The 52,763-nt window shown below is 70.7% G+C and carries 69 protein-coding genes and 1 pseudogene (1 of these 70 running past the window's edge); 12 read left to right on the plus strand and 58 right to left on the minus strand.

What is annotated here, in order from left to right:
• The 5 genes and pseudogenes from K7G60_RS20820 to tsaB form a co-directional block, all read right to left on the minus strand.
• Window positions 1-216: pseudogene (locus tag K7G60_RS20820) on the minus strand (polysaccharide deacetylase family protein); the annotation flags it as partial.
• 57 nt (window positions 217-273) lie between these two features.
• On the minus strand, window positions 274-513 hold the full coding sequence (locus K7G60_RS20825) for a hypothetical protein (RefSeq protein WP_225802517.1): 240 nt from the start codon (window positions 511-513) through the stop codon (window positions 274-276).
• Window positions 514-524: 11 nt separating this feature from the next.
• On the minus strand, window positions 525-1,631 hold the full coding sequence (gene tsaD, locus K7G60_RS20830) for a tRNA (adenosine(37)-N6)-threonylcarbamoyltransferase complex transferase subunit TsaD (protein ID WP_225802465.1): 1,107 nt from the start codon (window positions 1,629-1,631) through the stop codon (window positions 525-527).
• Complete coding sequence (gene rimI, locus K7G60_RS20835; protein WP_225802518.1) at window positions 1,631-2,095, minus strand: ribosomal protein S18-alanine N-acetyltransferase; 465 nt, start codon at window positions 2,093-2,095, stop codon at window positions 1,631-1,633. The genes tsaD and rimI overlap by 1 nt, the downstream gene beginning before the upstream one ends.
• A gap of 32 nt (window positions 2,096-2,127) precedes the next feature.
• On the minus strand, window positions 2,128-2,784 hold the full coding sequence (gene tsaB, locus K7G60_RS20840; RefSeq protein ID WP_225802466.1) for a tRNA (adenosine(37)-N6)-threonylcarbamoyltransferase complex dimerization subunit type 1 TsaB: 657 nt from the start codon (window positions 2,782-2,784) through the stop codon (window positions 2,128-2,130).
• 120 nt (window positions 2,785-2,904) lie between these two features.
• Between tsaB and K7G60_RS20845 the strand changes: the two genes are divergently transcribed.
• On the plus strand, window positions 2,905-3,447 hold the full coding sequence (locus K7G60_RS20845; protein WP_225802519.1) for a hypothetical protein: 543 nt from the start codon (window positions 2,905-2,907) through the stop codon (window positions 3,445-3,447).
• Window positions 3,448-3,522: 75 nt separating this feature from the next.
• Here K7G60_RS20845 and K7G60_RS20850 read toward each other — a convergent pair whose 3' ends face one another.
• The 9 genes from K7G60_RS20850 to K7G60_RS20890 all read right to left on the minus strand — a co-directional run bounded on the left by K7G60_RS20850 (window position 3,523) and on the right by K7G60_RS20890 (window position 12,725).
• Window positions 3,523-3,678, minus strand: coding sequence for a hypothetical protein (locus tag K7G60_RS20850; protein WP_225802467.1), 156 nt, complete (start codon window positions 3,676-3,678; stop codon window positions 3,523-3,525).
• Window positions 3,679-3,787: 109 nt separating this feature from the next.
• A complete protein-coding gene (gene tsaE / locus K7G60_RS20855) occupies window positions 3,788-4,330 on the minus strand; it encodes a tRNA (adenosine(37)-N6)-threonylcarbamoyltransferase complex ATPase subunit type 1 TsaE (RefSeq protein ID WP_225802468.1) in 543 nt (180 codons plus the stop codon).
• A 10-nt stretch (window positions 4,331-4,340) separates the two neighbouring features.
• Window positions 4,341-5,507 carry an alpha/beta fold hydrolase gene (locus K7G60_RS20860; RefSeq protein WP_225802469.1) on the minus strand — a complete coding sequence of 389 codons (1,167 nt, stop codon included), beginning with the start codon at window positions 5,505-5,507 and terminating at the stop codon, window positions 4,341-4,343.
• 6 nt (window positions 5,508-5,513) lie between these two features.
• The gene (alr, locus tag K7G60_RS20865) at window positions 5,514-6,662 is read right to left on the minus strand and encodes an alanine racemase (protein ID WP_225802470.1); all 1,149 of its coding nucleotides are present in this window, start codon (window positions 6,660-6,662) and stop codon (window positions 5,514-5,516) included.
• 20 nt (window positions 6,663-6,682) lie between these two features.
• Window positions 6,683-7,546 carry a L,D-transpeptidase gene (locus K7G60_RS20870; RefSeq protein ID WP_225802471.1) on the minus strand — a complete coding sequence of 288 codons (864 nt, stop codon included), beginning with the start codon at window positions 7,544-7,546 and terminating at the stop codon, window positions 6,683-6,685.
• A 95-nt stretch (window positions 7,547-7,641) separates the two neighbouring features.
• Entirely contained in the window at window positions 7,642-9,093 is a 1,452-nt protein-coding gene (locus K7G60_RS20875; protein ID WP_225802472.1) for an NAD(P)H-hydrate dehydratase, read from the minus strand.
• A gap of 537 nt (window positions 9,094-9,630) precedes the next feature.
• A complete protein-coding gene (locus K7G60_RS20880) occupies window positions 9,631-9,999 on the minus strand; it encodes a holo-ACP synthase (protein ID WP_190157440.1) in 369 nt (122 codons plus the stop codon).
• Window positions 10,000-10,006: 7 nt separating this feature from the next.
• Window positions 10,007-11,854 carry a glutamine--fructose-6-phosphate transaminase (isomerizing) gene (glmS, locus tag K7G60_RS20885; protein WP_225802473.1) on the minus strand — a complete coding sequence of 616 codons (1,848 nt, stop codon included), beginning with the start codon at window positions 11,852-11,854 and terminating at the stop codon, window positions 10,007-10,009.
• Window positions 11,855-11,960: 106 nt separating this feature from the next.
• Window positions 11,961-12,725, minus strand: coding sequence for a hypothetical protein (locus K7G60_RS20890; protein ID WP_225802474.1), 765 nt, complete (start codon window positions 12,723-12,725; stop codon window positions 11,961-11,963).
• A 173-nt stretch (window positions 12,726-12,898) separates the two neighbouring features.
• Here K7G60_RS20890 and coaA point away from each other — a divergent pair, with 173 nt between their 5' ends.
• Together coaA and K7G60_RS20900 are read left to right on the plus strand one after the other, a co-directional pair.
• Window positions 12,899-13,966 (plus strand): type I pantothenate kinase, encoded by a 1,068-nt coding sequence (gene coaA / locus K7G60_RS20895; RefSeq protein WP_225802475.1) that lies wholly within the window; start codon window positions 12,899-12,901, stop codon window positions 13,964-13,966.
• A gap of 18 nt (window positions 13,967-13,984) precedes the next feature.
• Window positions 13,985-14,932, plus strand: a complete 948-nt coding sequence (locus tag K7G60_RS20900; RefSeq protein ID WP_225802476.1) for a DUF389 domain-containing protein — start codon at window positions 13,985-13,987, stop codon at window positions 14,930-14,932.
• A 75-nt stretch (window positions 14,933-15,007) separates the two neighbouring features.
• Here K7G60_RS20900 and glmM read toward each other — a convergent pair whose 3' ends face one another.
• The 4 genes from glmM to K7G60_RS20920 all read right to left on the minus strand — a co-directional run bounded on the left by glmM (window position 15,008) and on the right by K7G60_RS20920 (window position 19,380).
• Complete coding sequence (gene glmM, locus K7G60_RS20905; RefSeq protein ID WP_225802477.1) at window positions 15,008-16,366, minus strand: phosphoglucosamine mutase; 1,359 nt, start codon at window positions 16,364-16,366, stop codon at window positions 15,008-15,010.
• 132 nt (window positions 16,367-16,498) lie between these two features.
• Window positions 16,499-17,011: a 30S ribosomal protein S9 gene (rpsI, locus tag K7G60_RS20910; RefSeq protein ID WP_015035601.1), complete on the minus strand. Its 513-nt coding sequence runs from the start codon at window positions 17,009-17,011 to the stop codon at window positions 16,499-16,501.
• 41 nt (window positions 17,012-17,052) lie between these two features.
• Window positions 17,053-17,496, minus strand: coding sequence for a 50S ribosomal protein L13 (gene rplM / locus K7G60_RS20915; protein WP_225802478.1), 444 nt, complete (start codon window positions 17,494-17,496; stop codon window positions 17,053-17,055).
• Between the two features lie 261 nt (window positions 17,497-17,757).
• On the minus strand, window positions 17,758-19,380 hold the full coding sequence (locus tag K7G60_RS20920) for an ABC-F family ATP-binding cassette domain-containing protein (protein WP_225802479.1): 1,623 nt from the start codon (window positions 19,378-19,380) through the stop codon (window positions 17,758-17,760).
• Between the two features lie 56 nt (window positions 19,381-19,436).
• On the opposite strand from K7G60_RS20920, the gene K7G60_RS20925 reads away from it, so the two are divergent.
• On the plus strand, window positions 19,437-20,405 hold the full coding sequence (locus K7G60_RS20925; protein ID WP_225802480.1) for a hypothetical protein: 969 nt from the start codon (window positions 19,437-19,439) through the stop codon (window positions 20,403-20,405).
• On the opposite strand, the gene truA is transcribed toward K7G60_RS20925, so the two are convergent.
• The 33 genes from truA to K7G60_RS21090 form a co-directional block, all read right to left on the minus strand.
• Entirely contained in the window at window positions 20,376-21,233 is an 858-nt protein-coding gene (gene truA / locus K7G60_RS20930; protein ID WP_225802481.1) for a tRNA pseudouridine(38-40) synthase TruA, read from the minus strand. The genes K7G60_RS20925 and truA overlap by 30 nt on opposite strands.
• Before the next feature lie 82 nt (window positions 21,234-21,315).
• On the minus strand, window positions 21,316-21,786 hold the full coding sequence (gene rplQ, locus K7G60_RS20935; protein ID WP_225802482.1) for a 50S ribosomal protein L17: 471 nt from the start codon (window positions 21,784-21,786) through the stop codon (window positions 21,316-21,318).
• A 146-nt stretch (window positions 21,787-21,932) separates the two neighbouring features.
• Window positions 21,933-22,955, minus strand: coding sequence for a DNA-directed RNA polymerase subunit alpha (locus K7G60_RS20940; RefSeq protein ID WP_004946635.1), 1,023 nt, complete (start codon window positions 22,953-22,955; stop codon window positions 21,933-21,935).
• Between the two features lie 158 nt (window positions 22,956-23,113).
• On the minus strand, window positions 23,114-23,518 hold the full coding sequence (rpsK, locus tag K7G60_RS20945; protein ID WP_017949643.1) for a 30S ribosomal protein S11: 405 nt from the start codon (window positions 23,516-23,518) through the stop codon (window positions 23,114-23,116).
• Window positions 23,519-23,583: 65 nt separating this feature from the next.
• Entirely contained in the window at window positions 23,584-23,964 is a 381-nt protein-coding gene (rpsM, locus tag K7G60_RS20950; RefSeq protein WP_030209021.1) for a 30S ribosomal protein S13, read from the minus strand.
• A 190-nt stretch (window positions 23,965-24,154) separates the two neighbouring features.
• A complete protein-coding gene (gene rpmJ / locus K7G60_RS20955; RefSeq protein WP_003956441.1) occupies window positions 24,155-24,268 on the minus strand; it encodes a 50S ribosomal protein L36 in 114 nt (37 codons plus the stop codon).
• A gap of 61 nt (window positions 24,269-24,329) precedes the next feature.
• Entirely contained in the window at window positions 24,330-24,551 is a 222-nt protein-coding gene (gene infA, locus K7G60_RS20960; protein ID WP_003956442.1) for a translation initiation factor IF-1, read from the minus strand.
• A gap of 264 nt (window positions 24,552-24,815) precedes the next feature.
• Window positions 24,816-25,667, minus strand: a complete 852-nt coding sequence (gene map, locus K7G60_RS20965; RefSeq protein WP_225802483.1) for a type I methionyl aminopeptidase — start codon at window positions 25,665-25,667, stop codon at window positions 24,816-24,818.
• A 96-nt stretch (window positions 25,668-25,763) separates the two neighbouring features.
• On the minus strand, window positions 25,764-26,411 hold the full coding sequence (locus K7G60_RS20970; protein ID WP_225802484.1) for an adenylate kinase: 648 nt from the start codon (window positions 26,409-26,411) through the stop codon (window positions 25,764-25,766).
• Window positions 26,411-27,730 (minus strand): preprotein translocase subunit SecY, encoded by a 1,320-nt coding sequence (gene secY, locus K7G60_RS20975; protein WP_225802485.1) that lies wholly within the window; start codon window positions 27,728-27,730, stop codon window positions 26,411-26,413. The genes K7G60_RS20970 and secY overlap by 1 nt, the downstream gene beginning before the upstream one ends.
• Window positions 27,731-28,301: 571 nt before the next feature.
• A complete protein-coding gene (rplO, locus tag K7G60_RS20980) occupies window positions 28,302-28,757 on the minus strand; it encodes a 50S ribosomal protein L15 (RefSeq protein WP_030209011.1) in 456 nt (151 codons plus the stop codon).
• Between the two features lies 1 nt (window position 28,758).
• Window positions 28,759-28,941 carry a 50S ribosomal protein L30 gene (gene rpmD, locus K7G60_RS20985; protein ID WP_041130781.1) on the minus strand — a complete coding sequence of 61 codons (183 nt, stop codon included), beginning with the start codon at window positions 28,939-28,941 and terminating at the stop codon, window positions 28,759-28,761.
• Window positions 28,941-29,543: a 30S ribosomal protein S5 gene (gene rpsE, locus K7G60_RS20990; RefSeq protein WP_007265914.1), complete on the minus strand. Its 603-nt coding sequence runs from the start codon at window positions 29,541-29,543 to the stop codon at window positions 28,941-28,943. The genes rpmD and rpsE overlap by 1 nt, the downstream gene beginning before the upstream one ends.
• 45 nt (window positions 29,544-29,588) lie before the next feature.
• Window positions 29,589-29,972 carry a 50S ribosomal protein L18 gene (rplR, locus tag K7G60_RS20995; RefSeq protein ID WP_030687809.1) on the minus strand — a complete coding sequence of 128 codons (384 nt, stop codon included), beginning with the start codon at window positions 29,970-29,972 and terminating at the stop codon, window positions 29,589-29,591.
• A 3-nt stretch (window positions 29,973-29,975) separates the two neighbouring features.
• Entirely contained in the window at window positions 29,976-30,515 is a 540-nt protein-coding gene (rplF, locus tag K7G60_RS21000) for a 50S ribosomal protein L6 (RefSeq protein WP_225802486.1), read from the minus strand.
• Window positions 30,516-30,536: 21 nt separating this feature from the next.
• Complete coding sequence (gene rpsH / locus K7G60_RS21005; RefSeq protein WP_041130779.1) at window positions 30,537-30,935, minus strand: 30S ribosomal protein S8; 399 nt, start codon at window positions 30,933-30,935, stop codon at window positions 30,537-30,539.
• A 206-nt stretch (window positions 30,936-31,141) separates the two neighbouring features.
• On the minus strand, window positions 31,142-31,327 hold the full coding sequence (locus tag K7G60_RS21010; RefSeq protein ID WP_003948630.1) for a type Z 30S ribosomal protein S14: 186 nt from the start codon (window positions 31,325-31,327) through the stop codon (window positions 31,142-31,144).
• Window positions 31,328-31,332: 5 nt separating this feature from the next.
• On the minus strand, window positions 31,333-31,890 hold the full coding sequence (gene rplE, locus K7G60_RS21015; protein WP_123454681.1) for a 50S ribosomal protein L5: 558 nt from the start codon (window positions 31,888-31,890) through the stop codon (window positions 31,333-31,335).
• Window positions 31,887-32,198 (minus strand): 50S ribosomal protein L24, encoded by a 312-nt coding sequence (rplX, locus tag K7G60_RS21020; protein WP_015035583.1) that lies wholly within the window; start codon window positions 32,196-32,198, stop codon window positions 31,887-31,889. The genes rplE and rplX overlap by 4 nt, the downstream gene beginning before the upstream one ends.
• Before the next feature lie 2 nt (window positions 32,199-32,200).
• The gene (gene rplN, locus K7G60_RS21025; protein WP_003956455.1) at window positions 32,201-32,569 is read right to left on the minus strand and encodes a 50S ribosomal protein L14; all 369 of its coding nucleotides are present in this window, start codon (window positions 32,567-32,569) and stop codon (window positions 32,201-32,203) included.
• A gap of 126 nt (window positions 32,570-32,695) precedes the next feature.
• Window positions 32,696-32,977, minus strand: coding sequence for a 30S ribosomal protein S17 (gene rpsQ, locus K7G60_RS21030; RefSeq protein ID WP_030208995.1), 282 nt, complete (start codon window positions 32,975-32,977; stop codon window positions 32,696-32,698).
• Window positions 32,977-33,201: a 50S ribosomal protein L29 gene (gene rpmC, locus K7G60_RS21035; RefSeq protein WP_017239580.1), complete on the minus strand. Its 225-nt coding sequence runs from the start codon at window positions 33,199-33,201 to the stop codon at window positions 32,977-32,979. The genes rpsQ and rpmC overlap by 1 nt, the downstream gene beginning before the upstream one ends.
• On the minus strand, window positions 33,201-33,620 hold the full coding sequence (gene rplP / locus K7G60_RS21040; RefSeq protein ID WP_017239579.1) for a 50S ribosomal protein L16: 420 nt from the start codon (window positions 33,618-33,620) through the stop codon (window positions 33,201-33,203). Before rplP ends, rpmC begins: the two co-directional genes overlap by 1 nt.
• 5 nt (window positions 33,621-33,625) lie before the next feature.
• Window positions 33,626-34,462, minus strand: coding sequence for a 30S ribosomal protein S3 (gene rpsC / locus K7G60_RS21045; protein ID WP_123454677.1), 837 nt, complete (start codon window positions 34,460-34,462; stop codon window positions 33,626-33,628).
• The gene (gene rplV / locus K7G60_RS21050; protein WP_030208989.1) at window positions 34,462-34,809 is read right to left on the minus strand and encodes a 50S ribosomal protein L22; all 348 of its coding nucleotides are present in this window, start codon (window positions 34,807-34,809) and stop codon (window positions 34,462-34,464) included. Before rplV ends, rpsC begins: the two co-directional genes overlap by 1 nt.
• A 42-nt stretch (window positions 34,810-34,851) precedes the next feature.
• Entirely contained in the window at window positions 34,852-35,133 is a 282-nt protein-coding gene (gene rpsS / locus K7G60_RS21055; protein WP_015035577.1) for a 30S ribosomal protein S19, read from the minus strand.
• 12 nt (window positions 35,134-35,145) lie between these two features.
• Window positions 35,146-35,982, minus strand: coding sequence for a 50S ribosomal protein L2 (gene rplB, locus K7G60_RS21060; protein ID WP_030208986.1), 837 nt, complete (start codon window positions 35,980-35,982; stop codon window positions 35,146-35,148).
• A gap of 40 nt (window positions 35,983-36,022) precedes the next feature.
• Complete coding sequence (gene rplW / locus K7G60_RS21065; RefSeq protein ID WP_041130775.1) at window positions 36,023-36,346, minus strand: 50S ribosomal protein L23; 324 nt, start codon at window positions 36,344-36,346, stop codon at window positions 36,023-36,025.
• Entirely contained in the window at window positions 36,346-36,996 is a 651-nt protein-coding gene (rplD, locus tag K7G60_RS21070; protein ID WP_225802487.1) for a 50S ribosomal protein L4, read from the minus strand. Before rplD ends, rplW begins: the two co-directional genes overlap by 1 nt.
• Window positions 36,997-37,003: 7 nt before the next feature.
• Window positions 37,004-37,648 (minus strand): 50S ribosomal protein L3, encoded by a 645-nt coding sequence (gene rplC / locus K7G60_RS21075; protein WP_030687820.1) that lies wholly within the window; start codon window positions 37,646-37,648, stop codon window positions 37,004-37,006.
• Between the two features lie 13 nt (window positions 37,649-37,661).
• Window positions 37,662-37,970 carry a 30S ribosomal protein S10 gene (rpsJ, locus tag K7G60_RS21080; protein WP_003948644.1) on the minus strand — a complete coding sequence of 103 codons (309 nt, stop codon included), beginning with the start codon at window positions 37,968-37,970 and terminating at the stop codon, window positions 37,662-37,664.
• A 434-nt stretch (window positions 37,971-38,404) separates the two neighbouring features.
• On the minus strand, window positions 38,405-39,646 hold the full coding sequence (locus K7G60_RS21085; protein WP_225802488.1) for an RNA polymerase sigma factor: 1,242 nt from the start codon (window positions 39,644-39,646) through the stop codon (window positions 38,405-38,407).
• 61 nt (window positions 39,647-39,707) lie between these two features.
• The gene (locus K7G60_RS21090; RefSeq protein WP_030687822.1) at window positions 39,708-40,070 is read right to left on the minus strand and encodes a YciI family protein; all 363 of its coding nucleotides are present in this window, start codon (window positions 40,068-40,070) and stop codon (window positions 39,708-39,710) included.
• Between the two features lie 196 nt (window positions 40,071-40,266).
• Between K7G60_RS21090 and K7G60_RS21095 the strand changes: the two genes are divergently transcribed.
• A complete protein-coding gene (locus K7G60_RS21095) occupies window positions 40,267-42,237 on the plus strand; it encodes a PIG-L family deacetylase (protein ID WP_225802489.1) in 1,971 nt (656 codons plus the stop codon).
• Between the two features lie 147 nt (window positions 42,238-42,384).
• Here K7G60_RS21095 and tuf read toward each other — a convergent pair whose 3' ends face one another.
• From tuf to K7G60_RS21120, 5 genes are all read right to left on the minus strand, one after another.
• Window positions 42,385-43,578 (minus strand): elongation factor Tu, encoded by a 1,194-nt coding sequence (gene tuf / locus K7G60_RS21100; protein WP_225802490.1) that lies wholly within the window; start codon window positions 43,576-43,578, stop codon window positions 42,385-42,387.
• 150 nt (window positions 43,579-43,728) lie between these two features.
• On the minus strand, window positions 43,729-45,855 hold the full coding sequence (gene fusA, locus K7G60_RS21105; RefSeq protein WP_225802491.1) for an elongation factor G: 2,127 nt from the start codon (window positions 45,853-45,855) through the stop codon (window positions 43,729-43,731).
• A 39-nt stretch (window positions 45,856-45,894) separates the two neighbouring features.
• Window positions 45,895-46,365: a 30S ribosomal protein S7 gene (gene rpsG / locus K7G60_RS21110; RefSeq protein ID WP_015035567.1), complete on the minus strand. Its 471-nt coding sequence runs from the start codon at window positions 46,363-46,365 to the stop codon at window positions 45,895-45,897.
• A 2-nt stretch (window positions 46,366-46,367) separates the two neighbouring features.
• Window positions 46,368-46,739 carry a 30S ribosomal protein S12 gene (gene rpsL, locus K7G60_RS21115; RefSeq protein WP_003948652.1) on the minus strand — a complete coding sequence of 124 codons (372 nt, stop codon included), beginning with the start codon at window positions 46,737-46,739 and terminating at the stop codon, window positions 46,368-46,370.
• Between the two features lie 469 nt (window positions 46,740-47,208).
• Complete coding sequence (locus tag K7G60_RS21120) at window positions 47,209-47,658, minus strand: helix-turn-helix transcriptional regulator (protein ID WP_225802492.1); 450 nt, start codon at window positions 47,656-47,658, stop codon at window positions 47,209-47,211.
• 252 nt (window positions 47,659-47,910) lie between these two features.
• On the opposite strand from K7G60_RS21120, the gene K7G60_RS21125 reads away from it, so the two are divergent.
• Genes K7G60_RS21125 through K7G60_RS21135 form a run of 3 tightly spaced genes read left to right on the plus strand, consistent with a single transcriptional unit; the run spans window position 47,911 to window position 49,113 of the window.
• Window positions 47,911-48,186, plus strand: coding sequence for a WhiB family transcriptional regulator (locus K7G60_RS21125; RefSeq protein WP_225802493.1), 276 nt, complete (start codon window positions 47,911-47,913; stop codon window positions 48,184-48,186).
• The gene (locus tag K7G60_RS21130; RefSeq protein WP_225802494.1) at window positions 48,179-48,916 is read left to right on the plus strand and encodes a hypothetical protein; all 738 of its coding nucleotides are present in this window, start codon (window positions 48,179-48,181) and stop codon (window positions 48,914-48,916) included. Before K7G60_RS21125 ends, K7G60_RS21130 begins: the two co-directional genes overlap by 8 nt.
• Window positions 48,910-49,113: a hypothetical protein gene (locus K7G60_RS21135; RefSeq protein ID WP_030687838.1), complete on the plus strand. Its 204-nt coding sequence runs from the start codon at window positions 48,910-48,912 to the stop codon at window positions 49,111-49,113. Before K7G60_RS21130 ends, K7G60_RS21135 begins: the two co-directional genes overlap by 7 nt.
• Before the next feature lie 85 nt (window positions 49,114-49,198).
• Here the strand turns inward: K7G60_RS21135 and K7G60_RS21140 are convergent, their stop codons facing one another.
• Window positions 49,199-50,023 (minus strand): hypothetical protein, encoded by an 825-nt coding sequence (locus K7G60_RS21140; RefSeq protein WP_225802495.1) that lies wholly within the window; start codon window positions 50,021-50,023, stop codon window positions 49,199-49,201.
• A gap of 437 nt (window positions 50,024-50,460) precedes the next feature.
• On the opposite strand from K7G60_RS21140, the gene K7G60_RS21150 reads away from it, so the two are divergent.
• From K7G60_RS21150 to K7G60_RS21165, 4 genes are all read left to right on the plus strand, one after another.
• Window positions 50,461-50,868: a hypothetical protein gene (locus K7G60_RS21150; RefSeq protein ID WP_225802496.1), complete on the plus strand. Its 408-nt coding sequence runs from the start codon at window positions 50,461-50,463 to the stop codon at window positions 50,866-50,868.
• A 131-nt stretch (window positions 50,869-50,999) separates the two neighbouring features.
• Window positions 51,000-51,611 carry a phage tail protein gene (locus K7G60_RS21155; protein ID WP_225802497.1) on the plus strand — a complete coding sequence of 204 codons (612 nt, stop codon included), beginning with the start codon at window positions 51,000-51,002 and terminating at the stop codon, window positions 51,609-51,611.
• 88 nt (window positions 51,612-51,699) lie between these two features.
• Window positions 51,700-51,990, plus strand: a complete 291-nt coding sequence (locus K7G60_RS21160; RefSeq protein ID WP_030687847.1) for a hypothetical protein — start codon at window positions 51,700-51,702, stop codon at window positions 51,988-51,990.
• A gap of 113 nt (window positions 51,991-52,103) precedes the next feature.
• Window positions 52,104-52,403, plus strand: coding sequence for a DUF5361 domain-containing protein (locus tag K7G60_RS21165; protein WP_225802498.1), 300 nt, complete (start codon window positions 52,104-52,106; stop codon window positions 52,401-52,403).
• 29 nt (window positions 52,404-52,432) lie between these two features.
• Here the strand turns inward: K7G60_RS21165 and K7G60_RS21170 are convergent, their stop codons facing one another.
• Window positions 52,433-52,763: the end of a hypothetical protein gene (locus K7G60_RS21170; RefSeq protein ID WP_225802499.1), read on the minus strand. Its footprint extends 473 nt past the window's final position; 331 of the gene's 804 nt are visible here — the last part of the coding sequence; the start codon falls outside the window, past its right edge; the stop codon is at window positions 52,433-52,435.

The raw sequence follows: 52,763 nt of genomic DNA on the forward strand, positions 1-52,763 counted from the left end.
GCCCGGGCCGGGGGGGGCGGGGGGGGCGCGGGGGGGGGGGGGGGCGTCGGGGGCGGCGGGGGCGTCGGGGGCGTCGGGGGCCTCGTGCCCGGCCGCCGGGGCGGTCGTCCTCGCCGGGGCGGGGGTTCGAGCGGCGGCGGGTCCTTCCACCGTGCAGCCGGTCACCAGGAGGGCGACGGCGGTCAGGGCCGCCCACAGCGCGATCGTCTTCTTCACGCGCTGTGGGATGCCCGACGGAGTCGAAAGGTTGCTCTATTTCCGGTCGGAAATCGACTACTCGACCGATTCGAAGCGCCAGCGGTGGACCGGACGGGTGATCAGCTCCGCGTCCGGCTCCGGCAGCTCGGGCAGCGCCGCGTCGAAGGCCTCCGCCTCCCACCAGGTGAGGACGAGGACCCGGTCCTGCGGGGCCCGGAAGAGCTCCCGGCGGACCGGCTCACGGGCGAGGACCTGGGCCCGTGCCCACTCCAGGAGCTCGGCGCCCCGGCCCTGGGCGGCCCTGGCCTCCCACATGAGCGTGAGCCTCACGAGTACAGGTTCTCCTTGCTGACCTCGTGCACGTGATCGTGGCCGTGGTCGTGGGAACCACCCGGCACGTGGGGGTCCGTCACCGGCAGGGACGAGTCCGCCGACAGCTCCAGGTCCGAGGCCGGCCGGTTGCGGGCGACCATCTCGGAGCCGAGGGCCGCGACCATCGCGCCGTTGTCGGTGCACAGGCCGGGGCGCGGCACCCGCAGCCGGATCCCGGCGCGCTCGCAGCGCTCCTCGGCGAGCGCCCGCAGCCGCGAGTTGGCGGCGACGCCGCCGCCGATCATCAGGTGGTCGACGCCCTCGTCCTTGCAGGCCCGGACGGCCTTGCGGGTGAGCACGTCGACGACCGCCTCCTGGAAGGACGCGGCCACGTCCCGTACGGGCACGTCCTCGCCGGCCGCCCGCTTGGCCTCGATCCAGCGGGCCACGGCGGTCTTGAGGCCGGAGAAGGAGAAGTCGTAGGCGGGGTCGCGGGAGCCGCTGAGACCGCGCGGGAAGGCGATCGCCTCGGGGTCGCCCTCCTTGGCGAGCCGGTCGATGACCGGTCCGCCGGGGAAGCCGAGGTCGAGGACGCGGGCGATCTTGTCGAAGGCCTCGCCCGCCGCGTCGTCGATGGTGGCGCCCATCGGCCGCACGTCGGAGGTGATGTCGGCGGAGAGCAGCAGCGAGGAGTGCCCGCCGGAGACGAGCAGCGCCATCGTCGGCTCGGGCAGCTTGCCGTGCTCCAGCTGGTCGACGCAGATGTGCGAGGCGAGGTGGTTGACGCCGTAGAGCGGCTTGCCGAGGGCGTAGGCGTACGCCTTGGCGGCGGAGACGCCGACGAGCAGGGCGCCCGCGAGGCCGGGTCCGGCGGTGACGGCGATGCCGTCGAGGTCCTTCGCGGAGATCCCGGCCGTCTTCAGGGCGCGCTCGATCGTCGGGACCATGGCCTCCAGGTGGGCGCGGGAGGCGATCTCGGGCACGACGCCGCCGAAGCGGGCGTGGGTGTCGACGCTGGAGGCGACGGCGTCGGCGAGGAGCGCGGTCCCGTGGACGATGCCGACGCCGGTCTCGTCGCAGGAGGTCTCGATGCCGAGTACCAGCGGTTCGTCAGCAGCCATCAGATCTCAGTCCCAGTTCCTTGAACGGTCAGTCGCATCACGAGCGCGTCGACATTGCCCGGCTGGTAGTAGCCGCGCCGGAAACCGATGGGCTCGAAGCCGAAGCGCTCGTAGAGCTTCTGGGCCCGGGTGTTGTCCACGCGCACTTCGAGGAGGACCTCCTCGCACTCGAAGGCGGTGGCTTCCTTGAGCAGGTCGGTGAGGAGCCGGGCGCCGAGGCCCGTGCCCCACTGGTCGCGGGAGACGGCGATCGTCTGCACGTCGCCGAGCCCGCCGGCGGCGGCGAGCCCGGCGTAGCCGACGAGGCGGCCGTCGGCCGGGTCCTCCGCGACGACGTAGTGGCGGGTGGCCCGGGGGCCCCTGGCGTGCGCGAGCTCCGACCAGAACATCCCCTCGGACCAGGCGTCCTCGGGGAACAGCTCGGCTTCGAGCGCGAGCACGGGCTCGATGTCCCACCAGCGCATCTCGCGCAGCACGGCCCCGGTCACGGCGGCGCTCACTTGGGGGTGACCACCTTGTAGTTCTTCGGCACCTGGGCGTCGGGCCGGCGCAGGTACATCGGCAGCGGGTCGAGGAAACCGCCCTCGCCCCCGGCCAGCTTCTCGGCCGCGAGCCCGGCGAGCGCGGCGGCCGACTGGTGCTCGGGGTCGCGGGCGTCCGGGAAGGCCTCGGGGTAGAGGCGGGCGCCCGCGCCGACGACGGGGAGCCCGGCGAGCTGCCCGGCGATGTCGGCGGGCCGGTCGACGGACGCGTCGCCCGCGCGGGTGCGGAAGTCCTCGTACCGCGCCCAGTAGACCTCCTTGCGGCGCGCGTCCGTCGCGACGGCGAAGGGCCCGTCGATCCCGGAGGCGTACGCGAGGCCGTCGAGGGTGCACAGGCCGTGCACCGGCACGCCGAGCGCCGACGAGAAGGCCGCGGCCGTGACGAGGCCGACCCGGAGGCCGGTGTACGGGCCGGGGCCGACGCCGACGACGATCCCGGTGACCGCGTCGAGTTTCAGCCCGGCCTCCTTCAGGACCAGGTCGACGGCGGGCAGCAGCAGCTCCCCGTGGCGGCGGGCGTCGACCTGGCTCGACGAGGCGACGACGGCCTCGCCGTCGTGGAGGGCGACGGTGACGGCGGGGGTGGCGGTATCCATGGCGAGCAACAGCACGCGAACAGCCTACGGCTCCCGGGCATGCTGCCCCGAACCTCGGGGCGGCGGCTGCTACCGTCACCCTTCGATACGTACGTACGAGAGGTGGGAACGGTGGCAAGGAGCAGCTCGGGATTCGTGGCCGGGCTCACCGCGGCGGCCGTCGTCGCGGTCGGCGTCCTCGCCTACCAGGCCTCGGCGAACGCGCCGGCCGATCTGTCGGCGAAGCCGCGGACGTCGGGCACGGCCGCCCCCTCGGTCTCGCCGAGCAGCGGTCCGAAGAAGCCGGCCAAGGACCCCCTCGCCGTCCCCGCCGGCTCGGGCAGCGGCGAGCGGGTGGTGTACGCGCTCGCCGACCGCCGGGTGTGGCTCGTGGACGCGGGGGGCAGGGCGACCCGGACGTTCACGGTGTGGCCGAGCACGGTCGACCCGGTCCCCGGCACGTACAAGGTGACCTCGCGCTCGGGCTCGGTGCGCGGTTCGGACGGGGTGCAGATCGAGCACGTGGTGCGGTTCGCGACGGCCGAGGACGTGGCGATCGGCTTCAGCGCGGCGGTCGACGGCTCGACGCCGTCCCCCGACCCGGCCCGGAAGACCGGCGGCATCCGGATGAAGCGGGCCGACGGCGACGTGATGTGGACGTTCGCGGTGATCGGCGCGAAGGTCGTCGTCGTCGCCTGACCCGCACGTCCGTGCGGTGTCGCCTGCCCCGCAGGTCGGGGCGGTGGAGTCCGACCCGTGCTCCGGGGCGGTGGGCTACGCCGCCTCGTCCCGCACGGTCTCGTCCTCCGTCCCCTGCCCGGACGGCTCCGGTGGCGGGGTCGAGAGGGTCCGGGCGGCCGCGCAGGACGCGAGCAGCTCACTCATCGGGACGTGGTCCCGGGCGGTTTCCGCGCGTTCGGGCGTCGCCATGCATGCCTCCCGTAGGTTAGGTACACCTAACCAGCTCGTGCATCCATGTGACCACGGCTCGTGGGACCCACGCAACATCTTCCCGACACGTTGTCGGAACCTACGGCGCTCAGACCAGTGCGAGGTCCTCCTCGGCCCAGCGCGCGCCGATCCCGCGCAGCACGACCGTGCGCCGGTCGTCGTCGGTGTCGCCGGTCACCCGGTGGATGAGGAGGTGCAGCCGGTCGTCGGTCAGCTCCTCGACCTTGCCGTCGCCCCACTCGACGACGACCACGGACTCGGGCAGCGAGACGTCCAGGTCGAGGTCCTCCATCTCGTCGAGCCCGCCGCCCAGGCGGTACGCGTCGACGTGGACCAGGGCCGGGCCGCCGACCAGGGACGGGTGGACGCGGGCGATGACGAAGGTCGGAGAGGTGACGGCGCCCCGTACGCCGAGCCCCTCGCCGAGGCCGCGGGTCAGGGTGGTCTTCCCGGCGCCGAGTTCACCGGTCAGCATGACGAGGTCACCGGGACGGAGGATCTTCGCGAGCCGGCGGCCGAGCTCCTGCATCTGCTGCGGGGAGTCGACGGAGAGGGTGGCGCCGGAGACGGACGGGTCGGCGCCGGGGACGGGCCGGGTGGCGCCGGAGACGGGCTGGTGCGCTGCTTCCATACCCGCAAACTTAGCTCGTGCGGAACGGCTCCCCGGCCGGGACGGCACCGGCGCGCACCAGCAGGTCGGCCAGCCGGTCGGTGACCGCCTCCGGGTGCTCCAGCATCACCAGGTGGCCCGCGTCCGGGACGATCACCAGCTCCGCGTCCGGCAGCAGGCCGGCGATGGCCTCGGTGTGCGAGCTGGGGGTGACCAGGTCGTTGTCCCCGGCCAGCGCGAGCACCGGCAGCCCGCGGAGGACGGCGAGGGCGGCGGCCTTGTCGTGCTCGGCGAAGGCCGGGTAGAAGGCGGCGACCACGTCGATCGGGGTCGACTCGATCATCCGCTCGGCGAAGCGGGCCACCGCCGGGTCCACGTCCTTCGACGCGAACGAGTACTTCTTGATCAGCCCCGCGAAGAGGTCGGCGGTCGCCCGGCGCCCGCGCTCGACCAGCTCCGCCTGGGAGCCGAGGGCCCGCAGGACGCCCGGCAGGACCCGCCGGACGGCGTTGACGCCGGCGAGCGGCAGCCCGTACGAAACCTCCGCCAGCTTCCCCGCCGAGGTGCCGACGAGGGCGACGCCGGCGACCCGGTCGCGGATCAGCTCCGGGTACTGCTCGGCGAGCGCCATCACCGTCATGCCGCCCATGGAGTGCCCGACGAGGACGAGCGGCCCCTCGGGGGCGGCGGCGTCGAGGACGGCCTTGAGGTCGTGGCCGAGCCGGTCGATGGAGACGGGCACCCCCTCGGTCCCGGTCCGGGAGTCCCCGTGCCCGGAGCGGCCGTGGCCGCGCTGGTCCCAGTGGACGGTGCGGACGATCCCGCGCAGGGCGGCCCGCTGGAAGTGCCAGGAGTCCTGGTTGAGGCAGTAGCCGTGGCTGAAGACGACGGTGACGGGGGCGGGCTCCTTCCGCCCGAAGAGCCGTCGGCGGCGGCCGGCCGACGAGGCCTCCTGCTCGACCTCGTCCACCTCGTAGTAGAGGACGGTCCCGTCCTCGGCGAGGGCCCGGCCGGGGGTGCCGCGCAGCCCGCCGTACGGGCCGGTGGCATCCAGGGCGAGCCGTGCCTTCTGCCGCATGGAACGGCCGACGGTGAGCCGCTCGACGGCGACCCCGGCGGCCGCTCCGGCGGCGAGGACGCCTATCGCGGCGCCGGCGAACCCGGCGCGCCGCCAACTGCTCCCGCTCGACTCCGCCATGGCGGGCTACTCCCCCAGGTAGACGCGCGGGACGCGCGCCCCGATCCGGGTGACGATCTCGTACGCGATGGTGTCGGCGGCCACCGCCCAGTCCTCGGCGGTCGGCTCGCCCCGGTCGCCGGGACCGAAGAGCACGGCCTCGGTGCCGGGCTCGGGGGTGTCCCCGCCGAGGTCGACCACGAACTGGTCCATGGCGACGCGCCCGGCGACGGTGCGGACGCGGTCGCCGACGAGGACCGGGCCGCGTCCGGAGGCGTGCCGGGGAACCCCGTCCGCGTAACCGAGCGGGACGAGCCCCAGGGTGGTCTCGCCCTCGGTGACGTAGTGGTGCCCGTAGCTCACCCCGTGCCCGGCGGGCACGTGCTTGACCAGCGCCACGCTCGCCTTGAGCGACATGACGGGCCGCAGGCCGAGCTCGGCGGAGGTGCCGAGCTCGGGGCTCGGGGACACGCCGTACATCGCGATGCCGGGCCGGACCAGGTCGAAGTGGGACTCGGGCAGGGTGAGGGTGGCCGGGGAGTTGGCGATGTGCCGGACCTCGGGGCGGACACCCGCCTGCTCGGCGTGGTCCAGCATCGAGCGGAAGACGTCGAGCTGGGCGGCGATGGAGGGGTGGTGCGGCTCGTCGGCGCAGGCGAAGTGCGACCAGAGGCCGGTCACCTTGACGTGCCCGTCGACCTCCGCCTTCAGGGCGGCCCCGACCAGCTCGGGCCAGTCGGCGGGCTGGCAGCCGTTGCGCCCGAGACCGGTGTCGGCCTTGAGCTGGATCCTGGCCGTCTTCCCGACCGCCCTGGCCGCCTCGACGACCTCGCCCAGGGCCCACATCCCGCTGACGGACATGTCGAGACCGGCCTCGACGCCCTGGTCCCAGGGGTCCCCGGGGGTCCAGAGCCAGCACATGACGGGCACGTCCGTGATCCCGGCGGCGCGCAGGGCGAGCGCCTCGTGCGGGGTGGCCGTGCCGAGCCAGTCCGCGCCCGCGTCCAGGGCGGCGCGGGCGCAGCGCAGGGCGCCGTGTCCGTACGCGTCGGCCTTGACCACGGCCATGATCCGGACGTGGGGGGCGACGCGGGCGCGCAGCGTGCGGACGTTCGCACGCAGCGCGCCGAGGTCGATCTCGGCGCGGGCCCTGGGGGGCGGAGGTGTCTCAGTCATCGCGCCCAGTCTCTCAGGTGTCAGTGCCCGGGCCGCTTTCCCCAGATGTAGACCCGGTCACCCTTACGGAGGACGTCCCAGAGTTTCCGTGCGTCGCCGTGGCTCAGATTGACGCAGCCACGGCTGCCGCCGGGGGTGGCGAGCTGCCCGTAGACGGCGTGGAAGGCCTGGCCCCCGCTGAAGAACTGGGCGTACGGCATGGGGGTGTCGTAGATGGACGACCAGTGGTCCTTGTGGCGCCAGTAGACGGTGTGCCAGCCGGTGCGGGTGGCGTAACCGGGCCGTCCGGTCCGTACGTTGACGACCGGATACGTCACCTTATTCCCTTTTCGCACCCACATGAGCTGGCGGTCGAGGTCGACGCAGGCGACGGCGTACTTCTTCACCGGGCAGCGCCCGCCCGGGTCGAGCTTCTTCCGGGCGGCGAGCAGTTCGGCACGGGCCCAGGTGACGGGCCCGGCGTAACCGACGGCCGGCTTGATCTTCTCCTTCACCTGGAAGGCGCGGATCGCCCGGCAGTCGGCGACGGACTGCTTCCCGTCGATCCGCAGCCCCAGCAGCCGCTCGACCCGCCGCTGATAGGTGCTCGCCTTCGCGGTGCAGGCGGCCCCGACGGCCCCGACGGCGCTGCGCGGCAGGTACTCGACCAGCTCGTCGACCTCCTCCTCGGGCTCGGGCACGGGGACCTCGCCCTCCGGCTGAAGGGGCGGCAACGCCTGATCGGGCGTGTCCATCGGGTACTCGGCAGGCCCGGCCCCGACGATCCCGGGGACGAGCGGATCGGGATCGCCGACGGGAGCGTCGGCGAGGGCGACGGGCCCCAGCGCGAGCGAGGCGGCGAGGGCGAACAACAGGGGCGCGGTACGGCTTCTCCAACTGGTCACCCCACCCACCCAATCCGCACCCCGCCCCGGCGGCGCGCCGGAACCCACGGCTGGGTCAACGGTGTTCGCCCGTGTGGGCGGTGGACCCGGCGGCCCTACGCCCCCGCCGTCACGTCCCGCCACGCCCCCCGCAGGGAGTCCGCGACCTCCGTCGCCGTCACCGGTGCGCCGTCCTCCGCCACCCGCCGGGCGGCGAGCCCGTGGAGGTAGGCCGCGCAGGAGGCCGCGTCCAGGGCCGGGAGGCCGGCCGCCAGGAGGGAGCCCGCGAGGCCGGAGAGGACGTCGCCGCTGCCGGCCGTCGCCAGCCAGGACGTCCCGGTCGGGTTGACCCGTACGGGCCCGCCGTCCGCCCCGCACACCACCGTCGTCGAACCCTTCAGGAGGACCGTCGCCCCGAAGCGGCCCGCCAGTTCGCGCACCGCCGCCAGCCGCCCCGCCTCGACCTCCTCCCGCGCGACGCCGAGCAGCGCCGCCGCCTCGCCGGCGTGCGGGGTCAGCAGGGTCGGAGCCGTACGGGCCCGGACGGCGTCCGGCGCGAGCCCCCGCAGGCCGTCCGCGTCGACGAGCACGGGAACGTCCGAGGCGAGGACCTCCGCGACGGCGACCCCGGCGCCCGGGCCCTCCCCGAGACCGGGCCCGACGACCCACGACTGGACCCGCCCCGCCTTGTCGGGAGGCCCCGGATGCACCAGGGTCTCGGGGTGCGCGGCGATCACGGCGTCACCGGCGTGGCCCACGTACCGCACCGCCCCCGCCCCGCCGCGCAGCGCGCCCGCCACCGCGAGCACGGCGGCACCCGGATAGCGGGCCGATCCGGCGAGGATCCCGACGACGCCCCGCCGGTACTTGTCGCTCTCGGCGCCCGGTGCCGGCAGCAGCCGCGCCAGGTCCTCGTGCTGGAGGGCCTCCAGGTCCGGCACCCCCGGAAGGACCTCGCCGAGGCCGATGTCGACCAGCCGCAGCGCCCCCGCGTACTCCCTGGCCGGGTCGACGAGCAGGCCCGGCTTGTACGTCCCGAACGTGATCGTCGCGTCGGCCCGCAGCGCCTCCCCGTGGACCTCCCCCGTGTCGGCGTCGACACCGCTGGGCAGGTCGACGGCGACGACGACGGCGTCCGAGCCGCGCGCGGCCCTGGCCACGGGGACGGCGTCGGGGCGGAGGCCACCGCGCCCGCCGATGCCGGTGATGCCGTCGAGGACGAGGTCGGCGCGGGCGAGCGGGGCGAACGGCTCGTCGGCGACGCGCCCTCCGGCGGCCCGGAGCGCCGCGAGCCCGCCGTCGTGCGCCCGCTCCCCCAGCAGCACCGCCGTCACGCCGGCGCCGCGCCGGGCGAGCCGGGCCCCGGCGTACAGGGCGTCGCCGCCGTTGTCCCCGCTGCCGACGAGCAGGACGACCCGGGCGCCGTACACCCGCCCCTTCCCGAGCAGCGAACAACAGGCGGCGGCGAGGCCGGCGGCGGCGCGCTGCATGAGGGCGCCGTGCGGCAGACGGGCCATCAGGTCGGCCTCGGCGGCCCGGACGGTCTCCACGCGATGAGCGGTACGCATGCCCAGCAGTCTGCCGCGCCCCCGCCTTTCCCGCAGTCCCCACCGACCGCTCCCCGCCCACACGGACCGCGCTCCCGCCACCGCCGCGCGGGCCGCGCTTCCGCCACCGCCGCGTGGGCCGCGCTTCCGCCCGCCGTGTGGGGCCGCGCCCGGCGGGGCGGGGCCCCCCCCCGCCACCCGCCGTGTGGGCAGTCGTCCCGCTGGGGCGGGACGGGTGGGCACACGGGACGGCGCCCTCCAGCGGCGCCTCCGCGTTCCGAGCCTGGACCCGCACCACGTGTGAGCTGTGCACGGGGTGCGGGTCAGGGCGCGGAAGCCTGGGCCCGGCAAAGGGTGCCGTCCGTTGTGCCCACCCTCCCCCAAGCTCTCGGCTCCGCTCGAGCAGGGGGGACCCCCTTGCCCCAGCGGAACGACTGCCCACAACGGGGGCGCGAGTGGGCGCCGGCCCGGCGGAACGACTGCCCACAACGGGGCGGCGGGAGCGAGGGCGCGGTCGCGCCGGGCCGCAGGCCCACCGCGCCGCCCCGCAGGGTGGGGTCACCCCTCCGCGATCACCACCGCCGACGCCACCCCCGCGTCATGGCTCAACGACACGTGCCAGTGGCGGACGCCCAGCTCCGCCGCCCGCGCCGCCACCGTCCCCCGCACCCGCAGCCGCGGCTGCCCGCTGCCCTCGACGTACACCTCGGCGTCGGTCCAGTGCAGTCCGCCCGGCGCTCCGAGCGCCTTCGCGAGGGCCTCCTTCGCGGCGAAACGCACGGCGAGCGAGGCGGGCCCGCGCCGTTCGCCGCTCGGGAGGAGCACCTCGCGCTCGACGAAGAGGCGCTGGAGCAGCCCCGGCGTCCGTTCGATGGACGCGGCGAAGCGGTCGATCTCCGCCACGTCGATCCCCACCCCAATGATCATTTCCCACTCACTCCACGGTCACGGATTTGGCCAGGTTGCGCGGCTGGTCGACCTCGTTGCCCCGCGCGGTGGCGAGCTCGCAGGCGAAGACCTGGAGCGGCACGGCGGCGACCAGCGGCTGGAGCAGCGTAGGCGTGGCGGGGATGCGGACGAGGTGGTCGGCGTACGGGACGACGGCCTCGTCGCCCTCCTCGGCGATGACGATGGTCCGTGCACCCCGCGCCCGGATCTCCTGGATATTGGAGACGATCTTGTCGTGGAGGACGGACCGCCCGCGCGGCGAGGGCACCACGACGACGACCGGCAGGTCCTCCTCGATGAGCGCGATCGGACCGTGCTTGAGCTCGCCCGCCGCGAAGCCCTCGGCGTGCATGTACGCGAGTTCCTTGAGCTTGAGCGCGCCTTCCAGGGCCACCGGGTAGCCGACGTGCCGGCCGAGGAAGAGGACGGTGTCCTTGTCGGCGAGGGACCGGGCGAGGGCCCGTACCGGCTCCATGGTCTCCAGGACGCGCTCGACGTCGTCGCCGATGCGGGCGAGGTCGCGGACGACGGCGTGGATCTCGTCGCCCCACTTGGTGCCGCGCACCTGGCCGAGGTAGAGGGCGAGCAGGTAACAGGCCACCAGCTGCGTGAGGAAGGCCTTCGTCGAGGCGACGGCGACCTCGGGCCCGGCGTGCGTGTAGAGCACGGCGTCGGACTCGCGCGGGATGGTCGAGCCGTTGGTGTTGCACACGGCGAGCACCTTCGCGCCCTGCTCCCGGGCGTGCCGGAGCGCCATCAGGGTGTCCATGGTCTCGCCGGACTGGGAGATCGCGATGACGAGGGTGCGCTGGTTGAGGATCGGATCGCGGTAGCGGAACTCGCTGGCGAGCTCGACCTCGCAGGGGATGCGGGTCCAGTGCTCGATGGCGTACTTGGCGATGAGCCCGGCGTGGAAGGCGGTGCCGCAGGCGACGATGACGACCTTGTCGGCCTCGCGGAGCACGGCGCCGGGGATGCGCACCTCGTCGAGGGTGAGGCGGCCGGCCCCGTCGATCCGCCCGAGGAGGGTGTCGGCGACGGCCTTGGGCTGCTCGGCGATCTCCTTGAGCATGAAGGAGGCGTAGCCGCCCTTCTCGGCGGCGGAGGCGTCCCAGTCGACGTGGTAGGCCCGGACGTCGGCGGGCACGCCGTCGAAGTCGGTGACGGTGACGCCGTCCCTGGTCAGCTCGACGACCTGGTCCTGTCCGAGTTCGATCGCGGAGCGGGTGTGCGCGATGAAGGCGGACACGTCCGAGGCGAGGAAGTTCTCGCCCTCCCCCACGCCGACGACGAGCGGGGAGTTCCGGCGGGCGCCGACGACGACGTCGGGCTGGTCGGCGTGGACGGCGACGAGGGTGAAGGCCCCGTGGAGGCGGCGGCAGACGAGCCGCATGGCCTCGGCGAGGTCCCCGGCGGAGGAGAACTCCTCGGCGAGGAGGTGGGCGACGGTCTCGGTGTCGGTCTCGGAGAGCAGCGCGTGGCCGCGCTCGGCGAGCTCCTCCCTGAGCGCGGCGAAGTTCTCGATGATGCCGTTGTGGACGACGGCGACGCGTCCGGCGTTGTCCAGGTGCGGGTGCGCGTTGGCGTCGGTGGGCCCGCCGTGGGTGGCCCACCGGGTGTGCCCGATGCCGACGGAGCCGCCGGGCAGCGGCCGGTCGACGAGCTCCTTCTCCAGGTTGACGAGCTTGCCCGCCTTCTTGGCCGCGGCGATCCCCCCGTCGGAGAGCACCGCGACACCGGCCGAGTCGTAGCCCCGGTATTCGAGCCGCTTGAGGCCCGCGACCACCACATCAAGCGCCGACTGCCCGCCGACGTAACCCACGATTCCGCACATGACGGCAGGCTACGCCGGAACCCCTCCCACCGGCCGGAGTCGACGCGGGGCGCGCCCCCGCCGGTGTCGCGGGGGGGGAAGCGGGGGCGCACCGGAGGATCCGGGGTCAGCCGAGCTTGGCGACCTGCGCGTCGATCACGGCCTTCGGCAGTTCCTCGACCTTGCCGCCGAGGCTGAGGGTGGAGAAGGAGGCCAGGGTGTTGCCCTTGCGGAAGACGACCAGCTTGGTGACGAACGACTCGCCGTCCGCGCCGGTGGTGACCGTCCAGGCGAGCGACTCGTCGCCGGCGGACACCGTCTCCGGCGCGACCTTGGTGATCTGCGTCTTCTCGCCGCCGCCGAGGAGCGTGAACCCGCCCGCGCAGTCGGTGCCGGCGGTCTTCAGTGAGGCGAAGGCCTCCTGGGCGCCCTGCCCCTCGTACGAGCCGAGGGTCACGCTCGTGATCGGCGCGGCGAGGGCGCCGAGGGCCTCCTCCGGCGAGGCCGTGGCCCCTTCGGTCTTCGGCACCTCGATGGCCTTGCGCTGCGCGGAGGCGCCCGGTTCGCCGGTGGCGACGGCCGACATCGCGTGGGCGAGGGGCGTGCAGGAGGGCTTGTCGGCGGAGACGGCGTCGGCCTTCAGGATGTCCGCGGCCTTGGCCTTCTGGACCTGGTGGCCCGGCAGGTCGGCCTGCTCGACGATCAGCTTCTCCAGCTCGGCGGCGGAGAGCGCCTCCGCGGCGGGCGCGGCGCTCGTGGCGGAGGCGCTCGGCGCGGCCCCCTTGCCGGTGTCCTCGTCGTCGCCCTTCTCCCCGCCGCCGCAGGCGGTGACGAACAGCGCGAGGGAGGCTGCGGTGACGGCGACGGCGGTGCTCCTGACGGACGTACGCATCGGTGAACGGCTCTCTGTTCTCTCAGTGCCGCCTCGGGGCGGCTCCCCCGCGTGAAGTCCCGGAGCCCACGCGGCATCAGCATGATCACCCTAGGTCAGGGGTACGACAACGGCTTTTGTCGCGTGACCGACCCCACGGCCCACGGAGCCCGCCGACCCCCGACAATGGCGGGGTGATCACTTCGCCGCCACGAAGCGCCAGCGGGGACGGCCCCGACCCAGACCCCGGCAGCGCCGCCGGGACCGGAGAGGGCGCCGGACACGGAAGTCCCCGGAACGGGACCGGGCACCGCCGGCCGTCCGAGGCGACCCCGTACGTCGACCTCACCCGCGGTGAGTGGAGCGCCCTGCGCGACAAGACGCCGCTCCCGCTGACCGCCGACGAGGTCGAGCGGCTCCGCGGCCTCGGGGACGTCATCGACCTCGACGAGGTGCGGGACATCTACCTCCCGCTGTCCCGGCTGCTCAACCTGTACGTGCAGGCCACCAGCGGTCTCCGGGGCGCGCTGAACACCTTCCTCGGCGAGAGCGCCGAGCAGCGCGGCACCCCCTTCGTCATAGGGGTCGCCGGTTCGGTGGCGGTCGGCAAGTCCACGGTCTCCCGGCTCCTGCAGGCGCTGCTCGCCCGCTGGCCGGAGCACCCGCGCGTGGAGCTGGTGACCACGGACGCCTTCCTCTACCCGATGGAGGAGCTGAAGGCGCGCGGCCTGATGTCCCGCAAGGGTTTCCCCGAGTCGTACGACCGCCGGGCCCTGACCCGCTTCGTCGCGGACGTCAAGGCGGGCAAGGAGGAGGTCTCGGCCCCGGTCTACTCGCACCTGATCTACGACCGCGTGCCCGGCGAGCGGCTCGTCGTCCGCCGCCCGGACATCCTCATCGTCGAGGGGCTGAACGTCCTCCAGCCGGCCCTTCCCGGCAAGGACGGCCGCACCCGCGTCGGCCTCGCCGACTACTTCGACTTCTCGGTGTACGTGGACGCCCGGCCGGAGGACATCGAGCGCTGGTACCTGAACCGCTTCCGGAAGCTGCGCGACACCGCGTTCCAGGACCCGTCCTCGTACTTCCGGCGCTGGACGCAGGTCTCCGAGGAGGAGGCCCTCGACTACGCCCGCACGATGTGGCGGACCATCAACAAGGTCAACCTCCTGGAGAACGTGGCCCCGACCCGCGGCCGGGCGACCCTCGTCGTCCGCAAGGGCTCCGACCACAAGGTGCAACGCCTGAGCCTCCGCAAGCTCTGACCTCCGTACCCTCTTCCCATGCTGCATCTGAGGATGATCGTCCCGCCCGAGCGCACCTCCGCCGCGGTCCGGCTGATCGAGTCGACGGTCGGCACCACCCATCTGGTGGTGCTGGCCGGAGCCGCCCGGGACCCCTCGGGCGACCTGGTGCTGTGCGACGTGGCCCGCGAGGCGGCGCACGAGCTGCTGAACGGGCTGCGGGAACTGAGGATCGACGAGGACGGCTCGATCGCCATGGACGACATCGACCTCTCGCTGTCGACGCGCGCGGACGCGGCCGAGCGGGAGGCCCCGGGCGAGCCCGCGGACGCGGTGGTCTGGGAGCAGCTGACGGGGGCGACGCACGAGGAGTCGACGCTCTCGATCACGTACAGCGCGTTCATGATCCTGGCGACGATGATCGCGGCCTGCGGTGTCGTCCTGGACAACGCGATCCTGATCGTGGGCGCGATGGCGGTCGGCCCGGAGTTCGGCCCGCTGGCCGGTGTCTGCACGGCGATCGTGCAACGGCGCCCGAAGCTGGCGGCGCGCTCGCTGATGGCGCTGTTCGTCGGCTTCACGGCGGCGATGGTGGCGACGACGGTGTTCAGCCTGGGGATGGACGCGCTCGGCCTGTTCAGCAAGGCGCAGCTGGACGCGGACCGCCCCAACACCAGTTTCATCTGGCAGCCGGACCCGTTCTCCTTCGTCGTGGCGCTGCTCGCGGGCATCGCCGGCACCCTGTCCCTGACCTCCTCCAAGTCCGGGGCCCTGGTGGGCGTGGCGATCTCGGTGACGACGGTCCCGGCGGGAGCGAACGCGGCGGTGGCGCTCAGCTACGGCGACGTGGGCCAGATGTGGGGCTCGATCGCGCAGCTGACGCTCAACCTCTTCGGCATCATGCTGGCCGGGACGCTCACCCTGTACGGGCAGAAGATGCTGTGGCACACGAAACGCGGCAGCTGGCGTCGCGGATCGGAGCTCTGAGCCTCCGCGGGAACGAGCGAGGGCCCCCGCCGGTGCGGCGAGGGCCCTTCCCTGTATGACGGTGCCTCAGAAAGGCTAGCCCAGCGCGGACTTCACGACGTCCGCCAGGCGCTGCGCGACCGCGCGGGCCTGCTCGATGTCGGCGGCCTCGACCATGACGCGGACGAGCGGCTCGGTGCCGGAGGGGCGCAGCAGGACGCGGCCCGTGGAGCCGAGCTCGCGCTCGGCGGCGGTGACGGCCGCGGCGAGCTCGCCGGAGGTGGTCACCCGGGACTTGTCGACGTCCTTGACGTTGACGAGGATCTGCGGGAGCCGCTCCATGACGCCGGCGAGGTCCGCGAGCGACTTGCCGGTGGCGGCGACGCGGGCGGCCAGCATCAGACCCGTGAGGGTGCCGTCGCCGGTGGTGGCGTGGTCGAGCACGATGACGTGACCCGACTGCTCGCCGCCGAGCGCGTAGCCGTTCTCCTTCATGGACTCCAGGACGTAGCGGTCGCCGACCGCGGTCTGGACGAGGTTCAGGCCCTCGCGCTCCATGGCGAGCTTGAAGCCCAGGTTGGACATGACGGTGGCGACGACGGTGTCGCCGCGCAGGGTGCCGGCCTCGCGCATGGCCAGGGCGAGCACGGCGAGGATCTGGTCGCCGTCGACCTCGTTGCCGGCGGCGTCCACGGCGAGGCAGCGGTCGGCGTCGCCGTCGTGGGCGATGCCCAGGTCGGCGCCGTGCTCGACGACGGCGGCCTTGAGCAGCTCCAGGTGGGTGGAGCCGCAGCCGTCGTTGATGTTGAGGCCGTCCGGCTCGGCGCCGATGGTGACGACCTGGGCGCCGGCGCGGGAGAAGGCCTCGGGCGAGACGTGGGCGGCGGCGCCGTGGGCCTCGTCGAGGACGATCTTGAGCCCGTCGAGGCGGTTGGGGAGGACGGACAGGAGGTGGGAGACGTACGTCTCGAAGCCCTCGCCGAAGTCGCGCACGCGGCCGACGCCGGCACCGGTCGGGCGCTCCCAGGGGGCGCCGGTGCGGTGCTCCTCGTACACGGCCTCGATCTTGTCCTCCAGCTCGTCGGCGAGCTTGTGGCCGCCGCGGGCGAAGAACTTGATGCCGTTGTCGGGCATGGCGTTGTGGCTGGCGGAGAGCATCACGCCGAGGTCGGCGCCGAGGACGCCGGTGAGGTGGGCCACGGCCGGGGTGGGCAGGACGCCGACGCGCAGCACGTCGACGCCGGCGCTGGCGAGGCCCGCGACGACGGCCGCTTCGAGGAACTCTCCGGAGGCGCGCGGGTCCCGCCCGACCACGGCGGTCGGCCGGTGGCCCTCGAAAGTGCCCGCCTCGGCGAGCACGTGCGCGGCCGCGACCGACAGGCCGAGCGCCAGTTCCGCCGTCAGGTCCGCGTTGGCGACGCCGCGTACGCCGTCCGTGCCGAAGAGTCGTCCCACAGCTGTCCTCCGAAAATACGTGCCCAAGCTGATGAAAGATGAAAGAGGTGACGAAAGAGGTTATGAAAAAACGTACGCCCCGACGGCACGGGCAGTGCCGCCGGGGCGTACGAAAGCAGACCGAGCAGGCGATTAACGCTTGCTGTACTGCGGAGCCTTGCGGGCCTTCTTGAGACCGGCCTTCTTCCGCTCGACCGCACGGTCGTCACGGGAGAGGAAGCCGGCCTTCTTCAGCGCCGGGCGGTTGTTCTCGACGTCCGCCTCGTTCAGCGCACGGGCCACGCCGAGGCGCAGGGCGCCGGCCTGGCCGGAGACACCGCCACCCGCGATGCGGGCGATGACGTCGTAGCGGTTGTCGAGCTCGAGCACCTTGAAGGGCTCGTTGACTTCCTGCTGGTGCACCTTGTTGGGGAAGTAGTCCTCAAGGGTGCGACCGTTGATCTTCCACTTGCCGGTGCCCGGAACGATCCGGACGCGGGCGATGGCGTTCTTGCGACGGCCCAGGCCGGCGGCCGGCTGCGGGTCGCCGAAGCGGGACGCGAGGGACTCGGAGGTGTACTCACCCTCGACGAGCTCGGTCTCGGTGGTGTACTCCTCGACGCCCTCGAACTCGTCGACGGGGGTCTCGGGGGTGGTCTCGGCCACGATGCTCCTCAGATTCTTTTCGTCTTAGGGGGTGGCCGGACTTACTGCGCGACCTGGGTGATCTCGAACGGGACCGGCTGCTGGGCAGCGTGCGGGTGGTTCTCGCCCGCGTAGACCTTCAGCTTCGAGAGCATCTGACGGCCCAGGGAGTTCTTGGGGATCATGCCCTTGATGGCCTTCTCGACGGCCTTCTCGGGGTTCTTGTCGAGCAGCTCGTCGTAACGGACGGAGCGCAGACCACCCGGGAAGCCAGAGTGACGGTAGGCCATCTTCTGGGTCTTCTTGTTGCCGGACAGGTGAACCTTGTCGGCGTTGATGATGATGACGAAGTCGCCCATGTCCATGTGGGGGGCGTAGACGGGCTTGTGCTTGCCTCGGAGGAGGTTCGCAGCCGTCGTCGCCAGGCGGCCCAGGACAACGTCCTGCGCGTCGATGATGTGCCACTGGCGAGTGACATCGCCGGGCTTGGGGCTGTACGTACGCACTTCGTAGCCTTCGCTTCTTCAGTGGATGGAGTCCAGACACACCTGAAGCGATCATGCAGCTGGGGCCTGCACTGCCGGGACACCGCCCGTATGCGAGCCACTGGTAACTGCTCCAGGGAACTTGCGTATGGGCCCTTCGCGTGAGAACGACGAAGCCGATACGCATAACAAACCGCAACAGTACCCGCGCCACCCCGGACGGGTCAAAACGCGCCGACGCCCGAGGTCACCGCGCCCGCCCGGCCCGCCGACCGCCCGAGGTCACCGCGCCCGCTCGACCCGCCGCTCGTCCCACACCGGCTCGGTCGTCTCCCGTACGACCCCGTCCGACCCGAAGACCAGGTACCGGTCGAAGGACTTCGCGAACCACCGGTCGTGCGTGACGGCCAGCACCGTCCCCTCGTACGACTCGAGCCCGTCCTGGAGCGCCTCGGCCGACTCCAGGTCCAGGTTGTCCGTCGGCTCGTCGAGCAGCAGCGCCGTCGTGCCCGCCAGCTCCAGGAGCAGGATCTGGAACCGCGCCTGCTGCCCGCCCGACAGCTTGTCGAACGACTGGTCCCCCTGCCGCTCCAGCTCGTACCGCCGCAGCATCGACATCGCCGCGCCCCGGTCCTTGGCGTGCTCGGTCCACAGGATGTCGACGAGCGGCCGCCCGGTCAGCTCCGGGTGCGCGTGGGTCTGCGCGAAGTGCCCCGGCACGACCCGGGCGCCGAGCTTCCACGTGCCCGTGTGGGCGACCGACGGGTCCCCCGCGAGCAGCCGCAGGAAGTGCGACTTCCCGGAGCCGTTCGAGCCGAGGACGGCGACCCGCTCCCCGTAGAAGATCTCCAGCGAGAACGGCTTCATCAGGCCGGTCAGCTCGAGGTTCTCGCAGGTCACGGCCCGCACCCCGGTCCGTCCGCCGCGCAGCCGCATCCGGATGTCCTGCTCGCGCGGCGGCTCCGGCGGCGGCCCCGCCTCCTCGAACTTCCTCAGCCGGGTCTGCGCGGCGGCGTACCGGGAGGCCATCTCGTGGCTGACCGCGGCCGCCTGCCGCAGGGTGATCACCAGCTTCTTCAGCTGCGCGTGCTTCTCGTCCCAGCGCCGCTTCAGCTCCTCGAAGCGGGCGAAGCGCTCCCGGCGGGCCTCGTGGAAGGTGCCGAAGCCGCCGCCGTGCACCCAGACGTCCGATCCGGCCGGGCCCGGCTCGACCGCGATGATCTTCTGGGCGGCCCGGGAGAGCAGCTCCCGGTCGTGGGAGATGAAGAGGACGGTCTTGCGGGTCTCCCGCAGCCGCTCCTCCAGCCACCGCTTGCCCGGCACGTCGAGGTAGTTGTCCGGCTCGTCGAGGAGCAGCACCTCGTCGGGGCCGCGCAGCAGCGACTCCAGGACGAGCCGCTTCTGCTCGCCGCCAGAGAGCGTCCTGACCTCCCGGAACTGCGCCTTCTCGTACGGGACGCCGAGCGCCGCCATGGTGCAGATGTCCCAGAGGGTCTCGGCCTCGTACCCCTGCACCTCGGCCCAGTCGCTGAGGGCCTGCGCGTACTTCATCTGCGCGGCCTCGTCGTCGACCGTCATGATCAGGTGCTCGGCCTCGTCGACCGCCTTCGCGGCCTCCCGGATCCGGGGCTGGGCGACCGAGACGAGCAGGTCGCGGACGGTGGACTCGTCCCGTACGGAGCCGACGAACTGCGGCATCACGCCGAGACCGCCGCTGACCTTGACCGTGCCGCCGTGCGGCTGGATCTCCCCGGCGATCATCCGGAGCAGTGTGGTCTTGCCGGCGCCGTTGGCCCCGACGAGGGCGACGACGGCGCCCTCCCCGACCCGGAAGGAGGCGTCCCCGAGCAGGACCCTCCCGTCGGGAAGGTAGTACTCCAGATGCGCGGCCTCGACGTGTCCCATGGGATGCATTGTCACCGCCCGCCGGGGCCCCGCCCAACCGGTTTAGGATGCGCGGCATGAGCTTTGGGGGACCGCAGTGGCCGCAGGAGCCGCAGCAGCAGGGGCAGCAGGGGTACGGACAGCAGCCCGGGTACGGCTACCCGCCGCAGCAGGGAAACGGGCAGCAGCCGGGCTACGGCTATCCGCAGCCGGCGCAGCCGAACCCCTTCCCCGGCGCGCAGGCCGGCGGCGACACCCCCGACTGGGGCGCCCTGGCCGACGCCTCGGCCTCCCGGGGCCGCCGCAAGCGCCTCCTGCTGATCGCCGGCGGGGTCCTGGCCACGGTGGCCGTGGGCGCGATCGTGGCGACCGCCGTCGTGAGCACCAACAAGAAGAACGACCAGGCCAAGAACGGTCCGGTCCCCACCGGCACGGTCTCCCCCACCGGCACGCCGACCCCCGAGCCGACCTTCTCGTCGGTGGCGCCGCCGCCCCCGCCGAACCCGAAGGACTACATCTCGGACCCGAAGAAGGACAAGGCCCCGCTGACCGCCGAGGGCCTCTTCCCGGGCAGGAAGCTGAGCATGAACGGCCGCGCGTACAAGAAGGGCGCGACCTCCGCCACGACGAACTGCGCGGCCGTCACGCAGGGCGGCCTCGGCAGCGTCCTGAAGCGGCACGGCTGCCAGCGGGTGCTCCGCGCCACCTATGTGAAGGACGGCGTGGCGATCACCGTCGGCGTCGCCGTCTTCCCGTCCGAGGCGGCGGCCCAGAAGGCGAAGGACCAGGCCACCGGCGGCATCGCGCCCCTGACGGGCGCGGGCGTGGGTGATTTCTGCCACGCCACGGTCTGCCTGCGCCGCTCGAACGCGATCGGCCGGTACGCGTACTTCACCCAGGCCGGGTTCACCGACGGCAAGAAGGTCACCAAGGCCGACAAGCCCGTCTTCCAGGCCAGCGACGACCTCGGCACCTTCGCCTTCAACCAGATATACGCCCGGGGCCGCGCCCAGGCCTCAGCAGCAGCCGGCGCTCCCGGGGAGTGACCGCTTGTTGCGCGCCTCCCGGCTGCGGGCGGCGAGCAGCGCGTCCTCCGGGTAGCCGACCTCTTCGAGGGTGAGGCCGTGCGGCCGCACGACGTGGACGGCCGAGTCCCGTACCCCGGCGGCGAGCACCTTGCCGGGCCAGTCGACCGGACGGTGGCCGTCACCGACGAAGAGCAGGGCGCCGACGAGCGAGCGGACCATGTTGTGGCAGAAGGCGTCCGCCTTGACGGTCGCCTCCAGGATCCCGTCCTCCCGCCGCTCCCAGCGCAGCACCTGGAGGGTGCGGATGGTCGTGGCGCCCTCGCGCTTCTTGCAGTACGCGGCGAAGTCGTGCTCGCCGACGAGCGCGGTGGCGGCCTCGTTCATGGCGTCCATGTCGAGGGCCCAGTCGTGCCACAGCACGTGCCCTCGGAGCAGCGGGTCGACGCCGCCGGGGTTGTCGGTGACGCGGTAGGCGTAGCGGCGCCAGATCGCGGAGAACCGGGCGTTGAAGCCCGCGGGGGCCTCGGCGAGGGACCACACCCGCACGTCGTGCGGGAGCCGCCCGGCGAGCCGCCGGAGCAGCTTGTCGCGGTGCTCCTCCCACACCTCCACGGGCAGGTCGACATGGGCGACCTGGCCGCGCGCGTGCACGCCGGCGTCGGTCCGGCCGGCGACGGTCAGCTCGTACGTCTCCTTGGACCGGGTCACGGTCCGCAGGGCGTCCTCGATCTCTCCCTGTACGGTCCGCTGTCCCTGGGCCTGCTTGGCCCAGCCGGAGAAGTCCTTGCCGTCGTACGAGAGGTCCAGCCGAACCCGTACGAAACCGTCCTGCACGTCATCGCTCACGCGGAGATCCTCTCAAACACACGGGAACGGGCCCGCACCCCAGGGGGTACGGGCCCGCTCACGAGAAACGTCGGAAAAACGCTTACGCGTCCTTCGACTCCTCGGCCGGAGCCTCGGTGGCGGCGGCCTCGTCGGCCTCCTTGACGGCGCGCTTGGTGGCGGCCTCGGCCTCGGCGACGGTCGCCTTCTTGGCGATCTCGCCCTCGACCAGCTCGATCACGGCCATCGGGGCGTTGTCGCCACGACGGTTGCCGATCTTGGTGATGCGGGTGTAGCCACCCGGACGCTCCGAGTAGCGCGGGGCGATCTCGGTGAAGAGCGTGTGGACGACGCCCTTGTCCGTGATCGACTGCAGCACCAGGCGACGGTTGTGGATGTCGCCCTTCTTCGCCTTGGTGATCAGGCGCTCGGCGACCGGACGCAGGCGACGGGCCTTGGCCTCGGTCGTGGTGATGCGGCCGTGCTCGAAGAGCGACTTCGCCAGGTTGGCGAGGAGCAGCTTCTCGTGCGCGGCGGAACCGCCGAGGCGGGCACCCTTCGCGGGACGCGGCATGGTGTTTCTCCTTGTGATCTGCACCGGCCGTATGAGGTACCGATGTCAGTGTCCGAGCGGGCGGTCACCCGTCGGAGACCCCGCGCACCCGTGGGGGCGCGGGGAACTGCGCGGCCGGCCGGAACCGGCCCGCAGCAAGACTGCGACTAGTACTGCTCGGTCTCGACGAAACCGGCGTCCGCGTCGTCGTCGGCGCCGAAGGCGTCGGCGGCGGCGGTCGGGTCGAATCCGGGCGGCGAGTCCTTCAGCGCGAGGCCCATACCGGCCAGCTTCGCCTTGACCTCGTCGATCGACTTCGCACCGAAGTTGCGGATGTCGAGCAGGTCGGCCTCGGAGCGGGCGACGAGCTCACCCACGGAGTGGATGCCCTCACGCTTGAGGCAGTTGTACGAGCGAACGGTGAGCTCGAGCTCCTCGATCGGCAGCGCCAGGTCGGCGGCGAGGGCGGCGTCCGTCGGGGACGGGCCCATGTCGATGCCCTCGGCGTCGATGTTGAGCTCGCGGGCCAGACCGAACAGCTCGACCAGGGTCTTGCCGGCGGACGCCATGGCGTCACGCGGGCGCATGGCCTGCTTGGTCTCGACGTCGACGATGAGCTTGTCGAAGTCGGTGCGCTGCTCGACTCGGGTCGCCTCGACCTTGTAGGTGACCTTGAGGACCGGCGAGTAGATCGAGTCGACCGGGATGCGGCCGATCTCCTGGCCGACCTGCTTGTTCTGGACGGCGGAGACGTAGCCGCGACCGCGCTCGACGGTCAGCTCCATCTCCAGCTTGCCCTTGGCGTTCAGGGTCGCCAGAACGAGGTCGGGGTTGTGCACCTCGACACCGGCCGGGGGCGCGATGTCGGCGGCGGTGACCAGACCCGGGCCCTGCTTGCGCAGGTACATCACGACCGGCTCGTCGTGCTCCGAGGAGACGACCAGCTGCTTGATGTTCAGGATGAGGTCGGTGACGTCCTCCTTGACGCCCGGCACGGTGGTGAACTCGTGCAGGACACCGTCGATGCGGATGCTGGTGACAGCGGCACCCGGGATCGAGGAGAGGAGGGTACGGCGGAGGGAGTTGCCGAGGGTGTAGCCGAAGCCCGGCTCCAGCGGCTCGATGACGAACCGGGAGCGGAACTCGTCGACGACCTCTTCGGTCAGCGACGGACGCTGAGCGATAAGCATGTCTGTGTTTCCTTCAGTCGTGGACGCCCACTATTTGACGCCCGACAGCCACCGGGCGGCAGCCCGGTGGTTTTACTGCGCGTACTGCAAGGGTACGGGCGGCACGCCCCCGAGAGAGGGGACGCACCGCCCGAAGTCCTGCTCAAGCAGCCCGTGCGTCAGACGCGGCGGCGCTTGGGGGGACGGCAGCCGTTGTGCGGCGTGGGGGTGACGTCCTGGATCGAACCGACCTCGAGGCCCGTGGCCTGGAGGGAGCGGATCGCGGTCTCACGGCCGGAGCCGGGACCCTTGACGAAGACGTCGACCTTGCGCATGCCGTGCTCCTGCGCGCGGCGGGCGGCCGACTCGGCGGCCATCTGCGCGGCGAAGGGGGTGGACTTGCGCGAGCCCTTGAAGCCGACGTGGCCGGCGGAGGCCCAGGAGATCACGTTGCCGGACGGGTCCGTGATCGAGACGATCGTGTTGTTGAACGTGCTCTTGATGTGCGCGTGGCCGTGAGCGACGTTCTTCTTTTCCTTGCGGCGCACCTTCTTGACAGCGCCCTGACGTCCCTTGGGGGGCATCTCTTAACTCCTACGGGAGGTGGTCGGTCCTACAGCGAAGACCGTGGACAGTCGTCCGCTGTGGACTACTTCTTGCCCGGCTTCTTCTTGCCGGCGATGGCGCGACGCGGGCCCTTGCGGGTACGGGCGTTCGTGCTGGTGCGCTGACCGCGGACGGGCAGGCCACGACGGTGGCGCAGGCCCTGGTAGCAGCCGATCTCGACCTTGCGGCGGATGTCGGCGGCGATCTCACGGCGGAGGTCACCCTCGGTGCGGAGGTTGGCGTCCACGTACTCGCGGATCTTGACGAGGTCTTCCTCGGCAAGGTCGCGGACACGGGTGGACGGGTTCACGCCGGTCGCGGCGAGAATCTCCTCGGACCGGGTACGCCCGATACCGAAGACGTAGGTGAGTGCGACCACCACACGCTTTTCACGCGGGATGTCAACACCGGAAACGCGTGCCATTCAATGGCTCCTGTGTTCTCGGGGGTCTGCTGCAGAACCGCTCCCGGCTGCCGTATGAGGTACAGGTCGGGTCCCCGGCCCCCGCCGGAGGTGCCGTCAACCGTGGATCACGGCCCGACGGGCTCTGCGTATGTACGTATTGCTATGCGTCGCGCGAAGAACTGCGAAGTTGCAGGTCGGTCGGCGTGCGTCAGCCCTGGCGCTGCTTGTGGCGCAGGTTGTCGCAGATGACCATGACCCGGCCGTGACGGCGGATCACCTTGCACTTGTCGCAGATCTTCTTGACGCTCGGCTTGACCTTCATGGGATGTGAGGTTCTCCGGGTCAGTGCCACCACCCGCGCGGAGGGCGGGTGCGGGCAAGATCTACTTGTACCGGTAGACGATCCGGCCACGCGTCAGGTCGTACGGAGAGAGCTCCACGACGACCCGGTCGTCCGGGAGGATCCGGATGTAGTGCATCCGCATCTTGCCGGAGATGTGCGCGAGGACCTTGTGACCGTTCTGGAGCTCCACCTTGAACATGGCGTTCGGGAGGGACTCGATCACGGTGCCCTCGATTTCGATGGCACCTTGCTTCTTGGCCACGCTTCGCCTTTCGAATCGGCTACCTTGATCGACTCTCGCCGCCGCGTGCAGGCACACGGGTACACGAGAGCCGACGCATCAGTCTACGTCAGGCCCCAGGAAAAGACGAATCGGGAAGTCTGCCCAACGCCGGAGATCGTTACGCCAGCGGGTCCGGCGCCGCCGGCCCATCCTCCACGCGGCCCTCGCGGGCTCGGCGCCGAGGGCGCCTCACGGGCTTCGGCCCGCTGCGCCGGACTTCGTCCGTCGACCGCGCTCCGGGCACTACGCCAGCGGGTCCGGCGCCGCCGTCACGCCCAGCTCGGCCAGCTTCGCCTTGCCGCCGTCGACCGCCGTGAGGACCAGCGGGCCCTCTTCCGTCAGGGCGATGGAGTGCTCCCAGTGGGAGGACCAGGTGCCGTCGGTGGTGACGACCGTCCAGTCGTCCTTCAGGACCTCCGTGTGCGGGGTGCCCAGGGAGACCATCGGCTCGATCGCCAGGCAGAAGCCGGGGACCAGCTTCGGGCCCTTGCCGCGCTTGCGGGAGACGTAGTTCAGCAGGTGCGGGTCCATGTGCATCTCGGTGCCGATGCCGTGGCCGCCGTAGTCCTCGATGATGCCGTAGCGGCCCAGGCTGTGGTCGCCCACGGCCGGCCGCGGCTGCCGCTTGATGTACGTCTCGATCGCCTTCGAGATGTCCACCAGGCGGTTGCCGAGCTTCATCGCCGCGATGCCCGCCCACATCGACTCCTCGGTCACCCGGGAGAGCTCGACGAGCTCGGGCGCGTGCCCGGTGCCCACGAAGGCCGTGTAGGCCGCGTCACCGTGCCAGCCGTCCACGATCGCGCCCGCGTCGATGGAGATGATGTCGCCGTCCTTGAGGACGGTCTTCTCGTCGGGGATGCCGTGGACGACGACCTCGTTCACCGAGGTGCAGATCGTCGCGGGGAAACCGCCGTACCCCAGGAAGTTCGACTTCGCCCCGTGGTCGGCGATGACCTTCCGCGCGACCTCGTCGAGGTCCTTCGTCGTGGCGCCCGGCACGGCCGCCTCGCGGGTCGCCGCGTGGATGGCGGCGACGACCAGCCCCGCCTCGCGCATCTTCGCGATCTGCTCGGGGGTCTTGATCTGCACCATCGTGGCCGCGGCCTTTCCATCGAGTACGGGGAACAGAACAACGATACGGCCGCGGCGCCCCCGAGGGGCACCGCGGCCGTGTCGAACGAACCGGGGTTACTTCTTGAGCGCGGCCATCGCCTTGGCGGTGACCTCGTCCACCTTGCCGAGCGCCGAGATCGTCTCGACCAGGTTCTGCGCCCGGTAGTAGTCGATGATCGGCTCGGTCTCCGTGTGGTAGACCGCCAGGCGCTTGCGGACGGTCTCCTCCGTGTCGTCGTCGCGCTGGTACAGCTCGCCGCCGCAGACGTCGCAGACGCCCTCGGTCTTCGGGGCGTTGTACGTCACGTGGAAGACGTGCGCGGAGTCCTTGCGGCAGATGCGGCGACCCGCGATCCGCTTCACGACCTCGTCCTCGGGGACCTCCAGGTCCAGGACCGCGTCCAGCTCGATGCCGTCGGCCTTGAGGAACGCGTCCAGGGCCTGGGCCTGGGCCACGTTCCGCGGGAACCCGTCGAGCAGGAAGCCGCCCTCGGCGTCCGCCTGGCGCATGCGGTCCTCGGCCATCCCGATCGTCACGGAGTCCGGCACGAGCTGGCCGGCCTTCATGTACGACTGCGCCTCTACGCCCAGCGGCGTGCCCTGCGAGATGTTGGCACGGAACAGGTCGCCCGTAGAGATGTGCGGGATGCCCAGGTTCTTGGCGAGGTACGCGGCCTGCGTGCCCTTGCCCGCACCGGGCGGTCCGACGAGGACGATTCGCATCAGCGGAGGAACCCTTCGTAATTGCGCTGCTGGAGCTGGCTCTCGATCTGCTTCACGGTCTCCAGCCCCACACCCACGATGATGAGGATGCTCGTCCCGCCGAAGGGGAAGTTGGAATTGGCCCCGCCGAAGCCTGCCAACGCCATCGTCGGCACGAGAGCGATCAGACCCAAGTACAGCGAGCCCGGCCAAGTGATCCGGTTGAGCACGTAGCTCAGATACTCGGCAGTAGGTCGACCAGCCCGGATACCCGGGATGAAGCCACCATACTTCTTCATGTTGTCCGCAACTTCCTCGGGGTTGAACGAGATCGCCACGTAGAAGAAGGCGAAGAACACGATCAGGAGGAAGTACGCGGTGATGTAGTAGGGGTGGTCACCCTTGACGAAGTGGGCTTCGATCCAGGTCTTCCAGCCCGCGGTGCTGTTCGAGAACTGCGCGATCAAGGCCGGGATGTAGAGAAGCGACGACGCGAAGATGACAGGAATCACACCGGCCTGGTTCACCTTCAAAGGGATGTAAGTGGACGTACCGCCGTACGACCTGCGGCCGATCATCCGCTTCGCGTACTGGACCGGAATGCGTCGCTGGGCCTGCTCGACGAAGACCACGAGGGCCACCATCACGAAACCGATGAGGATGACGACGCCGAACTCGATCCAGCCCTGGGCGAGCTTGCCGCTCTTCTTGATGGCCCACAGGGCGCCCGGGAAGCCGGCCGCGATCGAGATGAACATCAGGATCGACATTCCGTTGCCGATGCCGCGGTCAGTGATCAGCTCACCGAGCCACATGACCACGCCGGTGCCCGCGGTCATCGTGATGACCATCGTGGCGATGGTGAAGATCGACTGGTCGGGCACGACCTGGTCGGCGACGATGCAGCCGCTGAAGAGCGCGCCGCTCTTGGCGGTGGCGACGAGACCGGTGCCCTGGAGGATGGCGAGGGCCACGGTCAGGTACCGGGTGTACTGCGTGATCTTGGCAGTACCGGCCTGACCCTCCTTCTTGAGGGCTTCGAGGCGGGGGATCACGACGGTCAGCAGCTGCAGGATGATGCTCGCCGTGATGTACGGCATGATGCCGAGCGCGAAGATGGTGATCTGCAGCAGCGCCCCGCCACTGAACATGTTGACCAGGCCGAACAGGCTGTTGTTGCCCTCGCTGGCCTGCTTGACACACTGCTGTACGGCCTCGTAGCTGACGCCGGGGACCGGGATGTGGGCCCCCAGGCGGTACAGCACGATGATGCCGAGCGTGAAGAGCAGCTTCTTGCGCAGGTCGGGCGTCTTGAACGCCCGGGCGAACGCGGTGAGCACGGTGCCTCCTGCGACCCCCGCGCTATGCGTCAAGGGTGACGGTCTTGAGGTTCGACGATTGGTTATCGGTCATCAATCCCGTGCGGGCATACCGCACGGAGTTTAGACAGTGCACGCCACCTTACCGGCGACCATGCCCCCCTAGGAACGACCAACCGGGGATGCACCTTTTGGAAGGCGTCCCCGGCCGGAAACGGACCCCCGGTCCCGGGCGTACGGCTCCGGTCCGGCGTCCGTTCCGACCAGCGGCCGTCATGGCGGCGCCCCCGCCGCCGGGAGACCGATCGGGCCGTTCCGCGGCGACCGGGTGCCGGCGCCCGCCGTTACCACTTCCGGGGGACACCGGTGAGGGCGTCACCCACCGCGGCGACCGCCGTGGGCCCCGTGGAGGAGCACGTCCGGCGGGCCGACCGCGCCGAAGCCGGACGGCAGGGGCGGGAGCGGGCTCCGGCCCTGTCGCGAGGGCCGGGGACGCGCCTCGGCCGCGGGCCGGTCTCCTCGGCGTACGAACAAGCCCGGCCGGCTCCCCCACGGGGGAACCGGCCGGGCTTGTTCAGCTGTCGACCGAAGCTCAGACGAGCTCGGTGACGGTGCCGCCGGCGGCGGCGATCTTCTCCTTGGCGGAGCCGGAGACGGCGTCGACCGTCACCTGCAGCGCCACGGAGACCTCGCCCTGGCCCAGGACCTTGACGAGCTGGTTCTTGCGAACGGCACCCTTGGCGACCAGGTCGGCCACCGTGACCTCGCCACCCTGCGGGTAGAGCGCGGCGAGCTTGTCCAGGTTCACGACCTGGTACTCGGTGCGGAAGGGGTTCTTGAAGCCCTTCAGCTTCGGAAGGCGCATGTGGAGGGGCATCTGGCCACCCTCGAAGCGCTCCGGAACCTGGTAACGGGCCTTCGTACCCTTCGTACCACGACCGGCCGTCTTACCCTTCGACGCCTCACCACGACCCACACGGGTCTTGGCGGTCTTGGCGCCCGGGGCCGGACGGAGGTTGTGGGCCTTCAGCGGGTTGTTCTCCGCCATGTCAGTCAACCTCCTCGACCGTCACGAGGTGGCGGACGGTGTGCACCATGCCGCGGAACTCGGGGCGGTCCTCCTTGACAACCACGTCACCCAGGCGCTTGAGGCCCAGGGAACGGAGGGTGTCGCGGTGGTTCTGCTTGCTGCCGATGTACGACTTCGTCTGCGTGACCTTGAGGCGAGCCATTACACACCCGCCCCAGCACGCGCACGGAGCAGAGCCGCGGGGGCGACGTCCTCGAGCGGCAGACCACGGCGAGCCGCGATCTCCTCGGGACGCTGCAGGCCCTTGAGGGCCTCCACGGTCGCGTGCACGATGTTGATCGCGTTGTCGGAGCCGAGCGACTTCGACAGGATGTCGTGAACGCCGGCGCACTCCAGAACGGCGCGCACCGGGCCACCGGCGATAACACCGGTACCGGGGGAAGCAGGCTTCAGCAGGACAACGCCGGCCGCCTTCTCGCCCTGGATCGGGTGCGGGATGGTGCCCTGGATGCGGGGAACCTTGAAGAAGTTCTTCTTGGCTTCCTCGACGCCCTTGGCGATGGCCGCGGGAACTTCCTTGGCCTTGCCGTAACCGACACCTACGGTGCCGTCACCGTCACCCACCACGACGAGCGCGGTGAAGCTGAAGCGACGACCACCCTTGACAACCTTGGCGACGCGGTTGATCGCGACAACGCGCTCAACGTACGCGGTCTTCTCGGCGGCAGCGCCACCGTCGCGACCCTTCCGGTCCCGCCGCTCGCCGCCACCGGCACCGCTGCCGCGGCGCTGGGGTCCAGCCATTGGATTACCTCTCTCTGTTACGTCCGTTAGTCCCGGAACCGGGGCTTAGAACTTCAGCCCGGCTTCGCGGGCGGCGTCAGCCAGAGCGGCAATGCGCCCGGCGTACCTGTTGCCACCACGGTCGAACACGACAGCCTCGACGCCGGCGGCCTTGGCGCGCTCGGCGACCAGGGCGCCGACCTGCTTGGCCTGCGCGGACTTGTCACCCTCGCCGCCGCGGATCGACGCGTCCAGGGTCGACGCCGACGCAAGGGTGTGGCCCTTGAGGTCGTCGATGACCTGAGCGGTGATACCGCGGTTGGAACGCGTCACGACGAGGCGCGGACGCTCCGCCGTACCCGACACGTTCTTGCGGATGCGGATGTGGCGGCGCTTCTTGGCGGCGCCCTTGTAGGCGTCGCCCTTGGCGATCTTCACACCGTATGCCATGGCTTACTTACCAGCCTTTCCGACCTTGCGGCGGATGACCTCGCCCGCGTACTTCACGCCCTTGGCCTTGTAGGGGTCGGGCTTGCGAAGCTTGCGGATGTTGGCGGCGACCTCGCCGACCTTCTGCTTGTCGATGCCCTCGACCGAGAACTTGGTCGGCGACTCGACCTTGAACGAGATGCCCTCGGGCGCCTCGACCACGATCGGGTGGCTGTAGCCGAGCTGGAACTCCAGAGCGGAGCCCTTCGCGGCCACGCGGTAACCGACACCGCTGATCTCGAGCGCCTTCACGTACCCCTGGGTCACACCGGTGATCATGTTGGCCACCAGCGTGCGGGACAGGCCGTGCAGGGCCTTGTTCTGACGCTCGTCGTTCGGACGGTTGACGTTGAGCACGCCATCCTCGCCCTTAACGATCTCGATCGGCGCGGCGACGGTGTGGCTCAGGGTGCCCTTGGAACCCTTGACCGTGACCGTGCGGCCCTCGATGGTGACGTCCACGCCGGCGGGAACCGTGATGGGGAGCTTGCCAATACGCGACATTAGCTATTCCTCCGTTCCCGACTACCAGACGTAGGCGAGGACTTCCCCACCCACGCCCTTCTTCTGCGCCTGCTGACCGGTCAGGAGACCGTGGGACGTGGAGATGATCGCCACGCCCAGGCCGCCGAGGACCTTCGGCAGGTTGGTGGACTTCGCGTAAACCCGGAGGCCCGGCTTCGAGATCCGCTTGATGCCCGCGATGGAGCGCTCACGGTTCGGACCGAACTTGAGGTCGAGCACGAGGTTCTTGCCGACCTCGGCGTCCTCGACCTTCCAGCCCGTGATGAAGCCCTCCTGCTGGAGGATTTCCGCGATGTGAGACTTGATCTTGCTGTGCGGCATCGTCACGGAGTCGTGGTATGCCGAGTTCGCGTTACGCAGACGAGTCAGCATGTCCGCGATCGGATCAGTCATGGTCATGAATTGGCCTTCGGCCTCTCTCGCCGGGGTTTCCAGTGCGCCATCCCTCTCCCCACACAGGGGCGGGACGGGTGCGGCGCGGGGACCTACGGCGTAGTAAGTCGTACGGGCGGCGGACGCCCAACCCCACAAGCCTAAGGCATGCGGGGGTGGGCCTCCGCCGACCCAATGCTTACCGAGAGACTCCGGTCATCCCAACTGGGGGATTACCAGGAGCTCTTGGTCACGCCCGGCAGCTCGCCACGGTGAGCCATCTCACGGAGGCACACGCGGCAGAGGCCGAACTTGCGGTACACGGAGTGGGGACGACCACAGCGCTGGCAGCGCGTGTAGCCACGCACGCCGAACTTGGGCTTGCGGGCAGCCTTCGCGATGAGAGCCTTCTTCGCCATCTCGCTTACGCCTCCTTGAACGGGAAGCCGAGGTGACGCAGAAGGGCACGGCCCTCGTCGTCGTTGGTCGCCGTGGTCACCACGGTGATGTCCATACCCCGGACACGGTCGATCTTGTCCTGGTCGATCTCGTGGAACATGACCTGCTCCGTGAGACCGAAGGTGTAGTTGCCACGGCCGTCGAACTGCTTGGGGGACAGGCCGCGGAAGTCGCGGATGCGCGGGAGCGCGAGCGACAGGGTGCGGTCCAGGAACTCCCACATGCGGTCGCCACGGAGCGTGACGTGGGCGCCGATCGGCTGGCCCTCGCGGAGCTTGAACTGCGCGATGGACTTGCGGGCCTTCGTGACGGCCGGCTTCTGACCGGTGATCGTCGTGAGGTCGCGGATCGCGCCGTCGATCAGCTTCGAGTCACGGGCGGCGTCGCCGACACCCATGTTGACCACGATCTTGACGAGGCCGGGGATCTGCATGACGTTCTCGTACTTGAACTCGTCACGCAGCTTGCCCGCGATCTCCTCGCGGTACTTCGTCTTGAGACGCGGAGTGGTGGTAGCCATCAGATGTCCTCACCCGTCCGCTTGGCAACGCGGATCTTGTTGCCCTCGTCGTCGAAGCGGTAACCGACACGCGTGACGACCTTCTTGCCGTCCTTCTCCACGACCAGCTGGACGTTGGAGACGTGGACCGGAGCCTCGGTCGTGACGATGCCACCGGCCTGCGAGGGGCCGGCCTTGGTGTGCTTCTTGACCCGGTTGACACCCTCGACCAGGACGCGGTTCTCGCGCGGGAAGGCCGTGATGACCTTGCCCTGCTTGCCCTTGTCCTTACCGGTGATGACCTGGACCAGGTCGCCCTTCTTGATCTTCATGCTTACAGCACCTCCGGCGCGAGCGAGATGATCTTCATGAACTTCTTCTCGCGCAGCTCACGGCCGACCGGGCCGAAGATACGGGTGCCACGAGGGTCGCCGTCGTTCTTGAGAATGACAGCGGCGTTCTCGTCGAAGCGGATGTACGAGCCGTCCTGGCGGCGGCGCTCCTTGACGGTGCGAACGATGACCGCCTTGACGACGTCACCCTTCTTCACGTTGCCACCGGGGATCGCGTCCTTGACGGTGGCGACGATGACGTCACCGATGCCCGCGTAGCGGCGACCCGAGCCACCGAGAACACGGATGCAAAGGATCTCCTTGGCACCAGTGTTGTCGGCGACACGCAGTCGCGACTCCTGCTGGATCACGTCTATCTCCTGATTGTCTGCCGGTTCCCGGCAGGGGCACCGGAGTGCCCCTGCCGAGCCTGGCGGAACTGACCTGAGGAAAACCCCTCAGGCTGAACATGTGGGATCTCCCTTGCGGGAAATTCCTTACTTGGCCTTCTCGAGGATCTCGACGACGCGCCAGTGCTTCGTGGCGGACAGCTTCCGGGTCTCCATCAGGAGGACGCGGTCGCCGATGCCGGCAGCGTTCTGCTCGTCGTGAGCCTTGAGCTTGTTCGTACGGCGGATGACCTTGCCGTACAGCGCGTGCTTGACGCGGTCCTCGACAGCGACGACGACGGTCTTGTCCATCTTGTCGCTGACGACGAGGCCCTCGCGGACCTTACGAGCGTTGCGCTCGGTCTTCTCAGTCACGTTGCTCTCGCTCATCAGGCGTTCTCCACCGTCTCGATGCCCAGCTCACGCTCACGCATCAGGGTGTAGATCCGGGCGATGTCCTTACGGACGGACTTGAGCCGACCGTGGTTCTCGAGCTGACCCGTCGCCGCCTGGAAGCGGAGGTTGAACAGCTCTTCCTTGGCCTCGCGGAGCTTGTTGAGAAGCTCCTCGTTGCCCAGCTCGCGCAGCTCGGACGCCTTGGTACCGGCCGACATCACAGCTCACCTGCTTCGCGCTTCACGATCTTGCACTTCATCGGCAGCTTGTGGGCCGCACGGGTCAGGGCCTCGCGCGCGATCTTCTCGTTCGGGTAGGACAGTTCGAACATCACCCGACCCGGCTTGACGTTCGCGATCCACCACTCCGGAGAACCCTTACCGGAACCCATGCGGGTCTCGGCGGGCTTCTTCGTCAGCGGGCGGTCCGGGTAGATGTTGATCCAGACCTTGCCGCCACGCTTGATGTGGCGGGTCATCGCGATACGAGCCGCCTCGATCTGGCGGTTGGTCACGTACGCCGGCGTAAGGGCCTGAATGCCGTACTCGCCGAACGCAACCTGCGTACCACCCTTGCTGGCGCCGGAGCGCTTCGGGTGGTGCTGCTTGCGGTGCTTGACCCTACGGGGGATCAGCATGTCGGTCAGGCCTCCGTTCCGGTGCTCTCAGCCGGAGCAGCGGCGGCAGCCTCGGCCTTGGGGGCCTCGGCGGCCGGAGCCGACTGCTGCGGCTTGCGGCCGCGGCCGCCACGCTCGCCACCGCGGCCACGGCCGGCCGGGCGGTCGCCAGCGCCGGCGCCACGGGCCGGGCGGTTACCCGCACGGGCAGCGGCGTTCTCGGCGCGGACCTCGGCGATGTTCTTGACGTCGCCCTTGTAGATCCAGACCTTCACGCCGATGCGGCCGAAGGTGGTCTTGGCCTCGAAGAAGCCGTAGTCGACGTTCGCGCGGAGCGTGTGCAGGGGCACGCGGCCCTCGCGGTAGAACTCCGAGCGGGACATCTCGGCGCCGCCGAGACGGCCGCCGCACTGGATCTTGATTCCCTTGGCGCCGGCCTTCATCGTGCCCTGCATGCTCTTGCGCATGGCACGACGGAAGGAGACGCGGGAGGAGAGCTGCTCGGCAACGGCCTGGGCGACCAGCTGGGCGTCCATCTCGGGGTTCTTGACCTCGAGGATGTTCAGCTGGACCTGCTTGCCCGTGAGCTTCTCGAGGTCGCCGCGGATGCGGTCGGCCTCGGCGCCACGGCGGCCGATGACGATGCCGGGACGCGCGGTGTGGATGTCCACCCGCACGCGGTCACGGGTGCGCTCGATCTCGACCTTCGAGATGCCCGCGCGCTCCATGCCGGACGTCATCATCCGACGGATGGCGACGTCTTCCTTGACGTAGTCCTTGTACAGCTTGTCGGCGTACCAGCGGGACTTGAAGTCCGTGGTGATGCCGAGCCGGAACCCATGCGGGTTAACCTTCTGGCCCATTACCGGGTTCCTTCCTTGCTGCTGACGACCACGGTGATGTGGCTGGTCCGCTTACGGATCCGGTAGGCGCGGCCCTGGGCACGCGGACGGAACCGCTTCAGGGTCGGGCCCTCATCCACGTACGCCTCGCTGATGTACAGCGAAGAGGCGTCACTGTGGTCGTAGTTGTGCGCGGCGTTGGCGATGGCGCTGTCCAGCACCTTGCCAACCGGCACGCTCGCGGCCTGCGGGGCGAAACGCAGGACCGCCTGAGCCTCCGTGGCGTCCATGCCACGGATAAGGTCCACCACGCGGCGGGCCTTCATGGGCGTGACGCGGATGTACCGCGCCTGGGCCCTGGCTTCCATGGTTGTCCTTCCAGTGTCTGTCATGGTCATTCCACCCCGCTGTTAGCGGCGCTTCGACTTCCGGTCGTCCTTCACGTGACCCCGGAAGGTGCGCGTCGGCGAGAACTCGCCGAGCTTGTGGCCGACCATCGACTCGGTGACAAACACCGGAATGTGGGTCTTGCCGTTGTGCACCGCGATCGTGTGGCCGAGCATGGCCGGGATGATCATCGAGCGACGGGACCAGGTCTTGATGACGTTCTTGGTACCGGCTTCGTTCTGGGCGTCCACCTTCTTGACGAGGTGGCCGTCGACGAAGGGTCCCTTCTTGAGACTGCGCGGCATCTAAACCCGCTCCTAGCGCTTCTTGTTCGTCTTGCGGCGGCGGACGATGTACTTGTTCGAAGCCTTCTTCGGCGAACGAGTACGACCCTCCTTCTGACCCCACGGGGAGACCGGGTGGCGACCACCGGAGGTCTTGCCCTCACCACCACCGTGCGGGTGGTCGACCGGGTTCATCGCCACACCACGGACGGTCGGGCGAACGCCCAGCCAGCGCTTGCGGCCGGCCTTGCCCCAGTTGATGTTCGACTGCTCGGCGTTGCCGACCTCGCCGATGGTGGCGCGGCAGCGGGCGTCGACGAGACGGATCTCACCGGACGGCATGCGGAGGTGGGCCATCGTGCCCTCCTTCGCCAGCAGCTGCACGGAGGCACCGGCCGAGCGGGCGAACTTGGCGCCGCCACCGGGACGGAGCTCGATCGCGTGGATCGTGGTACCGACCGGGATGTTGCGGAGCGCCAGGTTGTTGCCGGGCTTGATGTCCGCGCCCGGGCCGTTCTCGACGCGGTCGCCCTGGGTCAGACCCTTGGGGGCGATGATGTAGCGCTTCTCGCCGTCCACGTAGTGGAGGAGCGCGATGCGCGCGGTGCGGTTGGGGTCGTACTCGATGTGAGCGACCTTGGCCGGCACGCCGTCCTTGTCGTGACGACGGAAGTCGATCACGCGGTAGGCGCGCTTGTGGCCACCGCCCTGGTGACGGACGGTCACACGACCGGTGTTGTTACGGCCGCCCTTGCTGTGCAGGGGGCGGACCAGCGACTTCTCCGGCGTGGACCGCGTGATCTCGACGAAGTCGGCTACGGAGGAGCCACGACGGCCCGGCGTAGTCGGCTTGTACTTGCGGATTCCCATTTCTCAGTCCTCGTCCGATTCCGGACGATCCAGACCGCCGTTAGGCGGTCGGACCGCCGAAGATGTCGATACGGTTGCCCTCGGCAAGGGTCACGATGGCGCGCTTGGTGTTGGCGCGCTTACCGAAACCGGTGCGGGTGCGCTTGCGCTTGCCCTGCCGGTTGATCGTGTTGACCCCGGTGACCTTGACCGAGAAGACCGCCTCGACGGCCTGCTTGATCTGGGTCTTGTTGGAGCCAGGCGCGACGATGAACGTGTACTTGTTCTCGTCCAGCAGGGCGTAGCTCTTCTCCGAGACGACCGGCTTGACGAGAATGTCGCGCGGGTCCGAGAAGGTCTTGCTGGTGACGACGGCCTCAGTCATCAGGCGTCGCTCCCTTCGGTCTCAGCGGTCTGGGGGCCAGACACGAAGGACTCGAGGGCGGCCTGGGTGAAGACCACGTCGTCGGAGACGATCACGTCGTACGTGTTGAGCTGGCCCGGCTCCAGGATGTGCACCTGGGGCAGGTTACGAGCGGACAGCCACGCGGCCTCGTCGGAGCGCTCGGCGACCAGGAGCAGGTTCTTGCGCTCCGAGATCTTGCCGAACAGCGTCTTGGCGGCCTTGGTGGAGATCGCACCCTCGACCACGCCGGTGACGACGTGGATGCGGGAGTGGTTCGCCCGGTCCGACAGGGCACCGCGGAGGGCGGCGGCCTTCATCTTCTTCGGGGTCCGCTGCGAGTAGTCACGCGGCACGGGACCGTGCACGACGCCACCACCGGCGAACTGCGGGGCGCGGGTCGAACCCTGACGGGCGCGGCCGGTGCCCTTCTGGCGGTAAGGCTTCTTGCCACCACCGCGGACTTCGCCACGGGTCTTGGTCTTGTGCGTGCCCTGACGGGCCGCGGCCAGCTGCGCGACGACGACCTGGTGGATCAGCGGGACGCTGACCTTGGCGCCGAAGATCTCCTCGGGGAGCTCGACGGTCCCGGCCTTGTCGCCAGACGGCGAAAGGATGTCAATGGTGCTCATCGGTTCCTCAAACCCCCTTGGCCGCGGTGCGGACCAGGACGAGGCCACCGTTGGGGCCGGGGACGGCGCCCTTGATGAGCAGCAGACCCTTCTCGGCGTCAACGGCGTGGACGGTCAGGTTCTGGGTGGTCACACGCTCGTTGCCCATGCGACCGGCCATGCGCATGCCCTTGAAGACACGGCCCGGGGTGGCGCAGCCACCGATCGAACCGGGCTTGCGGTGCACGCGGTGGGCACCGTGCGAGGCCTTGCCACCACGGAAGTTGTGGCGCTTCATCGCACCGGCGAAGCCCTTGCCCTTGCTCTTGCCGGTGACGTCGACCTTCACGCCGGCCTCGAAGACCTCGGCGGTGATCTCCTGGCCGAGCGTGTACTCGGAGGCGTCAGCGGTGCGGAGCTCCACCAGGTGGCGGCGCGGGGTGACGTCGGCCTTGGCGAAGTGGCCCTTGAGGGGCTTGTTCACCTTGCGCGGGTCGATCTCGCCGAAGGCGATCTGGACCGACTCGTAGCCGTCGACGTCGTTCGTACGGACCTGGGTCACGACATTCGGGCCGGCCTTGACGACGGTCACCGGGACGACCCGGTTGTTCTCGTCCCAGACCTGCGTCATGCCGAGCTTCTCGCCCAGGATGCCCTTGATGTTCTTAGCCATCTCGCGCGTCACCTCAGAGCTTGATCTCGATGTCGACGCCCGCCGGCAGGTCGAGGCGCATGAGCGAGTCAACCGTCTTCGGCGTGGGGTCGAGGATGTCGATGAGGCGCTTGTGCGTGCGCATCTCGAAGTGCTCGCGCGAGTCCTTGTACTTGTGCGGCGACTTGATGACGCAGTACACGTTCTTCTCAGTGGGCAGCGGCACCGGGCCCGCGACCGACGCACCAGTGCGGGTCACCGTCTCGACGATCTTCTTCGCCGAGGAGTCGATGACCTCGTGGTCGTAGGCCTTGAGCCGGATGCGGATCTTCTGTCCCGCCATGGCTACTAGTAGTCCTTTGTCTCTCGTAAACGCTCTGGAACCCGGCCGGTTCGCGTCCCCCTCCGACCCACGCGGTCGGGCGTGTCGCGCTCCCTCTACGCAGAAATCCCTAGGGATCTCCCAACCAAGGGGGCACGGTCGCCACGACCGCAGGCCGGGGGCTGAACACCCACCGGGCGCCTGGCCGGCACCCCGCTGACGCTTCCCAGAAGATTCCCGTACGTCCGCCCCTGAGAAGGAGCGACGAGTACTGTGGGACTCGCTTCCGGTCCTCCCGACGGGAGGCGCGCAGCATCGGCACTCAACCGAGCAACCCCGACAGTCTGCCATACGGGGCCATGCGGCCGCCAATCGGGGTCGAAGACTGTACCCCACGTCACGTACGCCCATGCGCCGGGGCGCGCACTTCTGACGCGCACGCCCCCTCTCGCCCGTCACCCCAGACGCCGGGCCCGCTCCGTCAGATGCCGCCGCTCGGGCGCGCTCGTGGTGTGCCGGGCCGCCTCGCGGTAGGCGTCGGCCGCGCCCTCCTTCTCGCCGAGGAGTTCGAGCAGATGCGCCCGGGTGGCGAGGAGGCGGTGGTTCCGGGCGAGCCGCCGGTCCGCCACGAGGCCGTCGAGGAGGTCCAGGCCGGCCCGCGGTCCGTGGACCATGGCGACGGCGACCGCGCGGTTGAGGGTCACCATCGGGTTCGGCCCGGTGCGCTCCAGGAGTTCGTACAGGGCGAGGATCTGCGGCCAGTCCGTGGCCTCGGCGGACGGGGCCTCGTCGTGCACGGCCGCGATCGCCGCCTGGAGCTGGTACGGGCCGACCCGGCCCCGCGGCAGGGTGCGGCTGATCAGCTCCACGCCCTCGGCGATCAGGCCGCCGTCCCAGCTCCCCCGGTCCTGCTCGGCGAGCGGTACGAGTTCCCCGTGCGGGCCCGTGCGGGCCGGACGGCGGGCGTCGGTGAGCAGCATCAGCGCGAGCAGGCCCGCCGTCTCGGCGTCGTCGGGGACGAGCCGGTGCAGCATCCGGGTCAGCCGGATCGCCTCCGTGGACAGCTCGGGCGCGATGAGCGCGTCGCCGCCGCTGGCCGTGTAGCCCTCGTTGAAGACGAGGTAGAGCACGTGCCGCACCTCGGCGAGGCGGGACGCCCGGTCCTCGCCCTCGGGCAGCGCGAGCGACCAGCCGCCGGCCCTGATCGTCTGCTTGGCCCGGCTGATCCGCTGCGCCATGGTCGGCTCGGGCACGAGGAAGGCGGCGGCGATCTGCGCGGTGGTGAGGCCGCCGACGGCCCGCAGGGTGAGCGCGATCCGGCTGGACGGCGACAGGTCCGGGTGGCAGCAGAGGAAGAGCAGGGACAGGGAGTCGTCCCGGTCGGTGTCCGGAGCGTCGTCGGCGGCGCGCGCGAGGAGCTCGGAGTCCGGGGTGGCGACCGCGACGGCGTCCTCCCGGCGGCGGCGGGCGGCCTCGGCGCGCACCAGGTCGACGAACCTGCGGGTGGCGACGGTCAGCAGCCAGCCGCGCGGGTGCTCGGGCACCCCGTCCTCGGGCCACTGCCGCGCGGCCGCGATCAGGGCCTCCTGGACGGCGTCCTCGCAGAGGTCGAAGCTGCCGTGGCGGCGGACGAGCGCGCCGAGGACCTGCGGCGCGTGGCTGCGCAGCAGGTCCTCGATGTCATGCGGGTCGTTCACGGCTCCGGGTCCCCGCTCCCGTGCGCGCCGGTCACCCGGTCCCCGTTCCCGCGCACGCCGGTCACACGTCCGCCGCGGACTCGTGCAGGACCGGCCACAGCTCGACGGGGTCGACGTCCGCGAAGGGCATGTCGGCGGCGATCTCCTGGGCCCGCTCCAGGCTGTCGCAGTCGAGCAGGTAGAAGCTGGCGAGGTACTCCTTGGTCTCCAGGTACGGGCCGTCGGTGACAGCGGGGGCCCCGCCCTCGCGGCGGACGAGCTGGGCGGCGGCCGCGTCGGCGAGGCCGTACGCGCCGATCAGCTCGCCGCTCTCCCGGTACCTGCGGTTGAAGGCCTCCTGCCGGGCGATCGCCTCGGGCCAGGCCTCGGCCGGGAAGGAGTCCCACTTGGCCTGGTTGCCGTAGATCATCGCGACGTACTTCATCTCGGGTGTCCTCCCCGTCCCGCCCGCCCCGGTGGCGCGCTGTCACCCTTCGGTCGTTGCCAGGATCGCGCTCTCGACATCCGTCCGCAGCATTTCCAAGATCTTTTCCGAAGATCTCTGCGCGGGACCCGCCGAGGCACAACCTCACCGCTCGCACACCCGTCTTCCTGTGGACGGATGAGCGAAGGGGCCCGCATTGCACACTCCACCCCGTCGGCGGACGGTTCTCGCCGCCCTCGCGGTCACCGCGGCCGCCGCCGGATGCTCCGTACCGGAGCCGCGCCGGACCACGCCGACGGCCGATCCGGCGCCCGGCAGGCCGATCGCCTCCGCGCGGGCCCGGCGACCGCTGCTCATGCAGTTCTCCGCACACCCGGACGACGACCTGTACTTCATGAACCCGGACACGCAGCGGCTGCTCGACGCGGGCGTCCCGCTCGTCTCCGTGTACGTGACGGCCGGCGAGCACACCGGACGGAACCGGATCGCGGGGATGCCGGAGACTCCCCCGGACCGGGCGGCCTACTCCGCCGCCCGCCACCAGGGCCTGCGCCAGGCGTACGCGGTGGCGCTCGGCCTCCCCGCGTTCACGCCGTGGCGCCGCGAGGTGCTGACGCTCCCCGGCGGCCGGCGGGCGGAGGCCGACACCCTCGCGCACGGCTCCCGCAGGGTCGAGCTGGTCTTCCTCAACCTGCCGATGCACACGAACCGCCGCTACATGGCCGTGCCCGCGCTCTGGCAGGACCGGGCCCTGGAGCTGCGCACCCATCTGTCGGCCGGCTCCCCCGTCACCCGCGCGGACACCTACGACTACGACCGGCTGGTCGACGCCCTCGTCGCCCTGCTGCGCCGCCACCGGCCCACGGTCGTGCACACCCTGGACCCGGACCCCGACATCCAGCACAGCGACGAGGCGACCCGGAAGCGGGACTCCGAGCAGCCGGGGTACGCCGACCACGGGGACCACACCGCGGTCGCCTCCTTCACCTGGGCCGCGCTGAGCCGCTGGGTCGCGGAGGCGGTCCGGGAGGGCGAACCGGTGCCCGCCTTCACCACCACCGCCTTCCGCGGCTACTACAACCGCCACTGGCCCAAGAACCTCCCGCCCGGGGTCCTGGCGGAGAAGGCCGCCCGGCTCGTCCCTTACGGCGGCGCCCCGTCCTGGCGGTGCGGGAACCCCTCCGGCTGCGGCGACTACGGCGTCGGCGGCGACCGTCCGCTGACCAACCGCAAGGGCTGGGTGCGCTCCACGCACCACCGCTGGCCGGGCGCGGGCCCGGCCCTCGCCGAGGAGCCGGACGGCCGGCTCGCGGCGTACGGGGTGCTGGGGCTGCGCGCGGTCCGCTGGCGGGAGTCCGCGCCCGGCGTCTGGGGCGAGCCGGTGGACCTGGGCGGCGGCCCGCTCGCGCCGGCGCTCGGCTCGGCGGTGCTCGGCGACGGCCGGGTGCTGCTCCTCGGAGTGCGGTTCGCCGCGCTCGACGGGCACGGCGGGGCCAACCGGCGCGAGGTGGTGCTCCTGGAGCAGCGCTCGCCCGGCGGCGGCTTCCTGGCCTGGCGGGGCCTGGGGAACCCGGAGCGCTCGGACGACCGGGGCCGCAGGATCGGCGCGCCGGTGGCCCTCGCGGCCCCCGACGGCCGGGTCCACCTCTTCGTGCGGAACGCGGACAAGGGCGTCTCGACGCGGGTCCGGGCGGCGGACGGCTCCTGGTCCCCGTGGCGGCCGCTCCCCGGCGACGCGGAGGTCCAGGACGGGCTGGCCGTCTCGGCGGACGCGGCGGGCCGGGTGCACGTGTACGCGGCGGGGCGGGACGCCGTGCGGCACTGGGTGGACGGGGTCCCCCGGCGGGCCGCGCTGCCGCTCTCCGGGTCCACGGTGGCGAGCGCGGACGGCGTGCTGTACCACCGGGCACCGGCGTCCGCGCGGTTGGCCGGCCCGGGCGGCGACGCCGGTCTCGACGGGTACGGGGGCGTGGTCGCCGCACGGTCGGCCGCGCTCGGGACCGTGCTGCTCGGCACGGACGAGGAGGGCCGGGTGGCTCTGAGGACCGGCGGCCGGCTCCGTACGCGGAAGGAGGCGGCCGTCTCGACCGCGCTCCACCTGGGTCCCCGCGGGGCGACCGTGGTGGGCCTGGGCGCGGACGGCCACCCGTGGAGCTGGCGGCCGTAGGGCCCGTCCGGCGATTCGCGTCGGATCAGGCCTGATCGACGGGACGCCCCCAAGGCCCCCGGACATGCGAGAAGGCCCCGCACCTCTCGGTGCGGGGCCTTCCCTCACTGCTCAGCAGCTCGTACGAGCTACCAGGTCAGTTCAAGATCAGGCAGTGATCTTGGTGACCTGGCCGGCGCCGACGGTCCGGCCACCCTCACGGATGGCGAACTTGAGGCCCTCCTCCATGGCGACGGGCTGGATCAGCTCGACGGACATGGAGGTGTTGTCGCCCGGCATGACCATCTCGGTGCCCTCGGGGAGGGTCACGACGCCGGTCACGTCCGTGGTACGGAAGTAGAACTGCGGGCGGTAGTTGTTGAAGAACGGGGTGTGACGGCCACCCTCGTCCTTCGACAGGATGTAGGCCTGGGCCTCGAACTTGGTGTGCGGCGTGACCGAACCCGGCTTGATGATGACCTGGCCGCGCTCGACGTCCTCGCGCTTGATGCCACGGAGGAGCAGACCGACGTTCTCACCGGCCTGGCCCTCGTCGAGCAGCTTGCGGAACATCTCGATGCCGGTGACCGTGGTGGTGGTCTTCTCGGTCTTGATGCCGATGATGTCGACGGTCTCGTTGACCTTGAGGACACCACGCTCGATACGACCGGTGACGACGGTGCCACGACCGGTGATCGTGAAGACGTCCTCGATCGGCATCAGGAACGGCTTGTCGACGTCACGCTCGGGCTGCGGGATGGACTCGTCGACGGCCTTCATCAGACCGAGGAGCTTGTCCGCCCACTCCTTGTCGCCCTCGAGGGCCTTGAGCGCGGAGACGCGGACGACCGGCAGGTCGTCGCCCGGGAACTCGTACTCGGAGAGGAGCTCACGGACCTCGAGCTCGACGAGCTCCAGGATCTCCTCGTCGTCCACCATGTCGGCCTTGTTCAGGGCGACGACGATGTACGGAACGCCGACCTGGCGAGCAAGGAGGACGTGCTCCTTGGTCTGCGGCATCGGGCCGTCGGTGGCGGCGACCACGAGGATGGCGCCGTCCATCTGCGCCGCACCCGTGATCATGTTCTTGATGTAGTCGGCGTGACCGGGGCAGTCGACGTGCGCGTAGTGACGCGACTCCGTCTGGTACTCGACGTGCGCGATCGAGATGGTGATACCGCGCTGGCGCTCCTCGGGAGCCTTGTCGATCTGGTCGAAGGCCGAGGCCTCGTTCAGGTCCGGGTACGCGTCGTGCAGCACCTTGGTAATGGCGGCCGTGAGGGTCGTCTTACCGTGGTCGATGTGACCGATGGTGCCGATGTTGACGTGCGGCTTAGTCCGCTCGAACTTCGCCTTCGCCACTGGGGTCCTCCTGGAGTGGTTCTGAACGCCTTGCTTCATCGGCGCCAGGTGATCTTTGCTGGGATGCCAGTAGCCGGGGCCCGATCCCTCGGGTTTCGGGGGCTGAGCCCCGGCGACTGGTGTCAAGCCTAAAGCGTGAACTCGGGAGAGTTACTCGCCCTTGGCCTTCGCGATGATCTCCTCGGCGACGTTCCGCGGAACCTCGGCGTAGGAGTCGAACTGCATCGAGTAGCTTGCGCGACCCGAGGTCTTGCTGCGGAGGTCTCCGACGTAGCCGAACATCTCCGAGAGCGGCACGAGGCCCTTCACGACGCGGGCGCCGCTGCGCTCCTCCATGGCCTGGATCTGGCCACGGCGGGAGTTGATGTCGCCGATGACCTCACCCATGTAGTCCTCGGGCGTGACGACCTCGACGGCCATCATCGGCTCAAGGATGACGGGAGAAGCCTTGCGCGCGGCCTCCTTGAAGGCCTGCGAACCGGCGATCTTGAACGCGAGCTCGGAGGAGTCGACCTCGTGGTAGGCACCGTCGAGAAGGATGACGCGAACGCCGGTCATCTCGTAGCCGGCCAGGATGCCGAACTGCATGGCCTCCTGCGCACCCGCGTCGACCGAAGGGATGTACTCCTTCGGGATGCGGCCACCGGTGACCTTGTTCACGAACTCGTAGGAGGCGTCGCCACCCTCGATGGGCTCGATCGCGATCTGCACCTTGGCGAACTGACCGGTACCACCGGTCTGCTTCTTGTGGGTGAAGTCCACGCGCTCGACGGCCTTGCGGATCGTCTCGCGGTACGCGACCTGCGGCTTGCCGACGTTCGCCTCGACCTTGAACTCGCGACGCATGCGGTCGACGAGGATGTCGAGGTGAAGCTCGCCCATACCACCGATGATGGTCTGGCCGGTCTCCTCGTCCGAGTGGACCTGGAAGGAGGGGTCCTCCTCCGCGAGACGCTGGATGGCGACACCCAGCTTCTCCTGGTCACCCTTGGACTTGGGCTCGATGGCGACCTGGATGACCGGCGCCGGGAAGTCCATGGACTCCAGGATGACCGGGTTCTTCTCGTCGCACAGCGTCTCACCGGTGGTGGTCTGCTTGAGGCCCATGACGGCGACGATGTCGCCGGCGCCCACCGAGTCGATCTCCTCACGCTTGTTCGCGTGCATGCGGTAGATCTTGCCGATGCGCTCCTTCTTGCCCTTGACGGAGTTCAGCACCGCGGTGCCGGCCTCCAGGCGACCGGAGTAGATCCGGACGAAGGTGAGCTTGCCGAGGTGCGGGTCGCTCGCGATCTTGAACGCGAGGGCGGCCAGCGGCTCGTCGTCGGAGGGCTTGCGCTTGACGACGGTCTCGGCGTCCTTGACGTCGTGGCCCTCGATGGCCTCGACGTCCAGGGGGGACGGCAGGTAGCGGACGACAGCGTCGAGCAGGGGCTGGACGCCCTTGTTCTTGAACGCGGTGCCACAGAACACGGGGGTGACCGTGGTCTCGCCGCCCTTGCCGGAGGCGATGGTGATACGACGGATCGCCGCGTAGAGCTGCTCCTCGGTGGGCTCGGTGCCCTCGAGGAAGAGCTCCATGAGCTCCTCGTCGTTCTCGGCGACGGCCTCGACGAGCTTGCCGCGGTACTCCTCGGCCTGCTCGAGCTTGTCCGCCGGGATGTCGACGACGTCGTACATCTCGCCCTTGGTGGCCTCGGCGGACCAGACAAGAGCCTTCATGCGGACGAGGTCGATGACGCCCTCGAAGTCGGCCTCGGCACCGATCGGGAGCTGCATGACGATCGGGGTCGCGCCGAGGCGGTCCACGATCATGTCGACGCAGCGGAGGAAGTCGGCACCGGTCCGGTCGAGCTTGTTGACGAAGCAGATGCGCGGAACGCCGTAGCGGTCCGCCTGACGCCAGACGGTCTCGGACTGGGGCTCGACGCCGGCCACACCGTCGAACACGGTGACAGCACCGTCGAGCACGCGCAGCGAACGCTCCACCTCGACGGTGAAGTCGACGTGACCCGGCGTGTCGATGATGTTGATCGTGTGATCGACATTCTCGAGCGGCCAGTGGCAGGTCGTCGCGGCGGACGTGATCGTGATGCCGCGCTCCTGCTCCTGCTCCATCCAGTCCATCGTGGCAGCGCCGTCGTGGACTTCACCGATCTTGTACGAAACGCCGGTGTAGAACAGGATCCGCTCGGTGGTGGTCGTCTTGCCCGCGTCGATGTGGGCCATGATGCCGATGTTGCGCACCTTGGCCAGGTCAAGCGAAGTGGTAGCCATAAGGCTTCAGTCTTCTCTCGGTCTCGATGTGGGTTGCGACTACCAGCGGTAGTGCGCGAAGGCCTTGTTGGACTCGGCCATCTTGTGCGTGTCCTCGCGCTTCTTGACCGCAGCTCCGAGGCCGTTCGAGGCGTCGAGGAGCTCGTTCATGAGGCGCTCGGTCATGGTCTTCTCGCGACGGGCGCGGGAGTAACCGACGAGCCAGCGGAGGGCCAGCGTGGACGCGCGGCCCGGCTTGACCTCGATCGGCACCTGGTAGGTGGCGCCACCGACACGGCGGGACTTGACCTCGAGGGCCGGCTTGACGTTCTCGAGAGCGCGCTTCAGCGTGATGACCGGGTCCTGGCCGGTCTTCTCACGAAGACCCTCCATGGCGCCGTACACGATGCGCTCGGCGGTGGAACGCTTGCCGTCCAGCAGGATCTTGTTGATCAGCGAGGTGACAAGAGGAGAGCTGTAGACCGGGTCGATGATGACCGGGCGCTTCGGGGCGGGGCCCTTACGAGGCATTCTTACTTCTCCTTCTTGGCGCCGTAGCGGCTGCGAGCCTGCTTACGGTTCTTGACGCCCTGCGTGTCGAGGGAACCGCGGATGATCTTGTAACGAACACCCGGCAGGTCCTTCACACGGCCACCGCGCACGAGCACGATGGAGTGCTCCTGCAGGTTGTGGCCCTCACCCGGGATGTAGGCCGTGACCTCGATGCCCGAGGTCAGACGCACACGCGCGACCTTACGGAGGGCCGAGTTCGGCTTCTTCGGGGTGGTCGTGAACACACGCGTGCAGACGCCGCGACGCTGAGGGGAACCCTCGAGTGCGGGCGTCTTGTTCTTCTCGACCTTGTCCTGCCGGCCCTTGCGGACCAGCTGCTGGATCGTAGGCACTACTTCTCCGGTTTCTGTGTGCCGTCGGTAAAACTAACCTGGAACATTCACCGACCCACGCGGTCGGGCGTGTCGAATCTCGCGGACCCCCGCACGAGGCGGAAAAAGCGCGGATCGCGGCGGCCGGTATCTGACTCGCCGTGCGGTTGAGGACACGCACGGGAGCCCAGGCACACCCCAGGCACAAGGCTTGAGCGTACCTATCGCACGGACTCCGGTCAAAACAAATGCCCACGCACCCCCGCCCCCGGCCGGAGCGGGCCGGGGGCGGGTCCGGATCGTTCCTGCGCGGAGGCCCGGGCCGGGTCCGGAACGTTCCTGCGCGGGGCCCCGAGCCGGGTCCGGAACGTTCCTGCGCGGAGCCCCGAGCCGGGTCCGGAACGTTCCTGCGCGGCACCCCGGACCCCGTTGCCGGACTTCCGCCGCCGGACCCCGCCGCCGGGCCGCCCGGAAGGGGGCCCCTCGCGGGTCAGTCCCGGGCGGTACGACGGGGCTCGACGGCCTCGTCGGCGCCCGCCTCGTCGGCGTCGGGCTCCAGGAACTGGTTGACGACCTTGACGAAGACGCCCATGCGCTCGTCGGGGACCCCCAGCCAGCGGGCGAAGTCCTCCATCGAGGGCTGCCAGTCGCTCGGTGGCAGCAGGTCCGCCGCCATCGGGAGCTCCTCGGGGGTCACGCGGCCGGACCGGATGAGCATGTCGCGGACGGAGACGCCGAGCAGCGGGGCGATCCGGCGCATGGTCTCCAGGTCGGGCATGCTCTGCCGCTGCAGCAGACGCGTGACGGCGGCGCGGTGGACGCCGGCCTCGTCCGCGATCCGGGACTTGCCGCCTCCGCGCGGGCTGTCGATGTCGTAACCGCGCTGTCTCATCAGGCCTTCCACCCAGCCTGCGAACTCGTCGAGCCCTTGAGTGCTCATGTGTACCGCTCCTCGCTCCCCACCCTCCGGATCCCATACCTTAGCGTGCTTGCGCGCACGGAATTACGTGCTTTCGAGCACGCAATCGTGTCGAATCGGTGAAGGGTGGGCCGCGGCCCTTTCGATTCTTGTTGCGCGCTCGCACGCAACGTGTAAGTCTGGCTCGCCGCCGCACTCGTCGGCCCCCTGAGCCCCAGGCGCCCCACCGGCCCCATGGACGGCCCCGGCGGGCCCCGGACCGTGGAGAACCCCTTGTTCCATCCCGACCCGTCCCCCTGGCAGGCCTCCGCCGCGTGCGCCGGCCTCTCCCCGGCCGTCGTCTTCGCCCGCCGCGCCAAGGAGGCCGCCCCCGCCCTGCGGGCCTGCGCCTCCTGCCCCGTGCGGAGCGAGTGCGAGGCCGCGGTGGCCCCGGCCGAGAGCTACTTCGACGGGGTCTGCGCGGGCCGCCTCTGGCGCAACGGACGCCCGGCGGACGCCCGGCGCGTGGCGAAGGCGCTCGCCCCGGCGGGGAGCGTCCGCCGTGGCTGACCGCACCGACACCGAGCCCGTGCTGCGGGACGTCGTGCTCTGGACCGCCTCCCTGGTACGGCAGTTCCCCGAGCTCGCCGAGGAGCTCGCGCCCGGCCGGCGCGGGCCCGCCTCCGGCCCCTCCCCCACCGGCCCCTCCCCCTCCGGCCGCGACGAGCTGATCCGCGAGGAGCGCCGGGAGGCGCTGCTGCTCGAACAGCGGCACGGACTCGCCGTCCCCGGCCACGGGGCCGCCCCGATCCGGCTGCACGTCTCCGACGCCATCCGTGACATCACCGACGGGGTGGTGGAGCTGGAGGAGGCGGTCTGCGCCCGGCTCGCGCTCCCCCGTCCGCCCCGCGCCCCGGTGATCGACCGCCTCCGGCGCCTCGTGGCGCTGCTCGACCCGATCGCGGCCCACCCGGACCTGGCCCGGCACGTGCGGGACGAGATCCGCAGGATGGCCCGGCGCTGCGCCCGGACGCTCGGCGACGCGGAGACGATCGTGCGGGTCTCGGGCCGCTGCCCCTGGTGCGACTCGGTGTCGCTGCGGGCCTTCCCGGACCGGCGCGCGGTGCTGTGCGTGAACCCGGCCTGCGTCTGCACCGACGAGGTGTGCGGCTGTCAGGACGACCCCGCCTACCGGCACCTGTGGCCGGAGGACCGGTGGGAGGAGCTGTCGGAGGCCTCGGGGACCCGTACCGGGGAGATCGAAGCGGCGATGGACGACCCGAAGGAGACCTCATGCTGAGCTCGCCCGCCCTGCCCACGCTGGTCCCCGGCCCGCTGGCCGCCGAGGAGGCGGGGGTGGCGCCCGCGACGATCCGCAAGTGGGTCCAGCTCGGCCACCTGCGGGCCGCGGGCCGGGCCGGGCGGGCGCAGCTCTTCCGCCTGGAGGACGTCTTCGCGGCGGAGCGCCTGGCCCGCCGCCGGCCCCGCACCGCCTGACCCCGCGACCCCGCGACCCCGCGACGAGAAGCGCCCCGCGTCCCCTCCGGACGCGGGGCGCTTCGTCATGCCCGTCGTGCCGCCGTCACGCCTCCAGGAAGCGGCGGAGGGAGTCGGTGAGGACGGTGGCGAAGCGGTCGCGGGTCTCCTCGGGGACGCGGTCGAGGGAGAGGTACGGGTTGAGGTCCTCCAGCTCGACGAGGAGCAGCTCGCCGCCGGGGGCGCGGCAGGCGTCGACGCGCTGGACGCCGTGGTCGAGGGTGTTCCAGTCGATGAAGCGGCGCGCGAAGGCGAGGTCGTCGGCGGTGGGTTCGTACGGCTCCAGGACCCAGCGGCGCTCGGGATCGGGGGCGTGCAGGGCGTACTGGAAGAGGTCGTCGACGAAGTAGAAGGAGACCTCGTACCGGAAGTCGACGCGCGGCTGGACGAGGAGCTCCCCGTACGCGAGCCCGGCGAGTTCTCCGTACGGGAGGAAACGCAGGCCTATGGAGTCGGCGCCGGCCTTGGGCTTGACCGCGTACTCGGCGGCCTCCGGCAGGAGGTGGAGGTCCTCGGCCCGGTCGACGGTGGGGATGACGGGGTGCCCGGCGGCGGTGAGGTCGAGGAGGTACTGCTTGCCGGCCATGTCGCCGCGGCCGTGGAGCGGGTTGTAGACGCGGGTGCCGAGGGCGCGGGCCCGCTCGCGGAAGGCCTCGTACCCCTTCCGGTACCCGATGACCGGGCCGCTGTTGCGGACGACGACGGCGTCGAAGCCGTCCATGAGGGCGGCGGCGTCGAGCGGGTGGCAGAGCGCCAGGTCGAAGGCCTCGCGCAGCCGGGCGGTGAGGTGGACGTCCTCGTCGCCGTAGCGGCGGCCGCGGGCGGGGGAGGCGAGGTCGGTCACGTAGAGCAGGCGGGGGCGGGGGGACACGGGGCGGCTCCTGGTCGATCGGGGGCCGCCAACCTAACGGGACCCTTCCGGCGGGCGCCCCGGAGGGTCGGGGCGGCCCCGGGCACCGCACGCCTCGGGGCGGGCCCGCACGGACCCGGGCCCGGCCGGGCGCCGCAGGTCCTGGTGGCCCCCCAGGCTCAGGTCAGGGGCCGCGGCGGCTCGGGGCCGGGCCCCGCACCGGCTTCGGGAGTCGGCGCCGCATTCGGCAGGGATCAGACCCCTCACTAGTTGCGTGCGCGCACGCTCTCTGTCACAGTTGGTGCAGCGGCGGAGCTGTGCCCGTGAGACGGGCCGCGGTCTCCGCCGTTCGCCGTCCGGGAGCGCTCCGCGCCCCCGCCCCCTTCCCCGCGTCGAGCGCCCCGGACGGCCACCCGCAGCACCCGTCCCGCCCCCCCCCTTCTCCGAGGAGAACCGTCATGACCACTCCCCCGAGTGCGTTCCCGGACGTCGAGAAGCTGGTCGTCGACGTCCTCAAGGCCGCCCCGGCGCTGGCCGGCGTCACGGTCGCCGCCCAGGCGCCGGCCGGCTTCGACGGCACGCAGAGCGCGGTCCTGGTGAACCGCCGCGGCGGCGCCTGGATCGGCGACCTGCACGTCGACAAGCCGCTGATCGAGTTCGAGGTGTACGGGCCGACCAAGACCGCGGCCCACGTCCTCGCCAACGCCGCCCGGCAGGCGCTGCTCGCCACCATCGGCAAGCAGCTCGGCGCCAACTTCGTCAGCGACGTCGAGGAGCAGGACGGACCGCGCTGGATGCCCGACTACCTCTACCGGGGCGCAAACCGCTACCTCTGCGTCATCCAGCTCTCCCTGAACGTCTTCTAGGCGCTCACCCTCCCCCGGCGTCCTCCCGACGCCCCCACAGACCAGGCCTCGCCGTCCGGCGGGGCCTTTGCCGTACCCGGACCCCGCGTCCGGTCACCGGCAGCCCTCACGAAACAAGGAGAAAACCCACCATGGCAGGAAACAACTCCGCCGAGATCCGCGTCGCAGGCATCGGCAAGCTCTACGTCGCCGACGCCGGCACCTCCCTCCCCGCCACCTTCGGCACGGACTCCGCCGCCGACTGGTCCGGCGCGGGCTGGAAGGACCTCGGCTTCACCTCGGGCGACGGCGTCACCTTCTCGAAGAAGGACAAGCTGGAGGCCATCGACTCGTGGCAGTCGGTCTCCCCGGTCCACTACATCTACTCGAGCCGTGACCTGTCCCTGAAGTTCTCGCTGCTCCAGTTCAACGAGGACACGCTGCCGTTCTTCATGGGCGGCGACGCGGTGAAGGCGGAGCCGACCCCGGCGGTCGACACCTACCGCTACGAGATCGCCGAGCGTCCGTACGCGGACGTGCGCGCCCTCGGCCTGGAGTTCACCGACGTCAAGGCCGGTGGCACGACCGCGGTGAAGTACCGCTTCATCATCCCGCGCGGCCAGGTCACCGCCACGGACGACATCAAGCTGGCCCGCAAGGCGGCTTCCCAGCTGGGCGTCACCTTCACGGCCATGTCGAAGGGCGACGGCAAGCCGCTGGCGACCTTCCTCATGAAGGACAGCCAGTACTCCGCGACCGTCTGATCCTTCTCCGCCCGGGGCGGGACGGCGCACCGCCGTCCCGCCCCACACCTCTCCTCTTCACCCACTCGAACAAGGAGTACGCGTCACCATGGCCCGTTTCGACGTCAACGCCGCCCGCGCCCAGCGACTGGAGGCCCACGGCCGCACCTGGTCCTTCGAGCTGGACGGCGAGTCCTACACGCTTCCCACCGAGCTCTCCCGCAAGACCGCGAAGGCGCTGCGGAAGCTCGACGACAACGACGTGGACGGTCTGCTCGAACTCCTGATGGGTGAGGAGCAGTACGTCCGCTTCGAGGAGCACGACCTCACGATGCAGGACATCGCCGCCATCCTGGAGGCCTACGGCAAGGAGACCGGGCTCGGCCTGGGGGAAGACTGAGCCTCGTCGAGTTCGTCGACGAACACGCCGAGGCCCTCGAAGCGGACCTGCTCCGCTACTACGCCACCGATCTCCTGGACTGGCACCGGGGCGAGCTCTCCAGCCGGCGGCTGATGGTCATGGTCAGGCACCTGCCGACGGACAGCGCGGTGCAGCGCGAGATCCACGGCGAGGCGGCGGAGTGGTCGCTCACGGACCATCTCCTCGCCGCCGCGGTGGACCACCTGGCCGTCGCCAACTGGATGTTCCAGTGCGTCAACACCGGCGAGGACGACGAGACCCCGGATCCGCCGAAGCCCGTCCCCCGGCCGGGCGACACGGACGAGGACGGGAAGGAGCAGGACGGGGGGTCCGCCCCGGAGGGCGCCGCCGAGGCGGTCTCCCCCTCGGCCCTCGCCCGCTTCTTCGGCTGACGCCCCTTCGCCCCCGGATCCCGCCGCCGTCAGGAGGCGGGATCCGGGGGCGCTTCCTGTGCTCGCTCGGCCAGCTCCTCCTCCAGGGTCCTGGCCCGTTCGGAGAGCCGGCGGCCGCGCCGGTCGGGGGTCCCCCCGGCCTGGCCGGGCACGCCGCCGATCGGCGGCACGATCGGGCGGCCGCCCTTGCCGCGGACGACCTTCCGCACCGGCTGGGCGTTCCTGCGGGGGCGGTTCTCCTGGGCGCTCACCCGCGCGTCCGCGTCGGGCTCGGGATCCGGGTCGGGCGCGGCTCCGTGTCCGGGGCCCGGTTCGCGGTCGGAGGCGCGCTCCTGTTCGGGTCCGTACCCGGGCAGGGGC

It is taken from the genome of Streptomyces sp. NK15101, assembly GCF_020400725.1.
Lineage (GTDB): Bacteria > Actinomycetota > Actinomycetes > Streptomycetales > Streptomycetaceae > Streptomyces.

Bases quoted from the DNA above. Each gene is read 5' to 3' on its own strand.
- fusA (WP_225802491.1), bottom strand. From the start codon at position 45,855: ATGGCTACCACTTCGCTTGACCTGGCCAAGGTGCGCAACATCGGCATC.
- K7G60_RS20925 (WP_225802480.1), top strand. From the start codon at position 19,437: ATGAGCTTTGGGGGACCGCAGTGGCCGCAGGAGCCGCAGCAGCAGGGG.
- rpmJ (WP_003956441.1), bottom strand. From the start codon at position 24,268: ATGAAGGTCAAGCCGAGCGTCAAGAAGATCTGCGACAAGTGCAAGGTG.
- K7G60_RS20970 (WP_225802484.1), bottom strand. From the start codon at position 26,411: ATGCGAATCGTCCTCGTCGGACCGCCCGGTGCGGGCAAGGGCACGCAG.
- rpsK (WP_017949643.1), bottom strand. From the start codon at position 23,518: ATGCCCCCCAAGGGACGTCAGGGCGCTGTCAAGAAGGTGCGCCGCAAG.
- rplV (WP_030208989.1), bottom strand. From the start codon at position 34,809: ATGGAAGCCAGGGCCCAGGCGCGGTACATCCGCGTCACGCCCATGAAG.
- rimI (WP_225802518.1), bottom strand. From the start codon at position 2,095: ATGCGCTGGTGGGACATCGAGCCCGTGCTCGCGCTCGAAGCCGAGCTG.
- K7G60_RS21090 (WP_030687822.1), bottom strand. From the start codon at position 40,070: ATGAAGTACGTCGCGATGATCTACGGCAACCAGGCCAAGTGGGACTCC.
- rpsQ (WP_030208995.1), bottom strand. From the start codon at position 32,977: ATGAGCGAGAGCAACGTGACTGAGAAGACCGAGCGCAACGCTCGTAAG.
- rplB (WP_030208986.1), bottom strand. From the start codon at position 35,982: ATGGGAATCCGCAAGTACAAGCCGACTACGCCGGGCCGTCGTGGCTCC.
- rpsE (WP_007265914.1), bottom strand. From the start codon at position 29,543: ATGGCTGGACCCCAGCGCCGCGGCAGCGGTGCCGGTGGCGGCGAGCGG.
- rplP (WP_017239579.1), bottom strand. From the start codon at position 33,620: ATGCTGATCCCCCGTAGGGTCAAGCACCGCAAGCAGCACCACCCGAAG.
- K7G60_RS20940 (WP_004946635.1), bottom strand. From the start codon at position 22,955: ATGCTTATCGCTCAGCGTCCGTCGCTGACCGAAGAGGTCGTCGACGAG.
- K7G60_RS20900 (WP_225802476.1), top strand. From the start codon at position 13,985: ATGCTGCATCTGAGGATGATCGTCCCGCCCGAGCGCACCTCCGCCGCG.
- K7G60_RS21165 (WP_225802498.1), top strand. From the start codon at position 52,104: ATGGTCATGGTCAGGCACCTGCCGACGGACAGCGCGGTGCAGCGCGAG.
- rpsG (WP_015035567.1), bottom strand. From the start codon at position 46,365: ATGCCTCGTAAGGGCCCCGCCCCGAAGCGCCCGGTCATCATCGACCCG.
- rplQ (WP_225802482.1), bottom strand. From the start codon at position 21,786: ATGCCGCGTCCCGCGAAGGGTGCCCGCCTCGGCGGTTCCGCCGCGCAC.
- K7G60_RS20890 (WP_225802474.1), bottom strand. From the start codon at position 12,725: ATGCGTACGTCCGTCAGGAGCACCGCCGTCGCCGTCACCGCAGCCTCC.
- rplF (WP_225802486.1), bottom strand. From the start codon at position 30,515: ATGTCGCGTATTGGCAAGCTCCCCATCACGGTTCCCGCCGGCGTGGAC.
- rplR (WP_030687809.1), bottom strand. From the start codon at position 29,972: ATGGCATACGGTGTGAAGATCGCCAAGGGCGACGCCTACAAGGGCGCC.
- rplW (WP_041130775.1), bottom strand. From the start codon at position 36,346: ATGACTGAGGCCGTCGTCACCAGCAAGACCTTCTCGGACCCGCGCGAC.
- K7G60_RS20880 (WP_190157440.1), bottom strand. From the start codon at position 9,999: ATGATCATTGGGGTGGGGATCGACGTGGCGGAGATCGACCGCTTCGCC.
- rpsJ (WP_003948644.1), bottom strand. From the start codon at position 37,970: ATGGCGGGACAGAAGATCCGCATCCGGCTCAAGGCCTACGACCACGAG.
- rpsM (WP_030209021.1), bottom strand. From the start codon at position 23,964: ATGGCACGCGTTTCCGGTGTTGACATCCCGCGTGAAAAGCGTGTGGTG.
- rpsH (WP_041130779.1), bottom strand. From the start codon at position 30,935: ATGACCATGACTGATCCGATCGCGGACATGCTGACTCGTCTGCGTAAC.
- alr (WP_225802470.1), bottom strand. From the start codon at position 6,662: ATGACTGAGACACCTCCGCCCCCCAGGGCCCGCGCCGAGATCGACCTC.
- K7G60_RS21160 (WP_030687847.1), top strand. From the start codon at position 51,700: ATGGCCCGTTTCGACGTCAACGCCGCCCGCGCCCAGCGACTGGAGGCC.
- tsaD (WP_225802465.1), bottom strand. From the start codon at position 1,631: ATGGCTGCTGACGAACCGCTGGTACTCGGCATCGAGACCTCCTGCGAC.
- K7G60_RS20875 (WP_225802472.1), bottom strand. From the start codon at position 9,093: ATGCGTACCGCTCATCGCGTGGAGACCGTCCGGGCCGCCGAGGCCGAC.
- K7G60_RS20825 (WP_225802517.1), bottom strand. From the start codon at position 513: ATGTGGGAGGCCAGGGCCGCCCAGGGCCGGGGCGCCGAGCTCCTGGAG.
- K7G60_RS20850 (WP_225802467.1), bottom strand. From the start codon at position 3,678: ATGGCGACGCCCGAACGCGCGGAAACCGCCCGGGACCACGTCCCGATG.
- K7G60_RS21135 (WP_030687838.1), top strand. From the start codon at position 48,910: ATGCTGAGCTCGCCCGCCCTGCCCACGCTGGTCCCCGGCCCGCTGGCC.
- rplO (WP_030209011.1), bottom strand. From the start codon at position 28,757: ATGGCGGAGAACAACCCGCTGAAGGCCCACAACCTCCGTCCGGCCCCG.
- K7G60_RS21010 (WP_003948630.1), bottom strand. From the start codon at position 31,327: ATGGCGAAGAAGGCTCTCATCGCGAAGGCTGCCCGCAAGCCCAAGTTC.
- rpmC (WP_017239580.1), bottom strand. From the start codon at position 33,201: ATGTCGGCCGGTACCAAGGCGTCCGAGCTGCGCGAGCTGGGCAACGAG.
- rpsC (WP_123454677.1), bottom strand. From the start codon at position 34,462: ATGGGCCAGAAGGTTAACCCGCATGGGTTCCGGCTCGGCATCACCACG.
- rplD (WP_225802487.1), bottom strand. From the start codon at position 36,996: ATGAGCACCATTGACATCCTTTCGCCGTCTGGCGACAAGGCCGGGACC.
- K7G60_RS21120 (WP_225802492.1), bottom strand. From the start codon at position 47,658: ATGAGCACTCAAGGGCTCGACGAGTTCGCAGGCTGGGTGGAAGGCCTG.
- K7G60_RS21150 (WP_225802496.1), top strand. From the start codon at position 50,461: ATGACCACTCCCCCGAGTGCGTTCCCGGACGTCGAGAAGCTGGTCGTC.
- rpmD (WP_041130781.1), bottom strand. From the start codon at position 28,941: ATGGCTCGCCTCAAGGTCACGCAGACGAAGTCGTACATCGGCAGCAAG.
- glmS (WP_225802473.1), bottom strand. From the start codon at position 11,854: ATGTGCGGAATCGTGGGTTACGTCGGCGGGCAGTCGGCGCTTGATGTG.
- rplC (WP_030687820.1), bottom strand. From the start codon at position 37,648: ATGGCTAAGAACATCAAGGGCATCCTGGGCGAGAAGCTCGGCATGACG.
- map (WP_225802483.1), bottom strand. From the start codon at position 25,667: ATGGTGCAGATCAAGACCCCCGAGCAGATCGCGAAGATGCGCGAGGCG.
- K7G60_RS20920 (WP_225802479.1), bottom strand. From the start codon at position 19,380: ATGGGACACGTCGAGGCCGCGCATCTGGAGTACTACCTTCCCGACGGG.
- K7G60_RS20860 (WP_225802469.1), bottom strand. From the start codon at position 5,507: ATGGCGGAGTCGAGCGGGAGCAGTTGGCGGCGCGCCGGGTTCGCCGGC.
- rplX (WP_015035583.1), bottom strand. From the start codon at position 32,198: ATGAAGATCAAGAAGGGCGACCTGGTCCAGGTCATCACCGGTAAGGAC.
- rpsS (WP_015035577.1), bottom strand. From the start codon at position 35,133: ATGCCGCGCAGTCTCAAGAAGGGACCCTTCGTCGACGGCCACCTCGTC.
- K7G60_RS21155 (WP_225802497.1), top strand. From the start codon at position 51,000: ATGGCAGGAAACAACTCCGCCGAGATCCGCGTCGCAGGCATCGGCAAG.
- tsaE (WP_225802468.1), bottom strand. From the start codon at position 4,330: ATGGAAGCAGCGCACCAGCCCGTCTCCGGCGCCACCCGGCCCGTCCCC.